Source organism: Enterobacter sichuanensis, from assembly GCF_002939185.1.
GTDB classification, from domain to species: Bacteria; Pseudomonadota; Gammaproteobacteria; order Enterobacterales; family Enterobacteriaceae; genus Enterobacter; species Enterobacter sichuanensis.
Genome location: NZ_POVL01000028.1, coordinates 1 through 57671, shown reverse-complemented (window position 1 = coordinate 57671; position 57671 = coordinate 1). Strand labels below are relative to the sequence as shown.

Sequence of the window (57671 nt, the reverse complement as noted above, 5' to 3'; positions counted from 1 at the left end):
CTATCCGGCGCACGCGGCGTTTGGGGGATATAAGCAATCGGGCATAGGGCGTGAAACCCACAAGATGATGCTGGAGCATTACCAGCAGACGAAATGTCTGCTGGTCAGCTACTCTGATAAACCGCTGGGGCTGTTCTAATCACCCAGTTCAGGCCGTCCATGGGCGGCCTGAGCAATTTGCTGGCGCAGGCAGTTCAGAACGCCGTCCAGAACGTATTGCACACGCCAGGGCTGGTATTCGCGTTTACGGAAGATGGCGGTCAGATCGAGCCACCACTCCTCCTGGTGCGGAAAGCAGGGGACCAACATGCCTTTGGTTAATTCTTTTTTCAGACTCTCTTTTGGCGCAAACACAATTCCCAGATTATTTCTTGCCAGCTCCAGGGCCGTTTGCGTATTGTCACAAATATAATTACCGGTTACCCGGTAATCATGTACGTGATCGCTGCCGTGGACGCGGAAACGCCAGATGTTTGCATCATCGACCAGCATGGAATCAATGAGAATACAGGAGTGATTAATTAAATCTTCAGGTCCCTTCAAGGGGTGTTTATTTAAATATTCAACGGTTGCGAATGCCGTTACAGAATATTTTGTTAGCACGCTGGCAACCAGACTTTCGTCTTTCGGCTGCGCATAAGTAATTAAAATATCGCAGTCATCCGGAAAGGAAACTCCTTCTGAAAATTCATTCCGGTCCAGATTATAGGTTTTCAGGGAGATGCGGATGTCACCGATGTTCTCTATCTGATGGATCACGTGTCGCGCGAGATAGGTCACGATGCCCGTTGGGGCGTAGATCGTCACTTTGCCACGCTTTTCATGCTTATAATCAGCAATGAAATTAACAAGTTGACTGTTCTTATCCAGCGTGGCATTCACGTATGGGAGTAACGCCTCGCCAAACTGGGTGAGGGCGAGCTGACGGGTGGTGCGCTCGAAAACCTTCAGCCCAACCCGCGTTTCAAAATCAGACAGATATTTACTGACGTTGGCCTGCGCCATACCCAGCAGGGCGGCGGCATCACCAATGCTGTGGGTTGCGGCGATGACGGATATGATTTTTAATTCGCGTGGTTTTAGCTGTAATTTACTCATCCTGCGCACCCATCTATATGATTTTATATATAATATTATATAAACCGCAGCGTTGCATTGGCAAATTTGTAACCATTATTATGCGCCTCGCTTGTTTGGCATATAAATGGATTACATGTAATGACTATTAAATACAATTTACTCATCGCGGCCACGTTATTTGCAACAACTTCTGCAATGGCCGGTGACTTTTCACTTGGCGCGGGGGCTGTATTTAATGAGTCTCCTTACAAAGGATATAATGAAAATACCACCGCGGTTCCGTTAATTAGCTATGAAGGCGACAGATTCTATGTTCGCCAGACCACGGGCGGATGGATCCTGTGGAAAGACGCAAAAAATGAATTCAGCCTGACCGCATCGTGGATGCCGCTGCATTTTGATCCAGATGATAACGACGACCATCAGATGAAAAAACTTGATGAGCGTAAAGCGTCTGCCTTCCTCGGTGGCGCCTACTACCGCCACGAAAGCTGGGGGTCTCTGAAAGTGGCCGTTGCTGGCGATGCGATGGATGAAAGCGGTGGCGTGGTGGGCGAGGTCTCGTACTTCCGTCCAGTCAGGATGGAACGCCTGACTTTGACGCCCTCTGTCGGGGTTTTCTACAGCGACGAAAGCTACAACGACTACTACTACGGCGTATCCGGCAGCGAGTCTCGTCGCTCAGGTCTGGATGAATACACCGCCGGTGACAGCTGGACGCCATACGTTGGCCTGGCGGCAAAATATCAGTTAACCGAGAAGCTGTTCCTTAACGCCAGCGCGGTCTATACCGTATTACCTGACGACGTGAAGAACAGCCCGATGATCGACCGCGACGATAGCTTCGCGCTGATGACCGGCCTGACCTGGCGTTTCTGATGTGATAAAGCCGGGTGGCGGCTTCGCCTTGCCCGGCCTACGGATTGACTCCCTCTCCCGTGGGAGAGGGTTGGGGTGAGGGCAACAGGCCGCAGATAATCAGCCTTCATCCACCCAAATCCGCATTTCCCCTTCTCCCCGGTTAGCCCAGCTGAACCAGGGAATAAAGGTCAGCGTCTGGGGCTGACGTTGTACCGGCGAGCGGTCGTACTGCCACAGCGCATCCGTGTCCTTCACGTGACACCCCATCCCCTCAGCCTGAATCAGCATCTTATGCGCGAATATCCCTTTTCCCGCAAAGACCCGAAATTCGCTGTCAGCAGGCAGGGAGAGGTTATGTAGGTTCGCTCCGTTATCGGCCTCTTCCAGGCAGTAGACCAGCGGGCCGCGCTGCAGGGCGACCTTGCCCGCCTGCTGGCGTACCTGCGGGTTTCCATACACGCGGCGAACCGGCATCGGTAGCGTCAGCGTGACAGCATCCCCCTCTTGCCAGGTACGGGTCAGGTAGAGGTAACCCCGGGAGATTTCACCTGCAACGGCTTCACCGTTCAGCGATACGGCAGGCTCCGCGCACCAGTCCGGGAGCCGCAGGGCCAGGGTATGCCTCACCGGCACAGGCGAGACGATCTCGATATTTACCTCTTCCTGCCACGGATAATTGCCGCTAATCCGCAGTTGCAGCGTCTCGTCGCCCACCGGTATGGCGACCTCGTTGCCCACGTAGAGGTTAATAAAAAGCGCATCCGGGCGAACGGTATAGATGTAATGCCCCAGCGACGTCAGCACGCGAGCGATATTCGGCGGGCAACAGGCGCAGCCGAACCAGCGCTGACGAACGGGTTTCACGTGATCGTAGATATGGTTGAATGCCAGGGTTTGCGGATGGACCTCCAGCGGGTTCACATAGAAGAAGTGTTTACCGTCCAGCGCCATGCCCCCAAGCACCGTGTTGTATAACGCCCGCTCCATCACGTCGGCGTAGTGACTGTCTGCCTCCATCTCCAGCATCCGACGGGCAAACATCATCAGGCCGATGGAGGCGCAACTTTCGGCATAGACCGTATCATTGGGCAAATCATAATCGCTGCTGAAGGCTTCACCGCTGCTTTGCGAGCCTATCCCGCCAGTTATGTACAGCTGGCGCTGCGCCATGTTGTTCCACAGTCTCAGACAGTCCTGCCGCTTGCCCTCGTCATGGCTCAGACGAGCCAGATGCGCCATACCCGCCATCAGGTAGACAAAGCGCACCGCGTGGCCAGTGGCCGTTTGCTGTTCAGCAAGTGGCTGATGCGCCTGGCTGTAGGCTTTGTCCTTGACCATCCATGCCGGACCGTAGGTGTTCCAGTATGACGTTCTTCCACGCTTCTCATATTCGATATCGTAGAAGTGAGGCTGCACGCCGCGTTGTTCAATAAAATATTTCACCAGCGTGAGATAGCGTGGCTCTTGCGTAACGTCGTAAAGCCGCATCAGCGCCAGCTCGATTTCCGGGTGACCCGGATAACCGTGGAGCTGGCTGTCACCAGGGCCAAACACGCTGTCGATGTGGTTCGCCAGACGGCATACCACCTCCAGCAGACGGCGTTTACCGGTGCCCTGAAAATACGCCACGCCGGCTTCAATCATATGTCCTGCGCAGTAAAGCTCGTGGCATTCAGCCAGGTTGGTCCAGCGCTCGCTAGGGGCTTTTACCGTAAAATAGGTATTGAGATAGCCATCTTCACACTGCGCTGCCGCGATCAGTTCAATGACCTCGTCGGCGGTTTTTTCCAGTTCAGCATCCGGTTTCTGGCACAGCGACCACGCTACGGCTTCCAGCCATTTCGCCACGTCGCTGTCCTGAAAGACCATGCCGTAGAACTCCCCCTGCTCGAGGCCTGCCGCGATGCGGAAGTTGGTGATGGCATGGCTGGGTTCGGCGTCCTGCACGCGATCGTTCAGCGCATCCCACTGGTAGGGGATCACCACATCACGCACCAGCCGCTGATACTGGCCGAGAAACGGGTCGTTGATTTTCAGGTTGTGCAGGTTGGCTTCCATTACGGACATAGCGTTCTCCTCAGGACGATACATGACGCTGGCGCAGATCGTTGGCAATGCGCGACATCATCGGGTTGTTGAGCCTGCACCAGCGAACAGAGACAGCCAGCAGCAGGTGGAATAGGGCAGGGAGTAACGTCTCCATGGCGGTGATACCCTGCAGTGAAGCGGGAGTCTGGTTGCCCGTGCCAGGCTGGTAGGCCACGGCGATAAACACCAGACTGATGATCCCGGCGCTGGATGCCCACGCCAGCTTGATGAAAAACAGGTTAAAGGCGAAGTTCATGCCCGACGAGCGCACGCCCGTTTTCCACTCGCCGTAGTCGTCGGCAAAGGCCATCAGCGAGAAGTGCAGCGGCAGGGTAAAACCGAGAATGACGCCGTTGCTCAGAATGACGATAAGCCACAGGGTCTGGTGAGCCGGGCCGCCGGGCAGGAACCACATGCCCACCGCGAGCGCGGCCAGCACCAGGTTGGTGTAGTAGTAGAGTTTGACAGTATCAACGCGGCGAGAGAGAGGGTTGACGATCACCGCGCCCAGAATGGCCGCGAAGGTCACCATGGTGAAAAACAGCGAGGTATAGGCGGTGCTGCCCTGCAGCACGTAGGTGATGAAGTACATGTAACCGCCGCCGCGGATGTTGAACACGTTGATCAGCAAAAACGACATCACCAGCATCAGCAGCAGCTGGTCATTTTTACGCAGACCGGCCAGGTGTTCGCGCAGGGTGAATTTGCCCATCAGCGCCAGCGGAACGCGCTCACGCACCCAGAAGAAACAGCAGAGAAACATCACCACCGCGATGGCGCACAGCACGCCAACCCCCAGTTGATAGCCCCGTGCGGCATTCCCCTGGCCCAACTCCGCAACCAGCCACGGCAGACCCACGGAGACCAGAAAACCCGCCACGCCGCACAGCACAAAGCGCCATGACTGGCAGGAGATCACCTCGTTGTGACGAGTCGTCATGGTGTTGATCAGCGCGCAGTAGGGAACGTTGATGGCGGTATAGCCAACGGACAACAGCAGGTATGTGCCGAACGCCCAGGCGATTTTCACGCCCATACTGGCTTCCGGCACGGTGAAGATCAGCACGCCAATAATTCCGATGGGAAATGCCACCCACAGCTGCCAGGGACGAAAGCGTCCCCAGCGGCTCTGGGTGCGGTCGGCAATGATGCCCATCACCGGGTCGGAAATGGCATCAAAGACGCGCAGGGCGATAAACAGCGTACCGACAAGTGCCGGGGTGAGGCCAAAAACGTCGGTGTAGAAAAAGGTCAGAAAATTCATGATCAGGCAGGTCATCACCGTTCCGCCCGCATCGCCCAGGCCGTAGCCAATTTTCTCGCGAACGGACAAACGGCTATCGGTTGCCCCTTGTGTCACGTCTGATTCTGTAATCGGTGTGGAAGTCATGAGATAACTCCTCGGGAATCGAATTTATTATCGTATTTGTGCAAGGTACGCATTTATTCTGCACCGAACAGACAGGCCAACAAGGGAAGGGAAAAGTATAAAAAGATGACGATTCCGACCTGATGATAAAAATGTGAGTTTGATCGGGCCGTTATTCGATTATTTATTAATAATCAAAGCGTAAGTCGAATATTAACGGCAATAAAAGCGGAATGGTGAATATCCATGCTCGAATTATCCATAGCGCTTCCGATTAAAGTCCAGAATGGCGGGCTGTTTATTTCCCGGGGCGTGGGGCGTCACCCTGCCAGGAAGTTAACCTCGTGGGAGATAATATTTGTTGAAAAAGGGACATTAACGATCCAGGAGGAACACCAAATCTTTGAGGTGAAGGCGGGAGAAAGTTTGCTTCTCTGGCCGGGCCGTCGACATGTGGGCGTGGAGGATTTCCCGGCGGACCTGCGCTTTTACTGGCTCCACTTTGAGGTTGAAAAGCAACATATCACCTTGCCAGAAGCCACTCCTCTGGCAATAGAACAACATTGCCGCGTAAGGGATGCGCAATATGTCATTGCGCTATTTCGGCAATTCCTCAGCGAGCAGGAGAAATTACAGCGAAGCGTGGCGCTGGAGATGATTTTATTACTGATTCTACAGCAGGTGTCGATCTCGTCGGGATATGAAGACAACGCCGATGAGGCCGGGGCGGCAATGGCGTGGAAGGCGAAGCAGCTTATTCGCACGCAGTTTCATTTGCCACTTTCCACATCACAGCTGGCAAAAGCGTTGCACTGTAATGCTGATTATCTCGGACGCGTGTTTCGCCGGACTTTCCATTTAACCCTGACGGAAGCAATACATCGCCAGCGCGTCAGGGCGGCAGAAAAACTGTTGCTGGATGGCACCGCCTCGCTCACCGAAGTGGCCACCCGCTGCGGTTTTAATGACGTAGGTTATTTCCGACAGATATTTTCAAAGCACACCGGGTTAACCCCCGCCGTCTGGAAACGGCGGTACTGTAAAGAGCATATTAATTCCGGATGATCACTGGCCGTAATAGGCATGTGCCCCGTGCTTACGCAGATAATGTTTGTCGAGCAGTTCCTGCTGCATAACCGGAAGCTGGGGGGCAAGCTGGCGCGAGAACAGGCCCATGTAGGCGCACTCTTCCAGCACGACGGCATTGTGTACCGCATCGGCGGCATCTTTACCCCAGGCGAACGGGCCGTGAGAGTGCACCAGAACCGCCGGGATCTGCACTGGGCTGAGATCGCGCTCCTCGAAGGTTTTGATGATCACTTCCCCCGTCTGGTATTCGTATTCCCCTGCAATCTCGGCCGGGGTCATCTTCCGCGTGCAGGGGATTGTCCCGTAGAAATAGTCGGCGTGCGTGGTGCCCCATGCCGGTAAATCCTGTCCCGCCTGCGACCAGATGGTGGCGTGGCGAGAGTGGGTATGCACGATGCCGCCAATCTCCGGGAAACGACGATACAGCGCAAGATGCGTTGGGGTGTCTGACGAGGGTTTTTTGCGGCCTTCGACCACCTCACCGGTGGCGATATTCACCACCACCATATCTTCTGCGGTCATCACGTCATACTCCACGCCGGAGGGCTTGATCACCATCAGGCCGCTTTCGCGATCCACTGCGCTGACGTTGCCCCAGGTGAAGGTCACCAGCTGGTGGGCGGGAAGCGCCAGGTTTGCCGCCAGTACCTCGGCTTTGAGTTGTTCTAACATGTCATGCCTCCTTCCTGCATGCGGGCTTCAATCCAGCGGCGCGCCTGGATGATCTCCAGCACCGGCTCTTTTGCTTTTTCAGTCCACATTTCAATCAGAAACGCACCGCGATAGTTCAGCTGATTGAGTGTGTTAAATACCCCAACGAAATCGACGCAGCCCTCGCCAAACGGCACATCGCGGAACTGTCCCGGACTTTGCTCGGTGACGGGCTGGGTATCTTTCAGGTGAATTGCAGCGATGCGATCGATACCCAGCGTCAATTCGGCAGCCACATCGTTGCCCCACGCGCTGAGGTTGCCGACATCCGGATAAACGCTGAACCACGGCGAGGCGAGCATCTCGTCCCACTTTTTCCATTTGCTGATGGAGTTCATAAACGCCGTGTCCATGATCTCCACCGCCAGCATCACCTGGGCGGCCGCGGCCTGCTCTACAGCCCATGCCAGCCCTTCAGCAAAGCGCTGTTGTGTGCCCTCGTCGTGCTCTTCGTAGTACACGTCATAACCCGCAAGCTGGATGGTGCGAATGCCGAGATCGCGAGCCAGCCTGATGGCTTTAGTCATGATTTCACGGGCACGTTCACGCACGGTTTCATCCCGGCTACCAAACGGGAAGCGGCGGTGGGCAGACAGGCACATGGAGGGGATCGCCACCCCGGTTTCCAGCATCGCTTCAACCAGCGATGCGCGCTGCGTGGTGCTCCACTCGAGGCGCGACAGGCGTTCGTCGGTTTCATCAACCGACATCTCAACAAAGTCGAACCCGCAGCTTTTCGCCAGCACCAGGCGCTCCGGCCAGGTGAGGGATTTCGGCAGCGCTTTTTCGTAAATACCTAACGGATGCTGACGCATGGTTACGCTCCCCAGATGTCGCGGATTTGTGAATGGAACGCGTGCGCCACCTGCGATGGATTGGCCGCGCCTGCCAGCGCGCGTCCGGCAATGAAGGCTTTCACGTTGATTTGCTTAAACAGCGGCAGGTCGGCGGGAGTGATGCCGCCGGTGATCGAGATCTGCAAACCGATGTCGGAGAGGGCTTTCATTCTGGCGAGATCCGCCTCACCCCATTGCTGTCCGCTGGCCTGGGCGTCGCGACCCCGGTGATAAATGGCCTGCTTCACGCCGATGCGCTGCCAGGCGCGCGCGTCGTCCAGCGTCCAGTGGCCAAAGAGTTCCATCTGGATTTCACCTCCGCAACGCAGTGCCACTTCGTGGCCTCTTTCAACGGTCGCCAGCGGTGCGGCGCAGATAATGGTCATCCAGTTCGCGCCTGCGCCAAACGCCTGTTCCGCCAGCGTTTCTCCGGCATCGGCCACTTTCCAGTCCGCCACGACGATCTTATCCGGGCACTGCGCGCGCAGGGCGCGTACGGCATTTAGCCCTTCGGTCAGGCACAAAAGGGTGCCCGCTTCGACAATATCGACGTGATCTGCAAGCGTCGCGACATCGCGCTGCGCGGCCTGAAGAGAGGTGTGATCGAGCGCCAGCTGCAATAATGGTCGGCTCATAGGTCGTACTCCTTAACGCGGGCGTGGTAGCCCTGTAGTGCTGAAATCAGTAGCCGGTAGCGCTGATACTTACGCTGATAGGCTGCATGGGCGTGCATGTCAGGTTCAATGACCCGAATGTCGTGTCGAAGGGCGCGTTGCGCCGCGTGAAAATCGGGATATACGCCAGTGCCAACCAGGGCAGCCAGCGCCGCGCCGGAACAACCGGTCTCCTCAACCTGCGGCAGTTCAATGGCCAGGCCGCTGACGTCTGCAAGCATTTGCATCCACACCTCAGAATGGGTGGGGCCCCCCGTTACGCGCAGGGCATGAACGTGGGTAAAGCGTTCGAGCATACGGTTGAGGTGGGTCATGTGGCTAAATATCACGCCCTCATAAACCGCCTGGAGCAGATGCGCGCGGGTGTGCAGCGCCTGCATGCCGTAGAAACCGCTGGTCATCTCCAGCCCGGCGTTGCTGCCGTAGAGGAACGGCAGGAAGAACAGATCGCTTTCGGCTTTCGGCAGGCTGGCGACGGCAAGGTTGATCTCATCGAATGATATGTCGCCCCACTGCGCGGTCAGCCACTCCAGGTTGCCGGACGAGGTAGGGCTGGCTTCGTGCACGATGTATTGCTGTGGATGCACGTAGCGTCCATAGACGTACGGGAATGGTTCGTTGTCGCGAAGCGCACTGGCGATCCCGCTGGTGACGGCCCAGGTGCCCATCACGGCGTTCAGCGTATGTTCGTCATGCAGTCCGGCGCAGATCGCGGTGGAAACCACATCAAACAGTCCACCCACGACAGGCGTGCCCGCCGCGAGACCGGTAAGCGCGGCTGCCTGAGGGGTGATTTCCCCGCAAATTTCTGCTGAACCGACAACCGGCGGCAGTGCGCCGTCAACCTCGCTGATACCCAGCCAGCGCGTAAGCTGTGGGTCGTACTGACCGGTGTTCATGTTGTAGAGGTTGGACTCGGAAATGTTGCTCTCTTCGCCGCCTTTTACGCCGGTGAGGCACCAGCGAAGATAGTCGTGCGCCATCATCACGCAGCCGATTTGCTGATACCGCTGCGGTTCGTGCTCTTTGATCCAGCGCAGCAGGGAGACCGGATGCCCGGTCCACAGTGTCTGGCGCGTATGCGGATACAGTTTTTCGGGAATACCGTCCTGCTGCCAGCGCTGCACAATGTCCAGGGCCCGGCGGTCAGAGGAGAGGATAGCGTTGCCCAACGGCTGGTCATTTTTATCCAGTAAAAACAGTCCCTTGCCCTGCGCGGAAATACCGACACCCTTGATCTGTTTTCCGTTTACCCCTGAATGGTTGAGCAGCAAGGCCACGGTCGCGTGGCAGTGCTGCCACAGCTGGTGCATATCCCGCTCGGCGTAGCCCGCTCGTGGGCTGAGCGTGGCAACGGAGCGGCGTTCGATACTGACTTCTTTGCCCTGGCTGTTGTATAAACCGGCTTTCAGATAAGTACCGCCACAATCGATACCCAGCCAGAAGGGCTCTTTTTCACTCATCGTCATCTCACTTATTCGCCGGGTGGCGCTACGCTTACCCGGCCTACGGTTCGATTTTCGCCCTCTCCCTGTGGGAGAGGGCTGGGGTGAGGGCATCAGGCCGCACGTTTATGGGGGGTCACCGTGGGATTGGGTTCTGTCCCCGCATCACATTTCGCCGGCAGCAGCAGGGCCAGCAGCGATGCCAGCGCCAGAGAGACCGCCAGGCAGTACACTCCCGCATCTTTGCTGTAGAGCGTGATCAGCACGCCTACCGCATACGGGCCGCAGAAGCCACCGAGGTTGCCCAGGGCGTTGATCACGCCGCGCGCACCGCCCGCCATCTCCGCGCTGAACAGGCGGGCCGGAATGGTCCAGAACACGCCTGCGGCCGACTGCAGGAAGAAACCACAGCCCACCAGAGCGGCATAGGCCAGCCAGGTATTCGCTTTGAGCGCCACCGAGAGGAACATGCAGAGCGCGAAACCAATCAACGGCAGGGAGACAAACAGCTTGCGCTTGCCGGTACGGTCAGAGAGCGTAGAGAACAGGAACATGCCCGCAATAGCGCCGATGTAAGGCAGGATCGCGAGCACTCCCACCTGGCCGATGCTGGTGTGCGTCAGCTCTTTGAGAATGGTGGGCAGCCAGAGGGTGTAACCGTAAATTCCGGTCTGATAGAAGAAGTTCAGGGCGATCAGCTGCCACATGGTTTTGTCTGACAGCACCGCGCTGAGCGAGGCGTTTTTCACCTCTTTTCCGGCGATGGCCTGCTGTTCAGCCGCCAGCGTGTGCACCAGATAGTTTTTCTCGGCGTCTGAGATCCAGCGGGCTTCCTGGGGACGGTCATAAATGGTGAACGCCCACAACACCAGCACCGCGATGGACATCAGCCCTTCAATGATAAACAGCCAGCGCCAGTCGAGTGCGGTAATAATCCAGCCCGACAGCGGGGCGGTGATGATCCCGGCGATAGGCACAAACATGATCACAATGGCGTTGGCGCGACCGCGCTCGGCATCCGGGAACCAGTTGCTGATCATGGTGAGCACAACGGGCAGCATCCCCCCTTCCGCCACACCGAGTAAGAAACGCAGCACCAGAAGCTGATACTGATTCGTCACAAGCCCGGTCAGAACCGAGATCACCGCCCAGGCGACCAGTGACCAGCCGATAAACTTCTTGCCGCTGCCGTGCACGGCAATCTTGCCGCCGGGAACCTGCAGGAACAGATAACCGATAAAGAATATCCCGCCCGCCAGACCTGCCATGGTGGCGGAAATACCCAACTCTTCATCCATACCGCCCGGCATGGCAAAAGCGATATTCACACGGTCCATATAAGAAATAATGCAGGCGATAAGAATAGGGGGAATGATTCTTAGCCAGCGCTGGCGCGGAATGTCCGCATGTAGGGCTTGAGTAGACGTAGTCATATTTAATCTCTCAGTGTAGGTAACCGGAATGAGGTTTTTTTATTGTTATTGTGTTGCTTTTTTCATCGCGCTAATGCCGTCGCGTAAAATAGCGATACGATGCCCGACGTCAGCATTAGCATTTATTTCCAGTAATTTAATACCGGAGAATTTCAACGTTGCGGCGTGCGCCGCAGTAAACAGTGCTTTTACGTGTTCAGTGGACATCAGACTGTCGGCGCAGAACGAAGAAAACGGCGCGTGCAGATCCTGCCATTCACCGTACTCCCCGCTGAGGGTGGTACCCGAAAACATCAGCGCGCCCAGCTTTCCGGCCTGAAGGGCGGTCTGAACATGCTCAACCGGAAGCGTTGTGTTGCGTCCCTCAATGGCCGAACGCGCCCAGTTGATGCAGACGCTGATATCGGTCTCGTTGATCGCCTCCAGAACCTGCTTCAGAGGCAGGAAACCCTTGCGCGGGGCGAGACCTGTCATAGCATCACAATGTTCAAGCACCAGGTTGCAGGACCAGTCCCATGCGGTGATTTCGCGAACAGAGCGGGAAAATGCGTCGGTGGCCTGCTCAACAGAAGCATTGCCGATCTGCGGAGCCGCCTGCATCTCCAGAGCGATAATTTTTCCTGGAAAACGGGCATTCACGGCGTCAATTTTCTGATGCAGATGACGGTAGAAATTGACGCAGGCTTTACGCTGCGCTTCGTCAGCAGACGCCAGGCCAAACGCACCGTGGGTGCCCCGGCGGCGCATGGTTTCCATAACGGCGGTGACAACCATTTGCCAGTCGCCCGGCGTATGGCGGAACAGCCATTCATCACCAAACGGATGGAGATTTTCCAGACACGGTTGTTCCAGCCCACGGATATCCGGCGTGTCGGAAAGTGCCCGCCAGAAGGCCCGTTCTTCTTGTTCCCCTTGCTGGTGAAACGAGGGTGCGCAGGGATACGCACCAATAATAAACCCGGTGTTGGTCATTTCGCGTTTCCACTATTTATAAAAAAATTAATTCAATTCGCTGATGGCAACTTTCACCACAATTTTACGAATTGCAGAACTTTTATTTTTAATACAGGCAGGGCGGTGAACATCCTGCGGGAAAAATATGGCGTAGCTGCCCGGTACCATTTCAATAAACGACTCATTTTCACTGTCGTGATAAAAAATAATATCCCGCTGTTCGAGCAATGATTCGCTTATTTCGTTATTGCCGGTATCAATAGCGATACCGATTTTCTCTTCGCCGGAGGCCAGGAATTGAATATCGAGGTAGCGGCGATGTACTTCCGGGCGATTCTCATGCTGTGCTTTGGTGGTCAGGTCGAGCACCTGAGCAAAGATGTTACGTCCTTCGATTTCAACGACGCCCGGCATCAGGGAGGTGAAATCCGTGGTACGCAGAAAATCCAGCGCTTTTTCAATGGCGCGTGGCAGGCGGCACGGATTGGGCTGCGAGATATGTCCGAATATCATGGTCCACTCCTTACAGTGCCTGGATTTTCGCCCACACGCTGTCGTCGATGGTGATACCGTGGCGACGGTTCTCTTCCAGATGACGCGTAAATTCATGCCCCGGCAGACGGACCGCCACGTTTTCATCTGACCGCTCTGCGGTAGTGATAAAGTCCATGATGCGCTGCAGCTTAGCGTCGCGGGTTGGTCCGTCGATCAGGCGATCGACCTCGATGGCGATAAAGATCTGCGACACGCCGTATTCGTCACTGTTGTCCTGGGTGACTTCCGCCACGGACGCGCCGTTGGAGAGCAGGGTGGCGATCATATCGAGCACGATCGATAAGCCGGAGCCTTTCCAGTATCCCATCGGCAGGATGCGACGGTTTTTCTCAATCACGCCAGGCTCTCTGGTGAGATTACCCTCGTCGTCAAAGCCGCCGTCTACCGGGAGTTCGCGCCCCGCGAGACGATTGACCTCCAGCATGCCGTAGGAAAACATCGACATCGACATATCGACCATGGTGATCGGGCTTGAAGGAATGGCCACGATCAGCGGGTTGGTGCCGATGCAACACGTTTTTGAGCCCCAGGCGGGCATCACGGCAATGGAGTTGGTCCAGCAAATCCCGATATAGCCCTTCTCGGCGGCTTGCCACCCGTAGCTGCCGCCGCGCATCCAGTGGTTCGCGTTACGCAGCGCCACCAGACCAATCCCGTGATCGGACGCCAGCTCGGTGGCGCGGTCCATCATCTTCTTCGCTGTCAGGTTGCCGATGGATCGCTGCGCATCCCACTGTTCGATGGCCCCTAATGTGGTAACCCGTTTTGGCTGGGCGTCAGGAATGATGTCGCCGGCGTCAAGCTGCTGGATAAAGCGCGGGAAGCGGTTGACGCCATGCGAATAGACGCCGGATTCCGTGGTGCGGGCAAACATCTCCGCGCAGGCGTCCGCGGTGTCCGCGCTGACACCGCGATCGAGCAGAACCCGATTGAACGCCGCTTTCAACTCTTCGAAGGTCACTTTCATCCCTGTTCTCCTGTTTTTGTCGGGGCAAGTGCGAGTGCTTTTTTATCGCTAAATTTCACTATGCGAAATCTGATTTCAAATATAGCGATCAAAATTTGTCAGATCAACGACATTCCTGTTTTTCAAAATCGATTAAAATCAACTGGTTGTATTTTTTCTGTCGAGATCGTGAACTGACCCACACTTTGCGCTACCATCAGGACGCGCTAAACAGGAGCCATGGGAAAAGCATGAAAGAGAGCGAAATGACGCAAGAAAAAGAGAGGCCAGCAGGCAGCCAGAGCTTGTTTCGCGGCCTGATGCTGATTGAGATCCTCAGTAACTATCCGAACGGCTGTCCGCTGGCGCATTTATCGGAACTGGCGGGGCTAAATAAGAGCACCGTGCATCGGCTGCTGCAGGGATTGCAGTCGTGCGGGTACGTCACGCCGGCGCCCGCGGCGGGGAGCTATCGCCTGACCACCAAATTTATCGCCGTCGGGCAAAAGGCGCTGTCATCACTGAATATTATCCACGTGGCGGCACCACACCTTGAAGCGCTGAACATTGCTACCGGCGAGACGGTGAACTTCTCCAGCCGGGAAGATGACCACGCTATTCTGATTTATAAGCTTGAGCCGACAACCGGCATGCTGCGCACGCGTGCTTATATCGGTCAGCATATGCCGCTCTACTGCTCTGCGATGGGCAAGATCTACATGGCGTTTGGTCAACAGGCGTATGTGGCGAGCTACTGGGAAAGCCACCAGGATCAGATCCAGCCGTTGACCCGCAATACCATCACCGAACTGAGCGCGATGTATGACGAGCTGGCAACGATCCGCGAGCACAGCATGGCGATGGACAAAGAAGAGAACGAACTGGGTGTCTCCTGTATTGCCGTGCCGGTATTTGATATTCATGGCCGCGTGCCGTACGCGATCTCTATATCGCTGTCGACGTCGCGCATGAAGCAGGTGGGCGAGAAGAACTTACTCAAGCCGCTGCGCGAAACGGCAGAGGCTATTTCAAAAGAGCTGGGTTTTAACGTGCGCGAGGCGTAGCAGAAGGGCAGGTTTATCGTTGCGGAGCCTGCCAGATGACGTACCGTCTGGTGCGTCATCTGGCGTAAGCTCTTACTGCGTATCTTCGCGCCAGGCGTATTCGATCTCTTCGGCGAGAATTTTCACCCCGGCTTCAATTTTTTCCGGATCAGGCACGTAGTTCATCCGCATGCACTGATGTGTATGCGGCCACGGCTTATCCAGCCCCGGGAAGAAGTAATCACCTGGAACCATCAGTACGCCGCGCTTTTTCAGGCGCTGGTAGAGCAGTTCGGTGGTGATAGGCAGGTCCTTAAACCACAGCCACAGGAAAATCGCCCCTTCAGGTTTGTGGATCAGGCAGCGTTCTTCCGGTAAATAGCGGCGAAGAATCGCAATGGTTTCCTGAACGCGCTGGTAATAGAACGGTTTGATGACCTCATTCGACAGGCGCAGCAGGTCGTTGCGTTTGATCATTTCGCACATCATCGCCGGACCGATGCCGCCCGGTGAAAGGCTGATAATGCCGTTCATATTGGTAATGGCGGTGATGATTTTCTCATTGGCGATGATGATGCCGCAGCGGCTGCCCGGCAGGCCCAGCTTAGAGAGGCTCATGCACAGGACAATGTTCGGGTTCCACAGTGGACGTGCTTCGCTGAAGATAATACCGGGGAACGGTACGCCGTAGGCGTTATCGATCACCAGCGGGATGCCGTGCTGATTCGCCAGCGCATCCAGCTTCATTAACTCCTCGTCGGTGATCACGTTGCCCGTTGGGTTCGTGGGACGTGACACGCAGATCATGCCCGTCTCTTCACCAATATGCAGATGTTCAAAATCGACGTGATATTTGAACTGGCCTTCCGGCAGCAGTTCGATGTTTGGGCGCGCGGAGACGAACAGATCCTCTTCCAGCCCGGAATCGGCGTAGCCGATGTACTCTGGCGCCAGCGGGAACAGCACCTTTTTGGTGGTGCCATCGGCGCGACGCCCTGCGAAGAGGTTAAACAAGTAGAAAAATGCGCTCTGGCTGCCGTTTGTCAGTGCAATATTCTGTGGTTCGATATCCCAGCCCAACTCGTCACGCAGCATTTCAGCGAGGAGTGCCAGCAGTTCAGTTTTCCCCTGCGGGCCGTCGTAATTGCAAAGCGCATCGGTTGCTTTGCCGCTTTCCAGCATCTGAGCAAGCAGGGTCTGGAAATAGGTATTCATCTCCGGGATTTGAGCCGGGTTTCCGCCGCCGAGCATGATTGCGCCCGGTGTGCGCAGCCCGTCGTTGAGGTCCTCCATCAGGCGAGTAATGCCTGAATGGCGGGTAAATTTGTCGCCGAAAAGTGAAAACGTCATAGCAGGTGATCTGTCGAGCTTATTTTGAAAGTGGGTAACCATAACGCTAGCACCGTGCTGGTGCAAATCGGCTGGTGTGGTCGGATTTGTTGTTTTATAGGGTGGGAGTGGGTTTATGTAGTGAATAGTTCTGGTGCTTTTCCCCTCACCCCAAAGGGTGAGGGGTGTGGTTTATTGATTACCTGCCCAAACCACCATCACCTTATCGCCCTTATGCTCGCGCACGAAGCCATACCCCTCTTTCAGCGACAGCGTGGTTTGCTTGCCTTCACCTATCGCGGGATGGCGGGCGCGGAACTGACCCAGCGTTTGCCAGTGGGCGACGGTTAAGGCCTGTTTGCCCGTCACGTCCTGCCAGTTCATGTCCGAGCGGGTGCCCTGCAGCGGGTCGGAACCCGTCGGGCCGAACGGACGTTCAGATTCATCTCCATAATAGATTTGAACGCTACCCGGAGCTAACAGGAGCAGTTCGGCCGCGCGCTGGCCGCCTTCACGGAACAGGCGCGTGTCATGCGAGGAGAGATAGCTCAGCACATTGAAGCTTTGCAGCTTTTCCGCCATCTGCTGCCACGTGAGGTCCATATCAGCCAGGCAATTTACCGCTTTCGCCGCCTGCTCCTGATAATCGAAGTTGATCATCGCGTCGAAGCCGTGGCGATAATAATCGCTCTGCATGACCCCGTGGCCCCAGGATTCCCCTGTCATCCAGAATGGCGCGTTGTCGAGCTTTTTGTCCGGGTTCGCGCCTTTCCAGGCGGCCAGCGCCTGGCTTGCCTGCTCTTTCAGCTGTTGCCAGGCCGCAAGTTCGACGTGTTTGGCGGTATCCACCCGGAAACCGTCAATGCCATAGTCCCTGACCCACTGGCTGAGCCAGTGGGTCAGGTAATCGCGCGGGGTATAGCCCGGAATGGCTTTCGCATGGGTATCGGGTTTGTGTTGATAGAAGTTAGGTAACCCGGAAGGCGCGGTGGATTCTGTTTTCAAATCGGGTAAGAACGCCAGCGACATCGTTAAATCATCGAAGCCGGGGTTGTCGTAATCGCCAATGTCGGTGCGGATCCACTTTTTCCCCCACCATTTTTCCCATGCGGCTTTGTCGCTGAAGTTGATGTAGTCGTTAAAGCTGTGCCAGCTTTGGCCTGCACCCGGCGTCCAGTTTGTCCAGCGCTCTCCCAGCGTCTTTTTCAGCTCATCGCCCTGCAGGTACAAGGCGCCAAACTGATACTCCTGCATGTCCGCAAGCGTTGCGTAGCCCGTGTGGTTCATCACGATATCGAACAGGATGCGAATGCCGCGTTTATGCGCTTCATCAACAAGATGGCGTAAATCCTCTTCGCTACCCATGTTGGCATCAAGCGTTGTCCAGTCCTGGGTGTAGTAGCCGTGATAGGCGTAATGAGGGAAGTCACCTTTGGTCCCCCCGCCCACCCAGCCATGGATCTGCTCAAGCGGAGAGCTTATCCAGAGGGCATTCACGCCCAGCTGCTGTAAGTAATCGAGCTTGCTGGCCAGCCCCTTAAGATCGCCGCCGTGGAACGTGCCGATCTCCTGCATGCCGTCTTTATGACGGCCATAGCTGTTGTCGTTGCCAGGGTCGCCATTCACATAGCGGTCGGTCAGTACAAAATAGACGGTGGCGTTTTGCCAGCTAAACGGCGCGGGCTTGTCGGTTTCTGCGCGCTCAAGCAGCAGCAGGCCGTTGCTGTTGGCGGCTGGCTGCAGGGTGATTTTTCCGTTCTGCACTGTCGCGGTCTGTTTACTGTAATAGTCGCGCACGACCGAGCCTTCCGGGAAGGTATGGCTGACGTCCAGCGTCAGCGGTTTACCGTCCCACCTTGGGCACTGACGGATGACGTTTGCCACCGGCTGTTCTGCAGTGCTCTGGATGGTCAGCAGCAGGGTGGGCGTGCCGGAGCGGGTATCTATCCGCATCTGGTATTCACCGTCGCGGAACAGGCGCCACTGCGGCGGCGTGCCGTCACAGGGTTTAAGCGACAGCATCTCATTGAGTTTTATCGCGTCTGTTGGCTGCCAGCACGTGTTGTCAAAACTCACGGTCAAAGGACGCGTACCCTTCGCAAGCTTTGCCTGGCTTATGAAAACGCCGGTGCCTTCGGCGCTAAAGGCGTTAAACCCCGGTGACGACCAGTCAGCATGTGCCAGTGCGGGTAACATCAGAAAGGCTATTGCGGTGCGTTTCATTCCATTTTCCTGTCGCGGCATTTTTGACCAGTGTGCCACCAGGCGGAGGGTAAAAACTCATCCCCCGGCGCTTTCTGCCCGGAGGATGCGTGAGGATGAGTGATCTCGCGCAAAATTAGGCAGTTATCTGCGAGATCGCACACATTTTTTCAGAATTGATGCTTAAATGAGCAAGTTTCAGATGACATAGTTTCAGAATTGGACTATTTCTATACGTGCTCTTGAAGTCTATTTTTGATATGATTTGAGATTCCGCTCTCAAATTTGTGAAAAAAATAAGGTGTTAGGATGATTACATCCGACCAGGAGACCTAATGATATCGACTCCCATTCGACGATATGGGGCTGCGATACTCATGTTACTCACCACGGCATTTTCGGGTGAGGTGCTTGCGAAGACGCACACGGATACAACGAGTAAGAAAGCCCACGTAATAAAGACGACAAGTAGTAAGGTTAGCAGTAAACAAGAGTATTCTCGCAATAGTGCAAAGAGTAGTTCACTTCCTGATTTGCGAAAATACCCTTCCGGAACACCAAGGAAAAAAGCGTTTCTCCGGACGGTAATGCCTTACATCACGAGTCAAAATGCCGCGATTACTGCGGATCGTAACTGGCTGATTTCGAAACAGTACGATAGCCGCTGGTCGCCGTCAGAGCGTGCGCGTCTGAAAGATATCACGAAGCGCTACAAGCTGAGCTGGAACGGTAACACCCGTCGTGTGCCGTGGAACGCTCTCCTTGAGCGTGTGGATATCATCCCAGGTAGCATGGTTGCGACCATGGCGGCTGCTGAAAGCGGCTGGGGGACCTCTAAGCTTGCGCGTAACAACAATAACCTTTTCGGTATGAAGTGTGTGAAAGGGCGTTGTAACAATGCGCCTGGCAAGGTGAAAGGTTATTCTCAGTTTGAATCAGTGAAAGATTCTGTGAATGCCTACGTGGTGAATCTGAACACGCACCCGGCCTACTCATCGTTCCGTAAATCACGTGCGCAGTTGCGTAAAGCGGACCAGGAAGTGACGGCCAGTACGATGATCCACAAGCTGAAAGGGTATTCGACGAAGGGACAGAGCTATAACAACTATCTGTTCGCGATGTATCAGGATAACCAGCGCTTAATTGCCGCCCATATGTAATCTTAAAAGAACGCCTTCCACTGGAAGGCGTTTTCTTTTCTATATCAGCACCTCGCTGTGGCGATCCCGGTACTCTTTGGGTGTGGTGTCATACTCTTTGCGAAACACCGAATAGAAATACTGCAGGGATGGGTAACCGCACATCTGCGAAATTTCGTTGATCGACAGCGACGTGGAGATGAGCAGGCTGCGGGCCTTCTCCAGCTTCTCTGCATGGATAACCGCATGAATGGTTTCGCCCACCTCTTCTTTGAAGCGCTTCTCCAGATTCGAACGCGAAATGCCCACTGAATCCAGAACCTGATCGACCTTAATCCCTTTACACGCGTGGTTACGAATGTAGTGCATGGCCTGAATAACGGCAGGATCGCTTAAGGAGCGATAGTCGGTTGAGCGCCGTTCAACGACGCGCACAGGGGGTACCAGCAAGCGCTGAAGCGGCAGAGACTCTTTATCCAGCAGACGATGCAGCAGCTTCGCCGCCTGATAGCCCATCTGACGTGTGCCCTGAGCAACGGAAGAGAGCGCCACGCGAGACAGATAGCGAGTAAGTTCTTCGTTATCAATGCCAATCACGCACAGTTTTTCAGGTACCGGGATGTGTAAATGTTCGCAGACCTGCAGCACGTGGCGCGCGCGGGCATCCGTAACGGCAATAATACCGGTTTGCGGCGGTAGCGTTTGCAGCCAGTCCGCCAGGCGGTTTTGCGCGTGCTGCCAGTTCTCCGGTGCGGTTTCCAGCCCCTGATAGACCACGCCGCGGTACTTCTCCTGCGCGACCAGCTGACAAAACGCGTGCTCACGCTCAACGGCCCAGCGCTTGCCGCTGGTGGCGGGCAAACCATAAAACGCGAAACGATGAACGCCTTTCTCTTTTAAATGGAGAAAGGCCGCTTCGACCAGGGCATGGTTATCGGTAGCAATATAATGGACTGGCGGATAGTGTTCCGGGGAATGGTAGGAGCCGCCGACGCCCACAATCGGGACGTCGACGTCGGTCAGCAGTTGCTCAATGACGGGGTCGTCATAGTCGGCGATGACACCATCGCCCAGCCAGTCTTTAATGTTCTCCAGACGGGTGCGGAAATCTTCTTCAATAAAGATATCCCACTCCGATTGCGACGCCTGCAAATATTCGCCAACCCCTTCAACCACCTGACGGTCGTAGGCTTTATTGGCATTGAATAACAACGTAATGCGGTGACGCTTTTCAAACATGGCTCGCTTCCCAATTAAGTCACAATACCGTTATCAGGCCCGTCGCTTGGTTGCTGAGTCCATCCAGACTGCCAGCAAAAGAATGGCCCCCTTGACGATATACTGCCAAAACGTCGGGACGTCCATCATACTCATCCCGTTATCCAGCGAAGCCATAATAAATGCCCCCATCACCGCGCCCGCGACGCTACCGATACCGCCTGCGAGGCTGGTGCCGCCAATGACGCAGGCGGCAATAGCATCCAGCTCGGCGATGTTGCCGGCGGAGGGAGAACCGGCCCCCAGACGCGAGCTGAGGATCAGCCCGGCGATAGCGACCATCAGGCCATTAATGGCGAAGACGGCCAGTTTGGTACGCTCGACGTTAATCCCTGACAGACGGGCGGCTTCAAGGTTGCCACCGATGGCGTAAATACGGCGACCGAACGCGGTACGGGTGGCCATAAACATGCCGCCCAGCAGTAAGAGGGCCAGCAGCAATACCGGCGTAGGCACGCCGCGATAGTCGTTCAGGAGCCAGATTGCGCCGAGCACAATGACTGCGGTGAGCGCCTGACGCCCTACCACCGACGTTGACGCCGGAGACGCCAGCCCCAGCGCCTGACGGCGCATACGACCGCGCCACTGCCACGCGACAAACGCCAGCAGCCCAATCACCCCAATCGTAAAGCCTATGCTGTCTGAGAGGTAACTCTGGCCAATCTGCGACATGGCCGCGCTGGTGGGAGAGACGGTGGTACCGTTGGTGATGCCGATTAAGATCCCGCGGAAGGCCAGCATTCCTGCAAGGGTAACAATGAACGACGGCACTTTACGGTAGGCAACCCACCAGCCGTTCCAGGCCCCCAATACCAGACCCAATACCAGCGTGACCGCCACGGTCAGCGGCAGCGGCCAGCCAAGCCAGACGTCAAAAATAGCCGCCACGCCGCCAAGCAGGCCCATCATCGACCCGACCGACAGGTCGATTTCCGCGGAGATAATCACAAACACCATCCCCACGGCCAGAATGCCGGTGATGGCGGTCTGGCGCAGCAGGTTTGAGACGTTACGCGCGCTCAGGTACGAGCCATCGGTCATCCATGTAAAAAACAGCATGATGACGATAATCGCCGCGATCATCACGAAAACCTGCAGGTTCAGCGCTTTTAGCCCCGCGAACGCGCCGGGCGTCGGAACAGCGACTTTGATATCAGACGGATTGCTTTTCGACATGACGTTCGCTCCTTAAAGCGGCTTCCATCACCTGCTCCTGCGTCAGGTTCTGGTTAATCAGGTTGGCTTTTAGTTTTCCCTCGTGCATGACCAGCACACGGTCGCTCAGGCCGAGCACTTCGGGTAACTCAGACGAGATGACAATGACGGCAATCCCTTGCTGTACAAGCTGATTAATCAGTTTGTAGATTTCATATTTGGCACCGATATCAATCCCGCGCGTGGGCTCATCGAGGATTAATATGCGCGGGTTGAGAAGCAGGCAGCGCGCCAGAATCGCTTTTTGCTGGTTGCCGCCGCTCAGACGACCAATGGCCAGTTCAGGAGAGGAAGTCTTCACCTTGAGGCGGGCGAGAGACTGCAGAATACATTGCTGCTCTGCGGCATCGTCCAGGCTGCTTAGCGCACCGGAGAACTGATCGAGTGCTGCCAGCGTGATATTTTTTCCGACCGCCATCACCGGCACGATGCCGTCTTTTTTACGGTCTTCCGGGACCATGGCAATGCCGCGGGCAATCGCCTGCTGGCAGTTGTCAATTTTCACCGCCTGGCCGTCGATATAAAATTTGCCCTCCCAGCGCCCCGGCCATACGCCAAACAGACACTGTACGGCTTCGGTTCGCCCGGCCCCGACGAGCCCCGCAATCCCAAGAATTTCACCGCTGTGAAGAGAAAACGAGACGTTATTGACGCGCTTAATGTGGCGGTTAACGGGATGCCATGCGGTCAGGTTTTCCACGCGTAACACTTCGTCACCGGTGGTGTGAGGTTCATTAGGGTAGAGTGCCGTCAGCTCGCGGCCCACCATCATGGTGATGATGTCATCTTCACTCATGCCCGCGGCTTCACGCGTGCCGATGTGCTGTCCGTCCCGGATCACGCAAATGGTGTCCGAAATGGCTTTGACCTCGTTGAGCTTGTGCGAAATGTAGATGCAGGCGATGCCGTGATTTTGCAGGTCGCGGATGATATTGAGCAGAACCGCGGTTTCCTGTTCGGTGAGTGACGCCGTTGGCTCATCAAGTATGAGCAGCCTGACCTGTTTATTCAGTGCTTTCGCAATTTCGACCAGTTGCTGCTGCCCCAGGCCCAGATCCCCCACGCGGGTGTCCGGTGAAATGCTGAGGCTCACCTGCGCCAGCAGCTTTTCACAGCGCAGCGTCATGGTGTCGTAATCCAGAACGCCGTGGCGGGAAATTTCGGCCCCAAGGAAAATATTCTCCAGCACGGTGAGATGCTTCACCAGCGCCAGCTCCTGGTGGATGATGGCGATGCCTTTACGTTCGGTATCGCGAATGTGTGTCGCCTGAATCACTTCACCGGCAAAGACGATTTCGCCTTCGTAACTGCCATGGGGGTAGATCCCGCACAACACTTTCATCAGCGTTGATTTGCCCGAGCCGTTCTCGCCACACAGCGAAACGACCTCGCCGGGGTTCAGCCGAAGACTGACGTTGTCGACGGCTTTCACCGTGCCGAAGCGCTTGGTGATGCTTTTCATTTCAAGTAAATAAGGCATAACTGCTCCACGTAACCCGAGGGAAGAACAGTACAACGTGAAGCGCCCCCGCAGAGCAGGGGCGCGCCGGATTACAGTTCGCTCTTCTTGTGGAAACCGTCTTTAATCACGGTGGCGTCAATGTTCTCTTTATTGACTTCAATAGGGGTGAGCAGACGAGCCGGAACGTCTTTCAGCCCGTTATTCAGCGTCGCGTCGGCTTTAGGTTGCTTACCGTTGCCCAGCTCCACGGCAATTTCCGCCGCCGTATTCGCAAGCTCGGTAATCGGTTTGTAGACCGTCATGGTTTGGGTGCCGGCGATAATGCGTTTTACCCCGGCCAGATCGGCATCTTGCCCTGAAATGGCCACTTTCCCGGCCAGGCCCTGGGCGCTCAGCGCCTGAATCGCGCCGCCTGCGGTGGCATCGTTGGAGGCGACGACCGCATCAATTTTGTTGTTGTTGGCCGTCAGCGCGTTCTCCATAATTTTCAGCGCGTTTTCTGGCAGCCATCCGTCGGCCCATTGATCGCCAACCACTTTAATTTTCCCGCTGTCGATGTACGGCTTAAGAACTTTCATTTGCCCTTCGCGGAACAGTTTGGCGTTGTTATCTACCGGTGAACCGCCCATCAGGAAATAATTGCCCTGAGGCACTTTGTCGATCAGGCTTTGCGCCTGTAATTCGCCCACTTTTTCATTGTCGAAGGAAATATAATAATCAATATCCGCATTATTAATCATACGGTCATAGGCCAGAACTTTTATCCCTTCCTGTTTGGCTTCTTTCACCACGTTACTTAATACCTGGCCGTTATAGGGGATAATGACCAGGACATCGACACCACGGTTAATCATATTCTCAATTTGCGACATTTGCGTTTCTTCGTTGCCGTTCGCCGACTGAACAAACACGCTTGCGCCGAGTGATTCTGCTTTCTTAACAAAAATATCGCGATCTTTTTGCCAGCGCTCCAGACGCAGGTCATCAATCGCCATGCCAATTTTGACCTCCTTAGCATGGCCTGCAAAGCTTGCCAGCAGGAGCGTAGTGCAGAGCGTTAGGGTCAGGTTCTTTATCTTCATAATTATTAGGCCTTTTGTAGGGGTATGTGTTGCTGAGATAAAAGAAACATTCACTACTGAGACGCAGCAAATTTTTAACGCGGAAAGGCAGGCTGGCAATTACAGATTTTTATCTTCCTATTATGATATTTGGTTTATTTCTGAATTTATGACCGCGATCGGATTTTAAAATACGTAACGTCTTAATTACATTTGATTCTGGAATACACGCCGAAAAATAGTTTGCCTGCGCATTATTTTGCGAGCCAGCGCACAGTTGTGCATTCTCTCAATAGCAGTGTGAAATAACGTAATTGAGCAACCCCAAATGTCTATTCACTATTACTCCTGTATCAACGACTCGCCGCATACCCTGATTATGGAGCTCAATATGCAAGCTTATTTCGACCAACTCGATCGTGTTCGTTACGAAGGCCCAAAAACGACCAATCCTTTAGCATTTCGTCACTACAACCCGGATGAGCTGGTGCTGGGTAAGCGCATGGAAGATCATTTGCGCTTTGCTGCCTGTTACTGGCATACCTTCTGCTGGAATGGCGCCGACATGTTCGGCGTGGGCTCCTTTGACCGTCCGTGGCAACAGCCGGGTGAGGCTATCGAGCTGGCGAAACGTAAAGCCGATGTGGCGTTTGAGTTCTTCCACAAGCTGAACGTGCCGTACTACTGCTTCCACGATGTGGACGTGTCGCCAGAGGGCGCGTCGCTGAAAGAGTACCTGAACAACTTCGCGCAGATGGTGGATGTGCTGGCGGCGAAACAGCAGCAAAGTGGCGTGAAGCTGCTGTGGGGCACGGCGAACTGCTTCACGAATCCACGCTACGGCGCGGGGGCAGCAACTAACCCGGATCCGGAAGTGTTTAGCTGGGCGGCCACCCAGGTGGTGACGGCCATGAACGCCACGCATCAGCTGGGCGGTGAGAACTATGTTCTGTGGGGCGGCCGTGAAGGCTACGAAACCCTGCTTAACACGGACCTGCGCCAGGAGCGTGAGCAAATTGGCCGCTTTATGCAGATGGTTGTTGAGCATAAGCATAAAATCGGTTTCCGCGGCACGCTGCTGATTGAGCCGAAACCGCAGGAACCCACCAAGCACCAGTATGACTATGATGTGGCGACGGTGTACGGTTTCCTGAAGCAGTTTGGCCTGGAAAAAGAGATTAAAGTTAACATTGAAGCCAACCACGCCACCCTGGCGGGCCACTCATTCCATCACGAGATCGCGTCTGCGATTGCGCTGGGTATTTTCGGCTCTGTCGACGCTAACCGTGGCGATGCGCAGCTGGGCTGGGATACCGATCAGTTCCCGAATAGCGTGGAAGAGAATGCGCTGGTGATGTATGAAATTATCAAAGCGGGGGGGTTCACCACCGGTGGCCTGAACTTTGACGCCAAAGTGCGTCGCCAGAGCACCGATAAATACGATCTGTTCTACGGCCACATTGGCGCGATGGACACCATGGCGCTGGCGCTAAAAGTGGCCGCGCGCATGATCGAAGACGGCGAGCTGGATAAGCGCGTGGCGAAGCGTTATAGCGGCTGGAACAGTGAGCTGGGCCAGCAAATTCTGAAAGGCCAGTTATCGCTTGCGGAAATTGCGAAGTACGCTGAACAACATCAGCTGGCTCCGCAGCACCAGAGCGGACACCAGGAGCTGCTGGAAAATCTGGTCAATCACTACTTGTTCGATAAATAACAGCACGCAGGCCCGGTAAGCGATTGCGCCACCGGGCATTTCTGTTAAAGGAGTCACCGTTAATGTACATCGGGATCGATCTTGGCACATCGGGTGTGAAAGCCATCCTGTTAAGCGAGCAGGGCGACGTGTTAGCAACGCAGACAGAAAAACTGCAGGTTTCACGTCCGCATCCGCTGTGGTCGGAGCAGGATCCGGAGCAGTGGTGGCAGGCGACGGATCGTGCCATTCAGGCCTTGGGTAAGCAGCACAGTCTGCGTGACGTCAACGCGCTGGGGATCGCCGGACAAATGCATGGCGCTACGCTGCTCGACAGCCAGCATCGTGTGCTCCGTCCTGCTATTCTCTGGAACGATGGCCGATGTGCAGAAGAGTGCGCACTCCTTGAGGCGCGTGTTCCTGCCTCTCGTGAAATTACCGGAAACCTGATGATGCCTGGCTTTACTGCGCCCAAATTGCTATGGGTGCAGCGCCACGAGCCGGATATTTTCCGTCAGGTGGCAAAAGTATTGCTGCCAAAAGATTATCTGCGTTTTCGCATGACGGGGGATTTTGCCAGCGACATGTCCGATGCCGCCGGCACGATGTGGCTCGACGTGGCGAAACGTGACTGGAGCGAGGCGATGCTGGATGCCTGCCATCTGACCCGTGAACAGATGCCCGCACTGTTCGAAGGCAGTGAGGTGACGGGCACATTGCTGCCAGCGGTTGCTGAGCGCTGGAATATGCCTGCCGTACCGGTGGTGGCCGGAGGCGGGGACAACGCGGCGGGGGCTGTGGGTGTCGGGATGGTTGAGGCCGGGCAGGCTATGCTCTCGCTGGGAACCTCCGGCGTCTATTTTGCCGTCAGTGATGGGTATCGCAGCAACCCTGAAAGTGCAGTGCACAGCTTCTGCCATGCGCTGCCAGGAAAATGGCATTTGATGTCGGTGATGCTGAGTGCCGCGTCGTGCCTGGACTGGGCGGCGAAGCTGACCGGGATGGCCGATGTGCCTGCGTTGATTGCCGCAGCCCAACAGGCGGATGAAAATGCCGGTACCGTCTGGTTTTTACCGTATCTGTCCGGTGAGCGAACGCCGCACAACAACCCGGAAGCAAAGGGCGTGTTCTTTGGCTTAACGCATCAACATGGCCCGGCAGAACTGGCGCGAGCGGTTCTCGAAGGCGTAGGTTATGCCCTGGCTGATGGAATGGACGTGGTGCATGACTGCGGCCTGAAACCGGCGAGCATTACCCTGATTGGCGGCGGGGCGCGAAGCCCGTACTGGCGACAAATGCTGGCGGATATTAGCGGACTGCAGCTGGATTTCCGCACCGGTGGTGACGTCGGGCCAGCGCTCGGTGCCGCGCGACTGGCGCAGATCGCCATGAACCCGGAAATACCGCTGTCGCAACTGCTGCCGCAGCTTACGCTGGAACAGGCGCATCTGCCTGATGCCGCACGCCATGCGCGTTACGCGGAAAGGCGCGATGTGTTCCGCAAAATTTATCAGCAGCTGCTGCCGCTGATGTCGTAAACGCGATTGTCTGCCAGCGGCACGAGCATGTCCTTTTTTGGTCTGTCCGCGTGCCTGTTTCCTCGTCAGTATGTATTCATACCCACTGGCGAGGAGCACCATCATGTCACGCATTGCACTACTCAACATCGATACCCAACAGTCTTTTCATCACCGTGATTACTGGCAGGAACAAGACATTCCGGCCTTTCAGCAGGCAATGCTGGGGCTGATTGAGGGTTGCCAGGCACGCAATATTCCCGTCGTTGATATATTTCATGTGGATGAAGATGGCCCTTTCTCACTGCAAAGCGGCTATGTCAAACCGATGGCCTTTTTACGTCATCTGCCGGATGTGGTTTTCCAGAAACACGTCCATAATGCCTTCACGGATACCGGGCTTGACCGCTGGCTGCGTGCGCGTGATATCAACCAGCTGATCGTGTGTGGCATTCGTACTGAACAGTGCTGTGAGACCACCGCACGGGTGGCATCCGATCTGGGTTATGCTGTGACCTTTGTGAGCGAGGCAACGCTGACGTTTCCCATGACGTACAGAGGGATTACCCTTAGCGCAGCGGAAATTCGCCATCGTACCGAAACGGTATTGGCCGGGCGGTTTGCCGGAATTAAAACGGTAGCGGAGACGCTGGAGTCACTGTAATGCGCATCGACATCTGGTTTGTAATGTTGCCCGGGGTGCTGTCTTTAGATATGACCGGCCCGGCGGAAACCTTTGTGCTGGCGGGCGATGCGTTTCGCCTGCATTACATTGGCCCGCAACCTGAGGTCCAAACGTCGATTGGTCTCGCAATGAGCGGCATTCAGCCCTTACCGGAAGGGCTCCCGGCGGGGAGCCTGCTGGTCCTGCCCGGCGTGAGCGACTCCCGCACTCAGTTTTCGACACCCCAGGCGTTGCAGATCCAGCACTGGCTGATGCGCCTGCAGCCAGCCATTCAGCGTCGGGATATCACGGTGATGTGCGTCTGTTCGGGGGCATTGCTGGCGGCGAAATCCGGGTTGCTGAATCACCGGCAGTGCACCACACATCATGACGTGATTAGCCGTTTGCGTACCGCGGCTCCCTCGGCGGTGATTAAAGAAAACCGGATATTTGTGCAGGATGAGAATATCTGGACCAGCGCAGGCATCACTTCAGGTATCGATCTGGCGCTGCATATGATTAACCGCCTGTGTGGCCCCGAAAAGGCGCTGGCCGTGGCGCGTGAAATGGTGGTCTGGTTCCGCCGGTCGGGAGACGATCCGCAGCTTTCTCCGTGGCTACGCTACCGCAATCATCTTCACCCGGCTATCCATCGTGCCCAGGATGCGCTGACCGCCGAACCACAAAAAGCCTGGAGCGTTCCGGATATCGCCGCGCTGGCGCACGTCAGCCCGCGCCATTTAACCCGTCTGTTTCAGACGCATTTAGGCATTAGCGTTCGCGATTACCTGGAACAGCTGCGTCTGGCAGTGGCCGAGCAGTGGTTATTGCAGGGTCGTGGCGTGGAGCAGGCTTCCCAGGCGGCAGGGTTTTCTTCCCCGCGCCAGTTTCATCGCGCCCGACAGCGCACCGTTAACTGACGAAGCGGCGCGTATCTACCTTCTGTAGCAGCATCGACAGCAGTAAGCTCACGACCAGTGTGGCGGAGAAAATCCAGACGATGTCCAGCACCGGCCAGCTTTTCAGTTCCACCCCCCTCGTTCGCAGGGCGTGGATCACCAGGGCATGAAAACCGTAAATCCCCAGCGAGTGGCGCGAGATATAGCCCAGCACGGGAAGCGGGCGCGCGTTCATCGTGTTTTTGACCAGCGTCAGCAGGGAAACGGCACAGATAAAGACCATCGGCCCGCAGTAGAGATACCAGGTATCCGCAAAATTACCGCGCCACTGCAGTTCATGCAGCGTCCCGCGCGCAATCACCGCCACGCCAGCGATAAACAGCGCCGCGCAGAGCCCGTTCAGACCGCGTTTTTGCGTATTCATCATCCCGATGGCCCGTCCCAGCATGCCGTAAAGCACATAGTAAAAGGTATCGCCGTTGATATAGAGGTTGACCGGTAGCCACTCAAAACCGTCGATTTTCTGCGAGACTGTATTCGGGTTGGCGACAATGCCAATCACCACCATCAGCGCCAGAAGCATTTTTCCGCTGACGTTTTTCACCTGTATGAGGGGGGAGACCAGATAGATAACGATAATGGCGAAGAAGAACCAAAGATGGTAGAACACCGGTTTTTGCAGTACGTATTTCAGCGCTAACCCGGCGTTAATTGAGGTGAACAGGGTGATATAGAGCAGGGCAATGGCGCTGTAGAACCCGAGGCAAGCCGCGATGCGAATGAAATGTCTCGGCTGCGCGCTACGCTCACCAAAAAAGAGAAAGCCGGAAATCATAAAGAACAGCGGCACGCTGACACGTGAAGCAGAATTGAGAATATTGGCGAGATCCCAGTTAACGGGGCTGACGCTGTGGGCGTTCGTGATATACCAGGTCGTCGTGTGGATCATCACCACCATCAGACACGCTATTCCTCGCAGGTTATCAATCCAGTTAATTTTCGACTGCATCAGTTCCTCTTTTCCCTGTAAATAGAGTGTGACTGCCGTTGTGGAAATATCTTTCCCTGGAAAAATCTGAGATTTATTCAGCAGTGTTGTCGGGAGGCCGCGAGATTCGCAGAATGCCAGACCATAATCTATAAAAGCTTTGATACTAAAAATAACAGCCACAGACCAGGGCGGTAATAAAAATGATGATGAAGCGTGTGGCGTCACTCTTTCTGCTGGGCATTCTGGCAGGATGCAGTGCCCCGCAAGAAGCACCGGTGCAAAAAGCACAGCAGGGTAAAATGAGCCCTGAACGTTCACTGAATATGGAAGCGCTCTGTAAAGATCAGGCTGCGCGACGTTATAACTCGGAGGTGCAGAAAATTGATGTCACCGGGTTTGAGCGCTTTCAGGGAAGCTATGAGTTGCGGGGCCATACGTCCCGTAAAGAGGGCTTTGTCTGCTCGTTTGATGCGGACGGTCAGTTTTTACACCTCTCCATGCGCTAGCCTGCTCGGATAATCAACAGCCAGACGCCCGCTGCGTTCTGGCTTGAATGCTTATTTCCCAATTTTCCCTAAACAACTCCGTTTCGTACTGTATATCTTGCAGCCAGCGGGTATACTGGTCCCTTCCATTTAAAACCACACGTATCCAGCACGAAATACTATGCAAAAGTTTGATACCAAGACCTTCCAGGGCCTGATCCTGACCTTACAGGATTACTGGGCTCGTCAGGGCTGTACCATTGTTCAACCTTTGGACATGGAAGTCGGCGCCGGCACTTCACACCCGATGACCAGCTTACGCGCGTTGGGGCCAGAGCCAATGGCGACCGCTTATGTGCAGCCTTCCCGCCGTCCGACCGATGGTCGTTACGGTGAGAACCCGAACCGTCTGCAGCATTACTATCAGTTCCAGGTGGTGATTAAGCCATCACCAGACAATATTCAGGAACTGTATCTCGGGTCACTGAAAGAGCTGGGTATGGATCCCACCATTCACGATATCCGTTTCGTGGAAGATAACTGGGAAAACCCAACGCTGGGTGCCTGGGGGCTGGGTTGGGAAGTGTGGCTGAACGGCATGGAAGTGACCCAGTTTACCTACTTCCAGCAGGTTGGCGGTCTGGAATGTAAACCGATCACCGGTGAAATCACCTACGGTCTGGAACGTCTGGCTATGTATATTCAGGGCGTAGACAGCGTTTACGACCTGGTCTGGAGCGACGGCCCGCTGGGTAAAACCACCTACGGCGACGTGTTCCATCAGAACGAAGTGGAGCAATCCACCTATAACTTCGAATACGCGGACGTGGACTTCCTGTTCACCTGCTTCGAGCAGTACGAGAAAGAAGCGCAGCAGCTGCTGACGCTGGAGACTCCGCTGCCGCTGCCTGCTTATGAGCGTATTCTGAAGGCCGCCCACAGCTTCAACCTGCTGGACGCCCGCAAAGCGATCTCCGTGACTGAACGTCAGCGCTACATTCTGCGTATTCGTACCCTGACCAAAGCCGTTGCAGAAGCTTACTATGCGTCCCGTGAAGCCCTTGGCTTCCCGATGTGCAACCGAAACAAATAAGAGGCGGCCATGTCTGAGAAAACTTTCCTGGTGGAAATCGGCACCGAAGAGCTGCCACCAAAAGCCCTGCGCAGCCTGGCTGAATCTTTTGCTGCGAACGTGACTGCCGAGCTGGATAACGCTGGCCTGGCGCACGGTAAAATTGAATGGTTTGCTGCGCCGCGTCGTCTGGCGCTGAAAGTGGCTAACCTGGCGGCGTCTCAGCCGGATCGTGAAGTGGAAAAACGTGGCCCGGCCATTGCCCAGGCGTTTGACGCCGAAGGCAAGCCGAGCAAAGCGGCGGAAGGCTGGGCGCGTGGTTGCGGTATTACCGTTGACCAGGCCGAGCGTATGACCACCGACAAAGGCGAGTGGCTGCTGTATCGCGCTCACGTAAAAGGTGAAAGCGCTGAAGCGCTGCTGCCGGAGATGATTGCGAGTTCGCTGGCTAAACTGCCGATTCCTAAGCTGATGCGCTGGGGCGCGTCCGACGTGCACTTCGTGCGTCCGGTTCACACCGTGACCCTGCTGCTGGGCGATACCGTGATTCCGGCCACCATCCTGGGCGTGGCGTCCGATCGCGTGATCCGCGGTCACCGCTTCATGGGCGAGCCTGAGTTCACCATCGACAATGCCGATCAGTATCCGCAAATCCTGCTGGAGCGCGGTAAGGTCATTGCTGACTACGAACAGCGTAAAGCCAAAATCAAAGCCGATGCAGAAGAGGCGGCGCGTAAGATTGGCGGTAAAGCCGATCTGAGCGACAGCCTGCTGGAAGAAGTGACCTCGCTGGTGGAATGGCCGGTTGTGCTGACCGCGAAGTTCGAAGAGAAGTTCCTGGCCGTTCCGGCTGAAGCGCTGGTGTACACCATGAAGGGTGACCAGAAGTACTTCCCTGTCTACGCCAACGACGGCAAGCTGCTGCCAAACTTCATCTTTGTCGCGAACATCGAATCGAAAGATCCGAGCCAGATTATCTCCGGTAACGAGAAAGTGGTGCGCCCGCGTCTGGCGGATGCCGAGTTCTTCTTCAACACCGACCGTAAAAAACGTCTGGAAGATCATCTTCCGCGTCTGCAGACCGTACTGTTCCAGCAGCAGCTGGGTACGCTGCGCGACAAGACCGACCGTATTGCGGAGCTGTCCGGCTGGATCGCCCGTGAAATCGGCGCTGACGTCAACCACGCCACCCGTGCGGGCCTGCTGTCCAAGTGCGACCTGATGACCAACATGGTGTTCGAATTTACCGACACCCAGGGTGTGATGGGGATGCACTACGCGCGTCACGATGGCGAAGCGGAAGACGTGGCGGTTGCCCTGAACGAGCAGTATCAGCCGCGCTTTGCGGGTGACGAGCTGCCGTCTAACCCGGTTGCCTGCGCCGTGGCGATTGCCGATAAGATGGACACCCTGGCAGGTATCTTCGGTATCGGCCAGCATCCAAAAGGCGACAAAGACCCGTTTGCGCTGCGTCGTGCGGCGCTGGGCGTGCTGCGTATCATCGTTGAGAAGAACCTGAACCTGGATCTGCAGACCCTGACCGAAGAAGCGGTGCGTCTGTACGGTGATAAGCTGACCAACGCCAACGTGGTGGATGATGTGATCGACTTTATGCTCGGTCGCTTCCGCGCGTGGTATCAGGACGAAGGTTACACCGTTGACACCATTCAGGCGGTACTGGCACGTCGTCCAACCCGTCCGGCAGATTTCGATGCGCGTATGAAGGCGGTTTCCCACTTCCGTACGCTGGAAGCGGCATCTGCCCTGGCTGCGGCCAACAAGCGTGTCTCCAACATTCTGGCGAAATCCGACGAAACGCTGAACGAGCGCGTAAACGCCGCGACGCTGAAAGAGCCGGAAGAGATCGCCCTGGCGATGCAGGTTGTGGTGCTGCGCGACAAGCTCGAGCCGTACTTCGCGGAAGGCCGCTACCAGGAAGCGCTGGTGGAGCTGGCGGAGCTACGTGACGTTATCGACGCCTTCTTCGAGAAAGTGATGGTGAACGTAGAAGACAAAGAGCTGCGTATTAACCGTCTCTCTATGCTCGAAAAACTGCGTGAGCTGTTCCTGCGCGTGGCGGATATTTCGCTGCTGCAGTAATGTGCCCGTTGTTATAAAGGCTAAAAACCCGCTTCGGCGGGTTTTTTTATGGTGCACTGATGAAAATTTAACCTTGAAATGGTCAACACATTACCGCTATTCTTATCCGCGTTAACTTTCTCGCTCTGGAGCGCCCCCCAAAAATGAACAAACACGACTGATGAATTTCGATCCTTGCTAAACGCTACCGCGTCGGCAGGGGATGTTTTGATTTCATTCAGGAGTGCTTATGGCTCATTTTGCGCAGTCCCCCTCTTTTATTTTGCATCAGGTCACCTGTCAGTTTGCGACGGGCGATATCCTTTTTGGTCCGCTGAATCTCACGCTGGAGCCCTCCCTGTGCGCGCTGGTTGGTCGCAACGGTAGCGGGAAAACGCGTCTGCTGCGCATGCTGGCGGGGCGGGATGAACCAGCCAGCGGTCATATTGAACGCTTTGGCTCGTACTTCTATGTGGCGCAGCAGCATGCTATTTCTGCACAGACGACACTGGCGGAACTGCTGGGTTATGAGGCGATTTTCGCGGCACGTGAGCGTATTGATAGCGGCGATTACCAGCCTGAGGATCTGGACATACTCGACGGCCACTGGGATTTAGCCGAGCGTCTGAGCGAGGCATTTATCCATGCGCAACTGCCCGCGTTTGATCCGGATAAGCCCGCCGGTGAACTCAGCGGCGGCGAGCGCATTCGCGCCCTGCTGTGCGGGGCATTTACGGCGGACGCGGACTTTCTTCTGCTGGACGAACCCACTAACCATCTGGATCGACAAAGCCGGGCATGGTTTTACGACCAGCTTAGACGGTTTCAGGGCGGTGTGCTGGTGGCCTCCCATGACCGAGAACTTCTGGAGCAGGTACCGCGTATTCTGGAACTGAGCGCCTCGGGCCTGCGCAGCTACGGCGGGAATTATGCGGACTATACCCATCAGCGGGATACCGAACAGCAGGCTGCCCGTGCGGCGCTGGAGCATGCAGCAACCGAGCGCAAACGTACCCGGGCGCGCATGCAGAAAGAGCATGACGACAGCCAGCGGCGGTCGGCAAAGACGTTACGCACCGTTGATACCCTGAATATCGCCTCGTTTGAGCGGGTCAAATACAAAGGCGCGGCAAAGGAACGAATTGGCAGCTGGAAGAAGCAGCACAGCGAGCAAAACGAGGCGCTGAATGCCGCGGTTAATAAGGCGCGTGAAAGGGTTGAAGAAGATAACCCGGTGATGTTTACCCTGCCGGGAAGTCAGATCCCGGAAGGCAAACAGGTGCTGGTGCTGGAGGATCTGGTATTACCGCATGTGCCCGTTGCACCCATCACCTTGCGCATGGACGGACCGATGCGCGTGGCGTTAAAGGGGCCAAACGGCTGCGGAAAATCAACGCTGTTAAGAACTATCCTCGGTGAGATCGCCCCACGTTCAGGTGCCTGTAAGGTTTCTGTCAGCTGCGCCTATCTCGATCAGCATTTGTCACAGCTCGATCTTTCACAATCGGTCATGACGCATCTCAATTTGAGTCATACGCCTCTGGAAGAGGGGGTATTGCGAACCCGTTTAGCGCAGCTGCAGCTGGGTGCCGACAAAGTCACGCTCCCGCTGGCGGAACTCAGCGGTGGCGAGCGTCTTAAGGCTGCGCTCGCCTGCGTGCTTTGGCGCGCTGAAGCCACGCAGCTTCTGCTGCTGGATGAACCAACCAATCATCTTGATCTGGCTTCGGTACAGGCGATTGAAGCGGCGCTGGCCGGTTTCCCCGGGGCACTGCTGGTGGTATCACACGATGAGGCTTTTTTAAGAGGCTTAACGTTAACGCATGAATGGGTGTGGGAACAGGCGGGATGGCGTTGTGAAAGCCTTTAAAACACAAGCCCCCGCAAAGGCGGGGGCATTCAAACGTCACTACGCTATCTGTTTGCTGAGTGCAGGGTTGGCCTGAATCAGGCGCATCAGCTTTAACTCGGTTGGGGTGGGTTTCTCACGTTTCGACTCCCACTCCTGCACCATAGCCACGCTGACACCCATCGCTCTGGCGAATTCTTCGGTTTTCAGTCCTGTCCCTTTGCGCAATTGCTCATATTCTGTAAAGGGATTGGATTTTTGTTGCAGGGTAATCGTCTGCGGTACATCTTTAAAAATGATCTGTTCCAGACTGCTCAGCAGCTCAAACTCAGGATCTTTATATTCCATTGAGGACTCCTCTTAAATCTCACATCGTGATCAAGAACATCAGAGAGCCAATTAAGAATAGTCCCTAATCCAGACCCAGGATCGTCACGGCTGTGATTAATCGTGCGGTAACGAATGCTGTACCCGATTCAGCGATATGGATATTTATGCTAATTACCTGATTAGTCATATGTCGGCCTCGCCAGGTATTTTTTTGTAAATGGTAAGAAATAAATTGGCAATAGCCGTTTTGCATGAAAAGAGTATCTTGCAAGGCTGACCTGGACTATCCTTGTCAGCGTTGGGCACGCGTGTGCCGGTGTGCGCTTTTTTGGGTGAAAGGAGTAATAAAATGGCGACAGGAAAGTCCTGCTCTCGCTGGTTTGCGCCTATTGCGGCGTTGTTGATGGTTGTTAGCCTGAGTGGGTGTTTTGATAAAGAAGGCGATCAGCGCAAAGCGTTTATCGATTTTCTGCAGAATACAGTGATGCGCAGCGGCGAGCGGTTGCCGACGCTGACTGCGGATCAGAAAAAACAGTTTGGCCCCTTCGTGTCCGATTACGCCATTCTTTATGGTTATTCACAGCAGGTGAGTCAGGCGATGGATTCCGGTATCCGCCCGGTAGTGGATAGCGTGAACGCCATCCGCGTTCCACAGGATTATATGACGCAGCGCGAACCGTTACGTCAGTCCAACGGTGCGCTTGGCGTGCTGAGTCAGCAGTTGCAGAATGCGAAAATGCAGGCTGATGCGTCACGTTCTGCGCTGAAGCAGGGCGACGATCTCAAACCTGTCTTCGACAAAGTGTATGAGAAAGTGGTGACCAAACCGTCTGAAGCGCTGCAACCGCTGATTCCGGCCGCGCAAATTTTCACGCAGCAGCTGGTTCAGGTGGGTGACTTTATCGCCCAGCAGGAGACTCAGGTAAGCTTTGTCGCCAATGGCATTCAGTTCCCGACCTCGCAGCAGGCAAGTCAGTACAATACGCTGATTGGACCGCTGGCCTCCCAGCATCAGGCCTTTAGCCAGGCCTGGAGCGCAGCCGTCGCGGCCACAGAATAAACTGAAAAAACCCCGCTTCCGGCGGGGTTTTTTTATGCATTCCGAAAATAACGCTTGTCATTCCTCCCCCACATCGGTATAACTGTTCGCGTCGGTTTGTTACACAGACCTAAAGCAGTTTAGTAAAGCAGTCCAGATTGTTATCCATAGATACCCTTCGTAGTGACCCTTCCTTCATCGCTTAAAAATCTGTAACGCAATCCATCAAGCCGGAAGGCACAATATATTTGTTAATTAAGGTAATTCTATGTCTGCTAAAATGACTGGTCTGGTAAAATGGTTCAACGCTGATAAAGGTTTCGGCTTCATCACTCCTGACGATGGCTCTAAAGACGTGTTCGTACACTTCTCTGCTATCCAGAACGATGGCTACAAATCTCTGGACGAAGGTCAGAAAGTGTCCTTCACCATCGAAAGCGGCGCTAAAGGCCCAGCAGCTGGTAACGTTGTAAGCCTGTAAGCTTCCAACCCAGTAGCAAAGAATTTAAAAACCCGCCTTCTGGCGGGTTTTTTCGTTTCTACCGTTGTACCTGCGGATTCACGCAGTTCATCTCCACTCTGCCACTGAGGGCAGCGATAAGATTATCTACTGCCGTGGCCGCCATGTTGTAGCGCGTCTCATGGGTGGCGGAGCCGATGTGGGGCAGGGCGACCACGTTGGGTAGCGTCAGCAGTGGGGAATCCACCGGCAGCGGCTCCTGCTCAAACACGTCCAGACCGGCGGCATGGATCTCACCGTTTTGCAGGGCTTCAATCAGCGCCTTCTCATCCACTACCGGGCCGCGACCCGCGTTGATGAAAATGGCTGACTTCTTCATCTTTTCGAACGCCGCTTTGCCAATCAGATGACGGGTTTCGTCTGTCAGCGGCAGGACCAGGCAGACAAAATCCGCTTCCTGCAGCAGCGTATCCAGCTCGCAGTAGCGGGCGTTAAAACGTTCTTCAGCTTCACTGTGGTGGCGACGCGCGTTGTACAGAATCGGCATGTTAAACCCAAAATGCGCGCGCTGCGCCAGTGCCAGTCCGATACGCCCCATGCCCACAATACCCAGCGTTTTGCCGTGCACATCCACGCCGAACCAGTCCGGACCTATGCTTTTTGTCCACTCGCCCGCTTTGACGCGCTCAGCCACTTCCACCACGCGACGGGCCGTCGTGAGCATCAGCGCCATTAGCGTGTCGGCCACAGTTTCCGTCAGGGCATGCGGTGTATGCATCAGCAGGATCCTGCGGGCATTAAGGGCCTCCACGTCGAAGTTATCGTAACCCACGGACACGGTTGAGGTAGCACGAAGCTTCGGCATTTTCTCCAGCAGGGCGACATCCACTTTTTCGCTTGAACCCAGCAGGCCTTCAGCGCGGGCGAACGCCTCGGCGTGCTGTGCCACGGTCTCCGGGCTCAGGTTCTTCACCTGCGTGACGGTGAAGTGCTCTTCAAGGCGCTTCTGCAGATCTTCCGGCAGGGCTTTATACAAAATGACGGACGGCTTCATGCTAATCTCCGTTGTGTTTTAAGGTTTCAGGCGTGGCGAGCGCCGACAGGGTGTTGTTGATTATTAGCAGGCTTAACAATCAGAGTAAGCCATACGGAGGCGAAAAGCGCCACCCCCATAAAGATGTACGACGCAGCCGGGCTGCCGGTGGCACCGTTCAGGTAACCGACGAACCAGGAGCCGCAGAACGAGCCCAGCGCACCCATACTGTTGATCAGCGCCATCGCGCCACCTGCGACGTTACGCGGCAGCATCTCCGGGATGATGGCAAAGAACGGTCCATACGGGGCGTACATGGCTGCACCGGCAATCACCAGCAGCGTATAAGAGACCCAGAAGTGGTTTGCGCCCACGGCCCAGGAGCCAATGAAGGCAAAGGCAGCGATCAGCAGCAGCGGCCAGACAAACAGCTTACGGTTTTGCAGCTTGTCCGATGCCCAGGAGACGATGATCATCGCGATTGTCGCCGCCAGATACGGCACGGATGACAGCCAGCCTACCTCGACCATACCGAGGTTTTCACCGCCGCTGCGGATAATGGACGGCAGCCACAGCACAAAGCCGTACACCCCAATACTCCAGGTAAAATACTGTGCGCACAGCAGGATCACGTTGCGGGAGCGGAAGGCTTCGCCATAGTTACGCACCGCCTTCAGTCCTTGCTGCTCTTTATCCAGCTGTGCCTGCAGCGCCGCTTTCTCATCTTCGGAGAGCCATTTCGCCTGGGCTGGTTTATCTTTCACCAGCACCCACCAGCAGAAGGCCCAGATAATCGCCGGTACCCCTTCGATGATAAACATCTCGCGCCAGCCGAAGGACTGGATGAGGTAGCCGGAGACGACCGACATCCACAGTACCGTGACCGGGTTACCGAGGATCAGGAAGGTATTGGCGCGTGAACGTTCGGATTTGGTAAACCAGTTGCTGATGTAGATCAGCATCGCCGGCATCACCGCCGCTTCAACCACGCCGAGGATAAAGCGAATAGCGGCCAGGGCAGGAATATTGTTCACCATGCCGGTGAGAGACGCGCAGGCGCCCCACAGGATCAGACAGATGAAGATCAGCTTGCGCACGCTGCGGCGTTCCGCATAGATCGCGCCAGGGATCTGGAAGAAGAAGTAGCCGAGGAAGAAAAGGGCGCCCAGCAGGGAGGAGATCCCTTTGGTGATCCCCAGGTCTTCGGTGATCCCTGCCGCGGACGCGAAACTGAAGTTGGCACGATCAAGGTACGCCAGGCTGTACGTGATGAACACGATTGGCATGATGTACCACCAGCGTTTTACTGCATTGGTCGAACTGTTCATAGGCTTGCCTCTGTTGTTGAGGTGGTTACCGCCGTTGTCTGTAGGGTACACGGTGGTTTGTTTTGTTGAGTACGATGTATGCCCCCTCACCCCGGCCCCCCCCAGAGGGGAGAGGGTTAGGGTGAGGGGGATGTTTATTCGTTAAGCTGTGCTCGTGTTGGTAATCCTTCGCTATCGCCCTGTACCTGAATGGCCAGCGAGCCAATTTTGTTGCCCCGCGCGACGGCCTGTTGCAGCGTTTTGCCTTCCAGCAGGGCGCTAATGACGCCCACGGCAAAACCATCGCCTGCGCCGACGGTATCGACGACGTTCTCAACCTTCACCGCAGCGACCGCGCCCTGTTCACCCTCGGCGGTTTTAAACCATGCGCCATCGGCACCGGTTTTCAACACCACCGCTTTTACCCCCTTATTAAGGTAGAAGTCGGCAATGCCTTCCGGCGTACTTTCGCCGGTCAGGATCATTCCTTCTTTCAGGCCCGGCAGAACCCAGTCCGCCCGGAACGCCAGACGGTTGAGCTTCTCAACCATTTCTGCCTCGCTTTTCCACAGCACCGGGCGCAGGTTGGGATCGAATGAGATGGTCTTCCCCTGGGCTTTCATGGTGGTCGCGGCATGATCGAGCAGTTCATACGAGCTGGCAGAAAGTGCCGCGGCGACGCCGCTCAGGTGCAGGTGACGTGCGCCAGCAAAATAGTCGGCGTGGTAATCCGCCACGGAGAGATGGCTTGCGGCCGATCCTTTACGGAAATATTCCACGATGGGATCGGTTCCATTTTCGACTTTAGATTTAAGCTGAAAACCGGTGGGGAAGCGTCCATCGAGGGTGACGCCTGCGGCATCAATACCCTCTTTTTTCAGTGAGTCGAGAACGAAATGGCCAAAGCTGTCATCCCCCACGCGGCTGACCCAGCCGACGTTCAGGCCGAGACGCGCCAGCCCGGTCGCGACGTTCAGCTCTGCGCCTGCCACGCGTTTAATAAAGCGCTCCACCGCGCTCAGCTCGCCTGTTTCGGTGGCGACAAACATCGCCATGGCCTCGCCGATGGTGATGACATCCAGCGTCTTGTGCATGGTTTACTCCTCGCGTAGCAGGTTGACGTAATGGCGGGTCACGGCGGTTAAATCCGTCCCTTCCAGCGGGAACTCGATACCGCGCGGGGCATCGGCGGGCAGCTGGCTGAGCAGATCCAGCCAGCGCGCATCGGCGTGGTCCGGTGCGACAGCGCGGAAGTTATCCTTATGCGGCACGGCGGCTTTCACGTGGATATAACTCACGGCAGGGGCCAGATGGCGGGCTGCTTCTTCGGGCGAATCGCCAACCCACAGCCAGTTACCCATGTCGAAGGTCAGGGTGACGGGGAGCGCCATGTCCCGACAGGCGGCCTGGAAACGCTGCATAGGCGCGAGCTGGCCGCAGTCGGTCTGATCGTTTTCCACGACCAGCGCCATGCCGCTTGTGTTCAGCAGCGCACGCAGGGCGTCGAGAGAGTGCGTGTCGCTGAAATGGCCGAGGGAAACCTTGAGCCACAGCGCGTTCAGGGTATTGGCCTCTGAAAGATAGCGGGGCAGATCCGGGTTGAGTGTGCCGTCGGGCATAAACAGGGCGGCGGGTGCGGAGTAGCACGCCAGCAGGCCCAGCAGCTCAATGGATTCCCCCAGCGCAGGCAGCGCCTGCAGCTCTTCGCTGTTGAACAGTTCCCGGCGGATCTCCACGCCGTCTGCGCCCGCACCAGCAATAACGGGAAGCATCGCCCGCTGACCGCCCGCCTGTCGCACCTGTTCCGCGCCGTACGCGGCGGTGACCACCATAATTTTCCTGTCCATCGTCGGACTCCATCGCAACATATCAATACTATTACGCTAGATGGAACCGGTTCCAAAGAAAAGGTCAGGATGTTGAATTTATGATCGACATCACAAGGGGAAATTAACGCGCGGTGGAGCCGCGAACAATCAGTTCACCGGAAAACACCTGCTCGCGTACGGCATCGCTGATACCTTCGATACGACGAACCACTTGTTCTACAGCAGCATAGCCAATTTGCCAGGTGGGTTGTTTGAGGGTGGTGATACCGACACCGGCCAGCTCCGCCCACTCCAGTTCATCAAACCCCAGCAGACCAATGTCGCTGCCCCAGTGCAGGCCAATGCGCTTGAGCGAACGGGCGACCTGAAGCGTCAGCGCCCCGTTGGCGGAGATCACGGCTTTGCGCATCCCGCGATGGCGGGTGTGGAACTGGCGCAGGGTGTTGTCGAGCTGGTCGGCTTCGTGAAGCGGCGTTTCGGCATTTTCGGCGATCACACCCGGATAACGCTCCAGCGTGGCGCGAAATGCGCCCAGGCGTTCACGACGGGTGTTAACCATGCCCAGCGGTTCGCTCAGAAACAGAATGGCCTCGAAACCCTGTTCAATCAGATGTTCGGTGGCGGTCGTGGCTGCCTGGGTGTTATCCAGCCCGACCACATCACAGGCAAATTCGGGAATTTTACGGTCGATGAGGACCATGGGCAGGGAGGACTGCTGCAGGCGATTTAATCCTTCTTCCCGCATGCCCACCGCGTTAACCACAATCCCTTCCACCTGATAGCTGCGCAGCAGATCGAGATAGTGCAGTTCCTGGTCGACTTCATTGTTGGTATTACAGACCAGTGGCGTGAAGCCCTTCTCGCGACAGGCCGCTTCAATACCACTGAGCACGTTAACGGAATAGGGATTGGTGATATCGGCGATGATAAGACCGATGAGACGGGTACGGCCGCGTTTGAGCCCGCGCGCCATGAGGCTGGGACGATAGTCGAGATCGGCAATCGCCTGTTCAATTCGCGCCAGCAGGGCATCAGACAACAGGTGTTTCTCGCCGTTGAGATAGCGCGAAATACTGGTTTTACCGGTTCTGGCGGCTTTCGCCACGTCGCTGATGGTGGCCCGGGCTGGTTTGCTCATCACTGATTTCCCTGAATTTAGTGAGAATACCTTAGCGGGAAAATCGGACGAATCAAGTAATTTGCCCGGTGGCGCTGCGCTTACCGGAGGTTGCGGCCTGATGCTCTCACCCCAACCCTCTCCCACGGGAGAGGGCGCAAACACTAAAAACGGCAACGGGGTTGCCGTTTTGCTTTTACCTACTGAATTGGGCTTAACGTAATCTCAACGCGGCGGTTCTGCGCTTTGCCTTCCGCCGTGCTGTTGCTGGCGATAGGGTTAGCTGGGCCCATGCCGCTGGTGCGAATGCGGTTTGCTTCTACACCCTGGATAATCAGCGAGCTGGCCACGGAATCGGCGCGCTGCTGGGACAGACGCATATTCAGATCCTTGCTGCCGGTGCTGTCGGTGTAGCCAATCACGTTCACGGCGGTTTTGTTGTACTCTTTCAGCACCATCGCCACGCCGGTCAGGGTGTTAGCACCCGCAGGTTTCAGCGTGGCGCTGTTGCTGTCGAAGGTCACGTTGTTTGGCATGTTCAGGATGATGTTATCCCCGCTGCGGGTGACACTCACGCCGGTTCCCTTCATTTTGTCGCGCAGTTTCGCTTCCTGTACGTCCATGTAATAACCGACGCCGCCGCCCAGCGCCGCGCCCGCTGCTGCGCCAATCAGCGCGCCTTTGCCACGGTCTTTCTTGGAGGAGGAGAGTGCCCCAACGCCTGCGCCTACCAGCGAGCCGATACCCGCGCCGATACCGGATTTACCCGCTTCGCGTTCGCCGGTGTAAGGGTTGGTTGTGCAGCCAGAAACAGCCAGTGCACCGCTCACCAGAGCGGCAATAACGAGTACGCGTTTTTTCATCTTCTTTCCTTAATCCTTTTTATTCTTTGCCACGGCGAGCGTGGCAGTTGATTATGACGTCCGGATACGGAGAAAATTCCGGGGATAACTCTGAAATTTGTGACAAACCATAAACTGCCTCAATAAGAAGGCCGTAAACCTGCACGCAACCAGGAGCGCACGCTTGAGCACCTCAACGAAAACCATTCTGACCGCCGCCCACTGGGGGCCGATGCTGGTCGAAACCGATGGCGAGAATGTCCTGTCGTCTCGCGGGGCATTGCCAACCCAACATCCCAACTCTTTACAGACCGTCGTTCGCGATCAGGTGCACAGCAAAACGCGCGTGCGCTGGCCGATGGTGCGTAAAGGATTTCTGGCTTCGCCGGACAAGCCACAGGGCATTCGGGGTCAGGACGAATTTGTTCGCGTGAGCTGGGATGACGCGCTGGCGCTGATCCACACGCAGCACAAGCGGATCCGCGAGAGCTACGGCCCTGCCTCTGTTTTTGCCGGCTCTTACGGCTGGCGTTCAAACGGCGTGCTGCATAAGGCCTCGACGCTGCTGCAGCGTTATATGAGCCTGGCGGGAGGCTACACCGGCCATCTCGGGGATTACTCCACCGGCGCGGCGCAGGCGATTATGCCGTATGTGGTGGGGGGCAATGAGGTTTATCAGCAACAGACCAGCTGGCCGCTGGTGCTGGAACACACCGACGTGGTGGTGCTCTGGAGCGCTAACCCCCTCAACACGCTGAAAATTGCCTGGAATGCCAGCGACGAACAGGGAATTGGCTATTTTGACGCGCTGCGTAAAAGCGGTAAGCGTATCATCTGTATTGACCCGATGCGTTCTGAAACCATGGACTTCTTTGGCGACAGCGCCGAGTGGATTGCCCCGCATATGGGCACCGACGTGGCAATGATGTTAGGTATCGCCCATACGCTGGTCGAAAACGGCTGGCACGATGTCGAATTCCTGACGCGTTGTACCACCGGCTTCGATAAATTCGCCGACTATCTGACGGGTAAAACGGATGGCGTGGCCAAAACGGCAGAGTGGGCGGCAGACATTTGCGGCGTTCCTGCGGATAAACTCCGCGAACTGGCGGCGTTATTCCATCAAAACATCACGATGCTGATGTCCGGCTGGGGGATGCAGCGCCAGCAGTTTGGCGAGCAAAAACACTGGATGCTGGTGACGCTCGCCGCGATGATCGGGCAGATCGGTACCCCGGGCGGTGGTTTTGGTCTCTCCTATCACTTCGCGAACGGCGGTAACCCCACCCGTAAAGCGGCCGTACTGGCCTCCATGCAGGGCTCGGTGCTGGGGGGCGTGGATGCCGTGGATAAAATTCCGGTGGCGCGTATTGTTGAAGCCCTGGAAAATCCGGGCGGTTTTTATCAGCACAACGGTCAGGACCGCCATTTCCCGGAGATTAAATTTGTCTGGTGGGCGGGTGGGGCGAATTTCACGCATCATCAGGATACCCATCGTCTGATCCGCGCCTGGCAGAAGCCGGAGCTGGTGGTGATCTCAGAGTGCTTCTGGACCGCCTCGGCCAAACACGCCGATATCGTGCTGCCGGCGACCACCTCGTTTGAGCGTAACGATCTCACCATGACCGGCGACTACAGCAACCAGCATATGGTGCCGATGAAGCGCGTGGTGGCGCCACGTGATGAAGCGCGTGATGATTTTGACGTATTTGCTGAACTGAGCGAGTTGTGGGAAGCGGGTGGTCGGGAGCGTTTCACCGAGGGGAAAACTGACCTCGAATGGCTGGAAACCTTCTATCAGATTGCCGCTCAGCGCGGTGCCGCCCAGGGTGTCACGCTACCGCCCTTTACTGAATTCTGGGAAGCAAACCAGATCGTCGAAATGCCGGAGAGTGAACAGAACGCGCAGTTTGTCCGTTTCGCCGATTTCCGACGCGACCCGGAGAAGCACCCGCTGAAAACCGAGAGCGGAAAGATGGTGATCTACAGCGAGCGCATCGCCAGCTTTGGCTATGCCGACTGCCCGCCGCACCCTATGTGGCTCGAGCCGGACGAGTGGCACGGCAACGCCCAGCCGGGGCAGCTGCAGGTGTTGTCAGCCCATCCTGCGCATCGTCTGCACAGCCAGCTTAATTACACGTCACTGCGTGAGCGGTATGCGGTTGCAGGGCGAGAGCCGATTACGCTGAATACCCTCGATGCAAATGCCCGCGGAATTGTTGACGGTGACGTGGTGCGCGTCTGGAACCATCGCGGGCAGGTGCTGGCCGGAGCGGTCGTGAGCGACGGGATTAAACCGGGTGTTTTCTGTATTCACCAGGGCGCCTGGCCTGACCTGGAGCCCACCGAAGGGGGGATCTGTAAAAACGGGGCGGTTAACGTGCTGACCAAAGATCTCCCCAGCTCGAAGCTGGGGAATGGTTGTGCAGGAAACACGGCGCTGGCCTGGGTCGAGAAATATCAGGGACCCGAGCTTACCTTAACGGCGTTTGATCCGCCTGCCAGCTCATGATCCAGGTCGGATGTTGAGTGTCATCCTGCCAGGCGCTGTCTTCAATACGAAAGCCCTGCGCGTGGTAGAAATTCACCGCCCGGACATTTTTCTGATACACCTCCAGGCTTAAGTGCGGGAAGCGCTGTTGAACGTGGTTCAGCAGCGCACGCCCGATGCCTTTACCGATATACCCCGGGGCGACAAACAGTGCGCCGACAAACTGCGACTGCATCACGCTGATAAATCCGCAAGGTTCGCCATCCTGTTCCCAGACCCAGGTTTCAGCCGAAGGCAGGTAAACGTCCCGCACCATGGCTTCATTTTCTTTCCAGTAGCTCTCCTCAATAAACGGATGCGCTTCTGTGGTGCTTTCAAGCCATAGGCTCAGAAGCGGCGCGGTATTCTCACTTTGCCATTTGCGGATCATGATGGCCTCCCGGATGACAGAAGCAGCCGGTAACATGGTCGTTGACCAGGCCACAGGCCTGCATAAAGGCGTAGCAGATGGTGGAGCCGACAAACTTAAAGCCGCGTTTTTTTAGCGCTTTCGAGAGCGCATCCGAGGCCGGCGTTGAGGCGGGGATTTCCGCGAGCGTAGCGGCCTGCGTGATTTGCGGTTCGTTATTCACAAACGTCCAGACAAACGCTGAAAATGATTCACCGTTTTGTTCCATCGCCAGGTAAGCGCGTGCGTTACCGATGATGGCCTGGATCTTACCGCGATGGCGGATGATGCCGGCATCCAGCACCAGGCGTTCCACGTCGTCGTCGGTCATGGCGGCGACGGCGACAGGATCGAACTGGTGAAAAGCGTTGCGGTAGTTTTCGCGTTTCTTCAGTACCGTAATCCATGACAAACCCGCCTGCTGGCCCTCCAGGCAGATCATCTCGAAGAGTTTTTTGCCATCCCTTTCCGGCACGCCCCATTCCCGATCGTGATAGTCGATATAAAGCTGATCCTGGCTTACCCAACCGCAACGTTCCATCCCTCATCTCCCTTATTGATACTGATTTGGCAAAATTTTCATGCTGTCTGGCTTGACGTGTTTACTATAAAGACAATAGTTAATACAAGGGCTATAAGCCCTTCCTGTATAACGACAAATATCGCCGAATTCGGCTCTCTCTGGGGTCGCGTTGAAGATGATAAAAAAAATCAGTGGTCGCCATGCTGCTTCTGGCCTGGTGGGGATTTCAGCCTGCCTGTTTTTGTGTACTACAGCGTCTGCCTGGCAACAGGAATATATCGTTTCAGACGCACAAAATAATACGGCGGAACGCTATACCTGGGACGCGGATCACCAACCGCGTTATGAGGATATTCTCGCTGAGCGAATTCAGTCTTCGCAAGATGCGCCTGGTCTGGCCCTGAATGTGCCGTCTGGCACCACCCTGGACGGTGGGATGAGCGTGGGCTGGAATTTTCCGGTTTCAGCGGGCATCAACACCGGCCCGGTGGTGGCGTGGCGTTATGACGGCACGGCTCCCATGATGATTAACGAGTTTGGTGATAGTGCGACGATGCAAACGTCCAGCGACCCGCTCTGGCATGCCAGCGTCAGCACGCTGGGGTGGCGTGTGAATACCCGCTACGGCGATCTCCGTCCCTGGGCGCAGATTAGCTATAACCAGCAGTTTGGTGAGAATCAGTGGAAATCGCAGTTTGGCATGCCGCAGACACCCTCTCCGGCACAAAACGGCAACTGGATGGATGTGACCGTGGGAACGGATATGCCGTTTAACACGCACGTTGCGGCCTATGCGTCGCTTGCACAAGGGGAACACACCACCAGCGGAGAGGAGTTTTTGTATACTCTGGGTGTTAATGCAAATTTCTAGCGTTGTTACTTTTTTAAACGTTACGATAACATCCTGAACACAATAACCGCAGGGGGTTACAGCGATAGCAGATACTAACATACTATCGCTTTATTCCCGGGCCAGGCCATTCATTCCCGATTCCAGGCATTTCATTCCGTTTCGCCTGCACTTCATGCCGTTTTACCCCAGGCATATTAAGGTTTTGTTTATCGTTGTCCTCAGTGAATTCCCTCAATTTCTCTTGCAGGACAACTGCCATGAACACATCAACTTATAACCGCACGCGCTGGCTCACGCTCTTTGGCACCATCGTCACCCAGTTTGCGCTGGGCTCGGTCTATACCTGGAGCCTGTTTAACAGTGCCCTTTCCGACAAACTCGGCGCACCGGTTAGCCAGGTCGCGTTCTCCTTTGGTCTGCTGAGCCTGGGGCTGGCAATTTCGTCTTCCGTGGCGGGCAAGCTGCAGGAGCGTTTTGGCGTGAAGCGTGTGACCATGGCGTCCGGGCTCCTGCTCGGCCTGGGCTTTTTCCTGACGGCGCATTCCAGCAACCTGATGATGCTGTGGCTGAGCGCCGGGGTGCTGGTGGGGCTGGCCGATGGCGCAGGTTACCTGCTGACGCTGTCGAACTGCGTGAAGTGGTTCCCGGAACGTAAAGGCCTGATCTCAGCATTTGCCATCGGATCTTATGGTCTGGGCAGCCTCGGCTTCAAATTTATCGACGCCCACCTGCTGGCGTCCGTTGGTCTCGAAAAAACCTTTATGATCTGGGGCGCAATCGTTCTGGTGATGATCCTCTTCGGCGCCACGCTGATGAAGGATGCGCCGCAGCAGGAGGTTAAGTCCGTGAACGGCGTGGTGGAGAACGACTTCACCCTCGCGCAGTCCATGCGTAAACCCCAGTACTGGATGCTGGCGGTGATGTTCCTGACGGCCTGCATGAGCGGCCTGTATGTTATCGGTGTCGCAAAAGATATCGCCCAGGGGATGGTGAAACTGGATGCGGCCACGGCGGCCAATGCGGTGACCGTGATCTCCATTGCCAACCTCTCCGGTCGTCTGGTGCTCGGTATTCTCTCTGACAAAATCGCCCGTATCCGCGTGATTACGATTGGGCAGGTGGTTTCGCTGGTCGGTATGGCGGCTCTGCTGTTTGCCCCGCTGAACGAAGCGACCTTCTTTGCGGCGATTGCCTGCGTAGCCTTTAACTTCGGCGGCACCATTACCGTCTTCCCGTCACTGGTGAGCGAGTTCTTTGGCCTGAATAATCTGGCGAAAAACTACGGCGTTATCTATCTGGGCTTCGGGATTGGCAGTATCTGCGGTTCGCTGATTGCTTCCCTGTTCGGTGGGTTCTACGTGACCTTCTGCGTCATCTTCGCCTTGCTGATTATTTCCCTGGCGCTGTCGACCACGATTCGTCAGCCGCAGCGCGAAGTCTTCAACGAAGCGCATGCGTAGGGTATGTCATTAATAATGTAGCCGGTCATACACTGCGCTTACCCGGCCTACATTTCACAACAATATCAGTACATTGCACAGTTCCTTGTAGGCCTGTGCAAGCGTAGCGCTCCTCGGGCGCTTTTTTTATTTAGCACAAATACATAATTAATTATGTCCAAAGAAACGTTAAATAAAGATGATGATTCATTTGTGTGATCTATGAATTCATAAAAATAATATATAATTTATATGGGTTTATTCCTAATAAAAGACCAGGTTTATACGAACAGTCTTATATCACAATGAATTTGCTTAATTTTAGTTTTGGCTAAAAAACCGCTTTACTTTATCTAATTTTAAAGTCCAATTCCCCCTCTATATACTCCGTTTCCTCACAGAATGCAGGTAATTCCTAAGGATGCATTCTGTCATCTACCGTCATAAATGGAGTTTTAAATGAAAAAGGTTATTTTTGCACTGTCTGCTCTGGCTGTCGTTTCCTCTTCTGCTTTTGCTGCTAACTCTGGCGATGGCACCGTTAAATTCACCGGTGAAATCGTTGACGCGCCATGCGTAATTTCTACTGACTCTCAGAACCAGGAAGTTGTGCTGGGTCAGGTTAAGAAAACTGTTTTCAAAGCTGTTGGCGACAAATCTGTTTCCAAGCCATTCCAGATCAAACTGGAAGATTGCGACATCACCTCTAAAACCAAAGTTGACGTGAGCTTCGCTGGCGTGGCTGACGCAGACAACGCGAAACTGGTTTCTGTAAACACCGAAGCGGGCGCGGCAACGGGCGTGGGTATCGGTATCTATGACAACAGCAACACCGCTGTTGACATGAACACCGGTAAATCCACCACCACGCTGTCTGCTGGTCAGACCGTGCTGTACTACACCGCTAACTACGTTGCGACCAAAGCGGCCGTTACCACCGGTTACGGTAACGCAGAAGTTGATTTCAACCTGACCTACAACTAATAAGCGCTTTACCTTTACTTAAAAAACCAATGGCAACGGAAACCCCGTTGCCATTTTTTCCAGCGAGTCTCAGGGAGAGAAGCATGAACCGCTCACGTTTGATATCTTGCGCAGCACTGGCGCTGGCGCTGATTACACAAAACAGTTTTGCAGGCGGCGTGGCATTAAGCAGCACGCGCGTTATTTATGACGGCAGCAGAAAGGAAGCTTCTCTGACGGTCAATAACAAAAGCACCACGGATGAATTTCTTATTCAGTCATGGATTGATGATGTTAGCGGTAATAAAAAAACGCCGTTTATCATCACCCCACCTTTATTTAAGTTAAACCCGACGAAAAATAACGTTTTACGTATTGTGAATGCCGCTAATACGTTACCGCAGGATCGTGAGTCCGTTTACTGGATTAACGTGAAAGCGATTCCTGCCAAAAGTGAAAACGCCGAAGGTAAAAACGTACTGCAAATTGCCGTGCGTACTCGCTTAAAACTTTTTTATCGCCCGGCTGGCCTGAAAGGCAACAGCATGGACGGCTGGAGCAAACTGCAGTTTACCAGCGCAGGGGCTAACCAGATCAAAGTTGAAAACCCCTCTGCCTTTAACCTCACTTTTAATAAATTTTATGCCAACGGCCGCGATATTGAAAAAGCGGGAATGGTTCCAGCAAAAGGTTCGTTGAATATTGAATTGCCTGCCGGCACCGGCAAGGTAAGCGAAGTCAAATACAACATTATTAATGACTTCGGTACGGCTGGCGACATGCTAACTCAGCGCGTTAATTAATACGTTTTGAAGGTTTATTACTATGCCATAGACGCATCTTCCTCAGGTCAATAAGGTCCCGCGTTTCCCACTGTCCGCGCTCGCGCTGATGGTTGCGGGTATGCTTCCCGCGTATGCGGGAACATTTAACCCGCGCTTTCTGGAAGATGTGCCGGGTATTGACCAGCATGTTGACCTTTCAATGTATGAATCCAGTAAAGCCGAACAGCTGCCGGGTAAATACCGCGTGTCGGTGGTGGTCAACGATAAAAAAATGGAGTCCCGTACCCTGGAGTTTAAGACTGCGACAGAGGCTCAGCGCACAAAAATGGGTGAAAGCCTGGTGCCGTGCTTAAGCCGCGTGCAGCTTGAGGACATGGGTGTGCGTATTGAAAGCTTCCCGGCGCTGAACATGGCACCGCCGGAAGCGTGCGTGGCCTTTGACGACATTATTCCTCAGGCCGCCAGCCATTTCGATTTTGCAGACCAGACGTTGATCATGAGTTTCCCGCAGGCCGCGATGAAGCAGACGGCGCGTGGTACCGTACCTGAATCGCAGTGGGACGAAGGGGTGAATGCCCTGCTGCTGGATTATAACTTCACCGGGAGCAACGCCAGCTATGACGCGCACGACGGTGAAACCAGCTACAGCAGCGACAGTTACTACCTGAACCTGCGCAGCGGCGTGAACCTTGGGGCATGGCGGTTACGTAACTACAGTACCTGGACGCGAAACGATGGCGATAACAAATGGGATAACATCGGCACCTCGTTGAGCCGTGCCATTGTGCCGCTGAAATCACAGCTGACGTTGGGGGATACCTCCACTGCGGGTGATATATTTGACAGCGTGCAGATGCGTGGGGCGCAGTTAACCTCCGACGAAGAAATGTTGCCTGACAGCCAGCGCGGATTTGCGCCCGTTATCCGCGGTATTGCTAAAAGTAACGCCGAAGTCACCGTTGAGCAGAACAACTACGTAATTTACCGCACGTTTGTTCAGCCAGGTGCGTTTGAAATTAATGACCTGTACCCAACCTCAAACAGCGGCGACCTGACGGTCACCATTAAAGAGGCGGACGGCAGCGAGCAGAAATTCGTACAGCCGTTCTCCGCAGTGGCTATTCTCCAGCGTGAAGGTCACCTTAAGTACAGCCTCTCCGCAGGGGAATACCGTGCCGGGAACTATAGCAGCGCCGAGCCAAAGTTCTGGCAGTTGGATGCCATGTACGGTCTGCCGTACGGCTTTACCGTTTACGGCGGGTCGATCTTCTCGGATGACTATTACTCGATGGCGGGGGGCTTAGGTAAAAACTTCGGTTACATCGGTGCGGTCTCCATTGACGTGACGCAGGCGAAAAGCAACCTGGCAAACAATGAGAGCGCGGAAGGTCAGTCTTACCGCTTCCTCTATTCCAAGAGCTTTAACAGCGGTACCGACTTCCGTCTGCTGGGTTACAAGTATTCCACCAGCGGCTACTACACCTTCCAGGAAGCGACGGATGTGCGCAGCGATGCGGACAGCAGCTACAGCCAGTATCACAAACGCAGCCAGATCCAGGGCAACCTGACGCAGCAGTTGGGCACCTGGGGCTCGGTCTACTTTAACGTCACGCAGCAGGACTACTGGAACGATGAAGGCAAGCAGCGCTCGCTGAACGCTGGTTATAACGGCCGTATTGGCCGCGTGAACTACAGCGTGGCCTACACCTGGACGAAAAGCCCGGAGCGGAATGAAAGCGACCGCTTGCTGTCATTCTCCCTGTCGATCCCGCTGGGACGCATGTGGAGCAACTACCACCTGACCACCGATCAGCACGGCCGCACCAACCAGCAGGTGGGCGTGAGCGGAACCGCGCTGGAAGAGCGCAACCTGAACTACAGCGTGCAGGAAGGCTACGGCAGCAACGGGGTGGGTAACAGCGGCAGCGTGAACCTGGATTACCAGGGCGGCGTGGGCAGTGCCAGCATGGGTTACAACTACAACCGCGACGGCCAGCAGGTGAACTACGGTCTGCGCGGCGGGGTTATTGCCCACAGCGAAGGCATTACGCTTTCTCAGCCGCTGGGCGAATCCATGGCGATTATCTCCGCGCCGGGCGCGCGCGGTGCGCACGTTATCAACAACGGTGGGGTGGAAGTGGACTGGATGGGTAACGCGGTGGTGCCTTACCTCACGCCGTACCGTGAAACGGAAGTCTCACTGCGAAGCGACAGCCTGAACAGCAGGGTTGACCTTGATACCGCTTCCGTCAACGTGGTGCCGACGCGCGGCGCGATTGTCCGGGCGCGTTTCGATACCCGGGTGGGCTATCGCGTGCTGATGACGCTGACCCAGGCGGATGGCAAGCCGGTACCGTTCGGTGCCACCGCCACGCTTCTGGATAGCAAAAAAGAGTCCAGCAGTATCGTCGGTGAAGACGGACAGCTTTATATCAGCGGTATGTCGGATAAAGGCGCGCTGCAGGTGACCTGGGGTAAAGGCCAGGCTCAGCAATGCCGCGTGGCGTTTACGCTACCGGAACAACAGGATAATGCCGGCGTGGTGATGGCGAATGCCGTCTGCCGGTAACAGGGAAGGATAGGATTATGTTGAAAAAATTGATGACGTTTGCTGGCCTGCTGGGTGGTGCTGTGTTGTTCTCCGGGCAGGCGCTGGCGGCAGCGGACTGGGGACCATGCACGCCGGATGGTGGTACGCACAACTTTTCTGCCGTGCTGGAAAAAATGATAACCGATACTTCGAAGAATGCCACGGGAAACGTTTTTCCTGATTTTTGGTCGTGGAATTTGGGAGGAACATATACAGCTGTCTGTGAATGCCCGGCAGGGACTGATAAATCCGTTTTATATTATCGGGCGACCTCCCCCCTGCCTCTTGGTCATAGCCAGGGTGATCGTGATTTTTTTGTTGTTAACAATTATATCCAGATTTCAGCCGACGTTTGGATTGAAGGTGTCAAAAAGGATTATTTTAAAGTTCCTTTTACCAATCAGGATAATGGCAATATGAGCCGAGGGGGCTGTGATGTGGATCCAGACGCGAGAATAAGTTTTGTGACAGGGAGTAAAGGAAAGTTAACGCTCTATATCAACCATCCGTTTGTAGGACAACTGGATATCCCCAACACAAAAATAATTGATTTATTTGGCTCTTTCAAATCGGGGGTTTTTGGTGCGACTCCGCTGGCATCCGTTTTTTTGAGTGGGCACATTATCGTTCCCCAGGGCTGCGAACTGTCTAGCGGCAGCACTCTGGAAATTCCGTTTGGTGAATTCCAGTCACATGACTTTAAAAATCGCAAAGGGCAGATGCCCACGGGCGCCACGTCCATTACCAAAGAGTTGCAGTTTAAATGCACCAATATATCGGATGGCGTAAAAATCTATCTGCATATTGAGGGCACGCCGAACGAGAACGACAGCCGGGCAATTAGCATGGGTAACCCGGATGTGGGCGCCATTATCAAGGGCGAAAGCGGTAACGTACTGGTACCAAACAGCACTGCCTTTGTGCAGGATATGAAAGTATCAGACCTGATGGATGAGACTCACCGCGTTGCATCCACAAAGTTGACCTTCGAGCCGATTAGCACCACCGGTAAAATGCCGACAACGGGTGATTACGAAGGCATTGCCAGCCTGCGTATCGATGTGGAGTAACGACAATGAAAATCATCAATGCATTAGCAGGCTGTGGGTTACTGGTTTCAACGGTCGTGATGGCGGCACCGGTGAACATCGGTTCTGCGGGTGACGTGCATTTCACCATCAGCATCCGCCAGGGGACATGCGAGCTGGAAAAAGACAGTATCGACGTTGACATGGGGTCGGTTGTTTTACAAAAACCGGTGAGAGTCGGTAAGGAACTCAACCAGAAAAGCTTCTCGATTGGCCTGAAAAACTGCGCGGACGTTGCGCGCGTGTATGTGACGATGGACGGAACGGCGGATTCAACCAATCCAGATCTTTTCGCTCTCGACAGCGGCGGCGCAACCGGGGTTGGGCTGAAGATTCAAACCAAAGGTGGCGTGCAGCAGTTTCCGGTCAGTACCGATACCACGCCGGTTGAACACACCGTCTGGTTTGATGGTACGAACAAGCTAAACTATATCGCCAGCTATGTTACTGTTAAACCCGATGCAACCGTGGGCGCGGCGAATGCGACGGTGAATTTTAGCGTCGTATACGAGTAATCACAGAGGGCCAGTTCGCTGGCCCTTTTCCATTTTTACTGATTTTTTGTAAAAACCTTCATCGATCACACACTCAGCTGCCACTTTTTCCTTCCTCTGTGGTCTACTTACCACGCCTGTCGTCGTTTCACTGAACGATCCCTTGTGCGTATATTTAATCTGCCCACGTAATAATCAGCGTGGGCGGCGGTACTGTCCCTTATTTCCGGGTAGCTTGCATGAAATACATTAAATCGATGGCGCAACAAAAGCTCTGCTTTTTGCTGGCGTTGTACATCGGCCTGTTTATGAATGGCGCGGTTTTTTTCCGTCGGTTTGACGGTTATGCGCAAGATTTTACCGCCTGGAAAGGAATTGCAGCGGTTGTTGAATTGGTCGCCGCGGTACTGGTCACCTTCTTTTTATTCCGTATTCTGACCCTGTTTGGTCGTCGCGTGTGGCGTGTGCTGGCAACGTTTATCGTGCTGTGCTCGGCGGGGGCCAGCTATTACATGACCTTTATGAACGTGGTGATTGGCTACGGCATTATTGCCTCGGTGATGACCACGGATATCGATCTCTCTAAAGAGGTCGTGGGGTTGCACTTTATTCTCTGGGTGGCGGCGGTTAGTGCTTTGCCGTTGCTGCTCATCTGGAGTAACCGCTGCCGGTACACGCTGGTTCACCAGATCCGCACGCCGGGTAAACGCTTCAGAAGCGTTGCGATTGTCCTGCTGGCCGGTCTGATGGTCTGGGGGCCAATTCGTCTGCTGGAGGTGAAGCAGAAGAATGACGAACGTACCTCCGGCGTGGATATGCCAAGCTACGGTGGTGTGGTTGCCAACTCGTATTTACCGTCTAACTGGATCTCTGCGCTGGGGCTGTATGCGTGGGCGCAGGTGGATGAGTCTTCTGATAATAAATCGCTGATGAACCCGGCGAAGAAGTTTACCTATGTCGCGCCAAAAGATATCGACGATACCTACGTCGTCTTTATTATTGGGGAAACCACGCGCTGGGATCATATGGGTATTCTTGGCTATGACCGCGATACAACGCCAAAACTGGCGCAGGAGAAAAACCTGATTGCCTATCGCGGCTATTCCTGTGATACCGCCACCAAGCTCTCCTTGCGCTGCATGTTCGTACGCGAAGGGGGGGCGAGCGATAACCCACAGCGGACATTGAAAGAGCAAAACGTCTTCTCGGTGCTGCATCAGCTTGGGTTTACGTCTGACCTGTATGCGATGCAGAGCGAGATGTGGTTCTACAGCAACACCATGGCGCAGAACATTTCCTACCGCGAGCAGATTGGCGCGGAGGCGCGTAACCGCGGTAAGCCTGTTGATGACATGCTGCTGATTGATGAGATGAAGTTGTCTCTCAACGGTAACCCGAACGGTAAGCACATGATTATTCTGCATACCAAAGGGTCGCACTTTAACTACACGCAACGCTACCCGCGTAGCTTTGCGAAATGGACGCCGGAATGTGTCGGGGTGGATAAAGACTGCACCAAAGAGCAGCTGATTAACTCTTATGACAACTCCGTGATGTATGTGGATCACTTTATTGATTCGGTTATTGACCAGGTGCGTGATAAGAAAGCGATAGTGTTCTATGCGGCGGACCATGGTGAATCCATCAATGAATTCGAGCACCTGCACGGTACGCCACGTAAGATGGCGCCGCCGGAGCAGTTCCGCGTACCGATGATGGTGTGGATGTCTGACAAGTATCTGGAAGATCCGGAGAAAGCGAAGATGTTTGCTCACCTGAAAAAAGAGGCGGACATGAAGGTGCCACGTCGTCACGTTGAGCTGTACGACACTATTTTAGGCTGCCTGGGTTATACCTCTCCGGACGGCGGTCTGAACGAAAATAACAACTGGTGCAAACTCCCTGACAGCACCGCTAAAGCCGCACAGTAGCTCGCCTGGCGAGAATATCGCCAGTTGAAGGGCTTTTTTAAATTAAGGGATTGACGGAGACGCACCTCAGCAGTAAGATGCGCTCCGCAT

The 57671-nt window shown here is 55.3% G+C and carries 51 protein-coding genes (1 of these 51 running past the window's edge); 24 read left to right on the top strand and 27 right to left on the bottom strand.

Annotated features, from left to right (window positions below; translation table 11 throughout):
• Nucleotides 1-139 carry the 3' end of an aldehyde dehydrogenase AldB gene (gene aldB / locus C5687_RS13810; RefSeq protein ID WP_104557128.1) on the top strand. The gene continues 1400 nt to the left of window position 1, outside the view, so 139 of the gene's 1539 nt are visible here — the last part of the coding sequence; its start codon lies beyond the left edge, outside the window; its stop codon occupies nucleotides 137-139.
• Here the strand turns inward: aldB and C5687_RS13805 are convergent.
• On the bottom strand, nucleotides 136-1098 hold the full coding sequence (locus C5687_RS13805) for a LysR family transcriptional regulator (protein WP_047957471.1): 963 nt from the start codon (nucleotides 1096-1098) through the stop codon (nucleotides 136-138). The genes aldB and C5687_RS13805 overlap by 4 nt on opposite strands.
• A 120-nt stretch (nucleotides 1099-1218) precedes the next feature.
• Here C5687_RS13805 and C5687_RS13800 point away from each other — a divergent pair, with 120 nt between their 5' ends.
• Nucleotides 1219-1959 carry a MipA/OmpV family protein gene (locus C5687_RS13800; RefSeq protein ID WP_094918691.1) on the top strand — a complete coding sequence of 247 codons (741 nt, stop codon included), beginning with the start codon at nucleotides 1219-1221 and terminating at the stop codon, nucleotides 1957-1959.
• Between the two features lie 99 nt (nucleotides 1960-2058).
• Here the strand turns inward: C5687_RS13800 and C5687_RS13795 are convergent, their stop codons facing one another.
• Nucleotides 2059-4008: a glycoside hydrolase family 127 protein gene (locus tag C5687_RS13795; RefSeq protein WP_104557127.1), complete on the bottom strand. Its 1950-nt coding sequence runs from the start codon at nucleotides 4006-4008 to the stop codon at nucleotides 2059-2061.
• A gap of 10 nt (nucleotides 4009-4018) precedes the next feature.
• The gene (locus C5687_RS13790; RefSeq protein WP_104557126.1) at nucleotides 4019-5419 is read right to left on the bottom strand and encodes an MFS transporter; all 1401 of its coding nucleotides are present in this window, start codon (nucleotides 5417-5419) and stop codon (nucleotides 4019-4021) included.
• Between the two features lie 225 nt (nucleotides 5420-5644).
• Here C5687_RS13790 and C5687_RS13785 point away from each other — a divergent pair, with 225 nt between their 5' ends.
• Nucleotides 5645-6463, top strand: coding sequence for a helix-turn-helix domain-containing protein (locus C5687_RS13785; protein ID WP_047957476.1), 819 nt, complete (start codon nucleotides 5645-5647; stop codon nucleotides 6461-6463).
• Here C5687_RS13785 and araD read toward each other — a convergent pair whose 3' ends face one another.
• From araD to yiaK, 8 genes are all read right to left on the bottom strand, one after another.
• Nucleotides 6464-7159 carry an L-ribulose-5-phosphate 4-epimerase gene (araD, locus tag C5687_RS13780; protein WP_104557125.1) on the bottom strand — a complete coding sequence of 232 codons (696 nt, stop codon included), beginning with the start codon at nucleotides 7157-7159 and terminating at the stop codon, nucleotides 6464-6466.
• Nucleotides 7153-8013 (bottom strand): L-ribulose-5-phosphate 3-epimerase, encoded by an 861-nt coding sequence (locus tag C5687_RS13775; protein WP_094918697.1) that lies wholly within the window; start codon nucleotides 8011-8013, stop codon nucleotides 7153-7155. The genes araD and C5687_RS13775 overlap by 7 nt, the downstream gene beginning before the upstream one ends.
• Nucleotides 8014-8015: 2 nt before the next feature.
• Nucleotides 8016-8669 (bottom strand): 3-keto-L-gulonate-6-phosphate decarboxylase UlaD, encoded by a 654-nt coding sequence (gene ulaD / locus C5687_RS13770; RefSeq protein WP_045286013.1) that lies wholly within the window; start codon nucleotides 8667-8669, stop codon nucleotides 8016-8018.
• Nucleotides 8666-10171 (bottom strand): FGGY-family carbohydrate kinase, encoded by a 1506-nt coding sequence (locus tag C5687_RS13765; protein WP_104557131.1) that lies wholly within the window; start codon nucleotides 10169-10171, stop codon nucleotides 8666-8668. Before C5687_RS13765 ends, ulaD begins: the two co-directional genes overlap by 4 nt.
• A 95-nt stretch (nucleotides 10172-10266) precedes the next feature.
• Nucleotides 10267-11586, bottom strand: coding sequence for an MFS transporter (locus C5687_RS13760; protein ID WP_025758393.1), 1320 nt, complete (start codon nucleotides 11584-11586; stop codon nucleotides 10267-10269).
• A gap of 45 nt (nucleotides 11587-11631) precedes the next feature.
• On the bottom strand, nucleotides 11632-12558 hold the full coding sequence (locus C5687_RS13755) for a DUF4862 family protein (RefSeq protein ID WP_104557124.1): 927 nt from the start codon (nucleotides 12556-12558) through the stop codon (nucleotides 11632-11634).
• A gap of 27 nt (nucleotides 12559-12585) precedes the next feature.
• A complete protein-coding gene (locus tag C5687_RS13750; RefSeq protein WP_059386745.1) occupies nucleotides 12586-13053 on the bottom strand; it encodes a YhcH/YjgK/YiaL family protein in 468 nt (155 codons plus the stop codon).
• A 10-nt stretch (nucleotides 13054-13063) separates the two neighbouring features.
• Nucleotides 13064-14062, bottom strand: a complete 999-nt coding sequence (gene yiaK / locus C5687_RS13745) for a 3-dehydro-L-gulonate 2-dehydrogenase (RefSeq protein ID WP_059386744.1) — start codon at nucleotides 14060-14062, stop codon at nucleotides 13064-13066.
• A gap of 230 nt (nucleotides 14063-14292) precedes the next feature.
• Between yiaK and yiaJ the strand changes: the two genes are divergently transcribed.
• Nucleotides 14293-15105: an IclR family transcriptional regulator YiaJ gene (gene yiaJ / locus C5687_RS13740; RefSeq protein WP_025758387.1), complete on the top strand. Its 813-nt coding sequence runs from the start codon at nucleotides 14293-14295 to the stop codon at nucleotides 15103-15105.
• A gap of 72 nt (nucleotides 15106-15177) precedes the next feature.
• Here the strand turns inward: yiaJ and avtA are convergent, their stop codons facing one another.
• Together avtA and C5687_RS13730 are read right to left on the bottom strand one after the other, a co-directional pair.
• Entirely contained in the window at nucleotides 15178-16434 is a 1257-nt protein-coding gene (gene avtA, locus C5687_RS13735; protein WP_025758385.1) for a valine--pyruvate transaminase, read from the bottom strand.
• Nucleotides 16435-16605: 171 nt separating this feature from the next.
• Nucleotides 16606-18636, bottom strand: coding sequence for an alpha-amylase (locus C5687_RS13730; RefSeq protein WP_104557123.1), 2031 nt, complete (start codon nucleotides 18634-18636; stop codon nucleotides 16606-16608).
• A gap of 314 nt (nucleotides 18637-18950) precedes the next feature.
• On the opposite strand from C5687_RS13730, the gene C5687_RS13725 reads away from it, so the two are divergent.
• Complete coding sequence (locus C5687_RS13725) at nucleotides 18951-19775, top strand: protein bax (protein WP_032672543.1); 825 nt, start codon at nucleotides 18951-18953, stop codon at nucleotides 19773-19775.
• A gap of 39 nt (nucleotides 19776-19814) precedes the next feature.
• Here the strand turns inward: C5687_RS13725 and xylR are convergent, their stop codons facing one another.
• The 4 genes from xylR to xylF form a co-directional block, all read right to left on the bottom strand.
• Entirely contained in the window at nucleotides 19815-20993 is a 1179-nt protein-coding gene (gene xylR, locus C5687_RS13720) for a D-xylose utilization transcriptional activator XylR (RefSeq protein WP_021242460.1), read from the bottom strand.
• Between the two features lie 33 nt (nucleotides 20994-21026).
• Nucleotides 21027-22208, bottom strand: coding sequence for a xylose ABC transporter permease XylH (gene xylH / locus C5687_RS13715; protein ID WP_025759156.1), 1182 nt, complete (start codon nucleotides 22206-22208; stop codon nucleotides 21027-21029).
• Nucleotides 22186-23727 (bottom strand): xylose ABC transporter ATP-binding protein, encoded by a 1542-nt coding sequence (locus C5687_RS13710; protein ID WP_104557122.1) that lies wholly within the window; start codon nucleotides 23725-23727, stop codon nucleotides 22186-22188. The genes xylH and C5687_RS13710 overlap by 23 nt, the downstream gene beginning before the upstream one ends.
• 71 nt (nucleotides 23728-23798) lie before the next feature.
• Complete coding sequence (xylF, locus tag C5687_RS13705; protein ID WP_025759158.1) at nucleotides 23799-24791, bottom strand: D-xylose ABC transporter substrate-binding protein; 993 nt, start codon at nucleotides 24789-24791, stop codon at nucleotides 23799-23801.
• A gap of 370 nt (nucleotides 24792-25161) precedes the next feature.
• Here xylF and xylA point away from each other — a divergent pair, with 370 nt between their 5' ends.
• The 4 genes from xylA (at nucleotide 25162) to C5687_RS13680 (ending at nucleotide 29564) form a co-directional block, all read left to right on the top strand.
• Entirely contained in the window at nucleotides 25162-26484 is a 1323-nt protein-coding gene (gene xylA / locus C5687_RS13695; RefSeq protein ID WP_014830210.1) for a xylose isomerase, read from the top strand.
• A gap of 62 nt (nucleotides 26485-26546) precedes the next feature.
• Nucleotides 26547-28001, top strand: coding sequence for a xylulokinase (gene xylB / locus C5687_RS13690; protein ID WP_104557121.1), 1455 nt, complete (start codon nucleotides 26547-26549; stop codon nucleotides 27999-28001).
• Nucleotides 28002-28104: 103 nt separating this feature from the next.
• Nucleotides 28105-28644 (top strand): isochorismatase family protein, encoded by a 540-nt coding sequence (locus tag C5687_RS13685; protein WP_104557120.1) that lies wholly within the window; start codon nucleotides 28105-28107, stop codon nucleotides 28642-28644.
• Nucleotides 28644-29564, top strand: a complete 921-nt coding sequence (locus C5687_RS13680; protein WP_104557119.1) for a GlxA family transcriptional regulator — start codon at nucleotides 28644-28646, stop codon at nucleotides 29562-29564. Before C5687_RS13685 ends, C5687_RS13680 begins: the two co-directional genes overlap by 1 nt.
• Here the strand turns inward: C5687_RS13680 and C5687_RS13675 are convergent.
• Nucleotides 29557-30552, bottom strand: a complete 996-nt coding sequence (locus C5687_RS13675) for an acyltransferase (protein WP_104557118.1) — start codon at nucleotides 30550-30552, stop codon at nucleotides 29557-29559. The genes C5687_RS13680 and C5687_RS13675 overlap by 8 nt on opposite strands.
• Before the next feature lie 182 nt (nucleotides 30553-30734).
• Here C5687_RS13675 and C5687_RS13670 point away from each other — a divergent pair, with 182 nt between their 5' ends.
• The 4 genes from C5687_RS13670 to C5687_RS13655 all read left to right on the top strand — a co-directional run bounded on the left by C5687_RS13670 (nucleotide 30735) and on the right by C5687_RS13655 (nucleotide 36040).
• On the top strand, nucleotides 30735-31040 hold the full coding sequence (locus C5687_RS13670) for a YsaB family lipoprotein (protein ID WP_025759165.1): 306 nt from the start codon (nucleotides 30735-30737) through the stop codon (nucleotides 31038-31040).
• A gap of 160 nt (nucleotides 31041-31200) precedes the next feature.
• Nucleotides 31201-32112 carry a glycine--tRNA ligase subunit alpha gene (gene glyQ, locus C5687_RS13665; protein WP_104557117.1) on the top strand — a complete coding sequence of 304 codons (912 nt, stop codon included), beginning with the start codon at nucleotides 31201-31203 and terminating at the stop codon, nucleotides 32110-32112.
• Between the two features lie 9 nt (nucleotides 32113-32121).
• Nucleotides 32122-34191, top strand: coding sequence for a glycine--tRNA ligase subunit beta (gene glyS, locus C5687_RS13660; protein WP_104557116.1), 2070 nt, complete (start codon nucleotides 32122-32124; stop codon nucleotides 34189-34191).
• A gap of 229 nt (nucleotides 34192-34420) precedes the next feature.
• On the top strand, nucleotides 34421-36040 hold the full coding sequence (locus tag C5687_RS13655) for an ABC-F family ATP-binding cassette domain-containing protein (RefSeq protein WP_047957491.1): 1620 nt from the start codon (nucleotides 34421-34423) through the stop codon (nucleotides 36038-36040).
• 39 nt (nucleotides 36041-36079) lie between these two features.
• On the opposite strand, the gene C5687_RS13650 is transcribed toward C5687_RS13655, so the two are convergent.
• On the bottom strand, nucleotides 36080-36367 hold the full coding sequence (locus C5687_RS13650) for an HTH-type transcriptional regulator (RefSeq protein WP_025759170.1): 288 nt from the start codon (nucleotides 36365-36367) through the stop codon (nucleotides 36080-36082).
• A 331-nt stretch (nucleotides 36368-36698) separates the two neighbouring features.
• On the opposite strand from C5687_RS13650, the gene C5687_RS13645 reads away from it, so the two are divergent.
• Nucleotides 36699-37409: a DUF3053 domain-containing protein gene (locus tag C5687_RS13645; RefSeq protein ID WP_025759171.1), complete on the top strand. Its 711-nt coding sequence runs from the start codon at nucleotides 36699-36701 to the stop codon at nucleotides 37407-37409.
• Nucleotides 37410-37656: 247 nt separating this feature from the next.
• Complete coding sequence (gene cspE, locus C5687_RS13640; protein WP_003860775.1) at nucleotides 37657-37869, top strand: transcription antiterminator/RNA stability regulator CspE; 213 nt, start codon at nucleotides 37657-37659, stop codon at nucleotides 37867-37869.
• A 58-nt stretch (nucleotides 37870-37927) separates the two neighbouring features.
• Here cspE and ghrB read toward each other — a convergent pair whose 3' ends face one another.
• The 6 genes from ghrB to C5687_RS13610 all read right to left on the bottom strand — a co-directional run bounded on the left by ghrB (nucleotide 37928) and on the right by C5687_RS13610 (nucleotide 43997).
• Nucleotides 37928-38902 (bottom strand): glyoxylate/hydroxypyruvate reductase GhrB, encoded by a 975-nt coding sequence (gene ghrB, locus C5687_RS13635; RefSeq protein ID WP_095452088.1) that lies wholly within the window; start codon nucleotides 38900-38902, stop codon nucleotides 37928-37930.
• 26 nt (nucleotides 38903-38928) lie between these two features.
• Complete coding sequence (locus C5687_RS13630) at nucleotides 38929-40209, bottom strand: MFS transporter (protein ID WP_025759175.1); 1281 nt, start codon at nucleotides 40207-40209, stop codon at nucleotides 38929-38931.
• A gap of 134 nt (nucleotides 40210-40343) precedes the next feature.
• Nucleotides 40344-41282 carry a sugar kinase gene (locus C5687_RS13625; protein ID WP_095450668.1) on the bottom strand — a complete coding sequence of 313 codons (939 nt, stop codon included), beginning with the start codon at nucleotides 41280-41282 and terminating at the stop codon, nucleotides 40344-40346.
• A gap of 3 nt (nucleotides 41283-41285) precedes the next feature.
• Nucleotides 41286-42035 carry a sugar phosphate isomerase/epimerase family protein gene (locus tag C5687_RS13620; protein ID WP_059386732.1) on the bottom strand — a complete coding sequence of 250 codons (750 nt, stop codon included), beginning with the start codon at nucleotides 42033-42035 and terminating at the stop codon, nucleotides 41286-41288.
• A 103-nt stretch (nucleotides 42036-42138) separates the two neighbouring features.
• Nucleotides 42139-43155 (bottom strand): LacI family DNA-binding transcriptional regulator, encoded by a 1017-nt coding sequence (locus tag C5687_RS13615; protein WP_021242472.1) that lies wholly within the window; start codon nucleotides 43153-43155, stop codon nucleotides 42139-42141.
• A 179-nt stretch (nucleotides 43156-43334) separates the two neighbouring features.
• A complete protein-coding gene (locus C5687_RS13610; RefSeq protein WP_104557115.1) occupies nucleotides 43335-43997 on the bottom strand; it encodes an OmpA family lipoprotein in 663 nt (220 codons plus the stop codon).
• Between the two features lie 211 nt (nucleotides 43998-44208).
• On the opposite strand from C5687_RS13610, the gene C5687_RS13605 reads away from it, so the two are divergent.
• A complete protein-coding gene (locus C5687_RS13605; RefSeq protein WP_238380479.1) occupies nucleotides 44209-46488 on the top strand; it encodes a molybdopterin guanine dinucleotide-containing S/N-oxide reductase in 2280 nt (759 codons plus the stop codon).
• Here C5687_RS13605 and C5687_RS13600 read toward each other — a convergent pair.
• Together C5687_RS13600 and tag are read right to left on the bottom strand one after the other, a co-directional pair.
• Nucleotides 46451-46897, bottom strand: coding sequence for an N-acetyltransferase (locus C5687_RS13600; RefSeq protein ID WP_104557113.1), 447 nt, complete (start codon nucleotides 46895-46897; stop codon nucleotides 46451-46453). The genes C5687_RS13605 and C5687_RS13600 overlap by 38 nt on opposite strands.
• Nucleotides 46875-47456 (bottom strand): DNA-3-methyladenine glycosylase I, encoded by a 582-nt coding sequence (gene tag / locus C5687_RS13595; RefSeq protein WP_059386730.1) that lies wholly within the window; start codon nucleotides 47454-47456, stop codon nucleotides 46875-46877. Before tag ends, C5687_RS13600 begins: the two co-directional genes overlap by 23 nt.
• Nucleotides 47457-47613: 157 nt before the next feature.
• Between tag and C5687_RS13590 the strand changes: the two genes are divergently transcribed.
• The 8 genes from C5687_RS13590 to eptB all read left to right on the top strand — a co-directional run bounded on the left by C5687_RS13590 (nucleotide 47614) and on the right by eptB (nucleotide 57581).
• Nucleotides 47614-48309: an autotransporter domain-containing protein gene (locus C5687_RS13590; RefSeq protein ID WP_095452092.1), complete on the top strand. Its 696-nt coding sequence runs from the start codon at nucleotides 47614-47616 to the stop codon at nucleotides 48307-48309.
• A gap of 239 nt (nucleotides 48310-48548) precedes the next feature.
• Nucleotides 48549-49751, top strand: coding sequence for an L-lactate MFS transporter (locus C5687_RS13585; protein WP_059386728.1), 1203 nt, complete (start codon nucleotides 48549-48551; stop codon nucleotides 49749-49751).
• A gap of 438 nt (nucleotides 49752-50189) precedes the next feature.
• Nucleotides 50190-50714, top strand: a complete 525-nt coding sequence (lpfA, locus tag C5687_RS13580; protein WP_059386727.1) for a long polar fimbrial major subunit LpfA — start codon at nucleotides 50190-50192, stop codon at nucleotides 50712-50714.
• 83 nt (nucleotides 50715-50797) lie between these two features.
• Nucleotides 50798-51496, top strand: a complete 699-nt coding sequence (gene lpfB / locus C5687_RS13575; RefSeq protein WP_059386726.1) for a long polar fimbrial biogenesis chaperone LpfB — start codon at nucleotides 50798-50800, stop codon at nucleotides 51494-51496.
• Between the two features lie 88 nt (nucleotides 51497-51584).
• Nucleotides 51585-54047, top strand: a complete 2463-nt coding sequence (gene lpfC, locus C5687_RS13570; RefSeq protein WP_238380478.1) for an outer membrane usher protein LpfC — start codon at nucleotides 51585-51587, stop codon at nucleotides 54045-54047.
• Nucleotides 54048-54064: 17 nt separating this feature from the next.
• Nucleotides 54065-55138 carry a long polar fimbrial protein LpfD gene (gene lpfD, locus C5687_RS13565; RefSeq protein ID WP_104557112.1) on the top strand — a complete coding sequence of 358 codons (1074 nt, stop codon included), beginning with the start codon at nucleotides 54065-54067 and terminating at the stop codon, nucleotides 55136-55138.
• A gap of 5 nt (nucleotides 55139-55143) precedes the next feature.
• Complete coding sequence (gene lpfE, locus C5687_RS13560) at nucleotides 55144-55671, top strand: long polar fimbrial protein LpfE (RefSeq protein WP_059386723.1); 528 nt, start codon at nucleotides 55144-55146, stop codon at nucleotides 55669-55671.
• 218 nt (nucleotides 55672-55889) lie between these two features.
• On the top strand, nucleotides 55890-57581 hold the full coding sequence (gene eptB / locus C5687_RS13555) for a kdo(2)-lipid A phosphoethanolamine 7''-transferase (protein ID WP_045285993.1): 1692 nt from the start codon (nucleotides 55890-55892) through the stop codon (nucleotides 57579-57581).
• Nucleotides 57582-57671 lie beyond the last annotated feature (90 nt).

Coding starts and splice junctions, on each gene's coding strand:
- cspE (WP_003860775.1), top strand. CDS start 37,657: ATGTCTGCTAAAATGACTGGTCTGGTAAAATGGTTCAACGCTGATAAA.
- C5687_RS13710 (WP_104557122.1), bottom strand. CDS start 23,727: ATGCCTTATTTACTTGAAATGAAAAGCATCACCAAGCGCTTCGGCACG.
- C5687_RS13765 (WP_104557131.1), bottom strand. CDS start 10,171: ATGAGTGAAAAAGAGCCCTTCTGGCTGGGTATCGATTGTGGCGGTACT.
- glyQ (WP_104557117.1), top strand. CDS start 31,201: ATGCAAAAGTTTGATACCAAGACCTTCCAGGGCCTGATCCTGACCTTA.
- xylF (WP_025759158.1), bottom strand. CDS start 24,791: ATGAAGATAAAGAACCTGACCCTAACGCTCTGCACTACGCTCCTGCTG.
- tag (WP_059386730.1), bottom strand. CDS start 47,456: ATGGAACGTTGCGGTTGGGTAAGCCAGGATCAGCTTTATATCGACTAT.
- ghrB (WP_095452088.1), bottom strand. CDS start 38,902: ATGAAGCCGTCCGTCATTTTGTATAAAGCCCTGCCGGAAGATCTGCAG.
- glyS (WP_104557116.1), top strand. CDS start 32,122: ATGTCTGAGAAAACTTTCCTGGTGGAAATCGGCACCGAAGAGCTGCCA.
- C5687_RS13650 (WP_025759170.1), bottom strand. CDS start 36,367: ATGGAATATAAAGATCCTGAGTTTGAGCTGCTGAGCAGTCTGGAACAG.
- lpfB (WP_059386726.1), top strand. CDS start 50,798: ATGAACCGCTCACGTTTGATATCTTGCGCAGCACTGGCGCTGGCGCTG.
- C5687_RS13755 (WP_104557124.1), bottom strand. CDS start 12,558: ATGACCAACACCGGGTTTATTATTGGTGCGTATCCCTGCGCACCCTCG.
- eptB (WP_045285993.1), top strand. CDS start 55,890: ATGAAATACATTAAATCGATGGCGCAACAAAAGCTCTGCTTTTTGCTG.
- xylB (WP_104557121.1), top strand. CDS start 26,547: ATGTACATCGGGATCGATCTTGGCACATCGGGTGTGAAAGCCATCCTG.
- lpfD (WP_104557112.1), top strand. CDS start 54,065: ATGTTGAAAAAATTGATGACGTTTGCTGGCCTGCTGGGTGGTGCTGTG.
- C5687_RS13590 (WP_095452092.1), top strand. CDS start 47,614: ATGATAAAAAAAATCAGTGGTCGCCATGCTGCTTCTGGCCTGGTGGGG.
- C5687_RS13800 (WP_094918691.1), top strand. CDS start 1,219: ATGACTATTAAATACAATTTACTCATCGCGGCCACGTTATTTGCAACA.
- yiaJ (WP_025758387.1), top strand. CDS start 14,293: ATGAAAGAGAGCGAAATGACGCAAGAAAAAGAGAGGCCAGCAGGCAGC.
- ulaD (WP_045286013.1), bottom strand. CDS start 8,669: ATGAGCCGACCATTATTGCAGCTGGCGCTCGATCACACCTCTCTTCAG.
- C5687_RS13730 (WP_104557123.1), bottom strand. CDS start 18,636: ATGAAACGCACCGCAATAGCCTTTCTGATGTTACCCGCACTGGCACAT.
- C5687_RS13655 (WP_047957491.1), top strand. CDS start 34,421: ATGGCTCATTTTGCGCAGTCCCCCTCTTTTATTTTGCATCAGGTCACC.
- C5687_RS13680 (WP_104557119.1), top strand. CDS start 28,644: ATGCGCATCGACATCTGGTTTGTAATGTTGCCCGGGGTGCTGTCTTTA.
- C5687_RS13685 (WP_104557120.1), top strand. CDS start 28,105: ATGTCACGCATTGCACTACTCAACATCGATACCCAACAGTCTTTTCAT.
- C5687_RS13675 (WP_104557118.1), bottom strand. CDS start 30,552: ATGCAGTCGAAAATTAACTGGATTGATAACCTGCGAGGAATAGCGTGT.
- lpfA (WP_059386727.1), top strand. CDS start 50,190: ATGAAAAAGGTTATTTTTGCACTGTCTGCTCTGGCTGTCGTTTCCTCT.
- yiaK (WP_059386744.1), bottom strand. CDS start 14,062: ATGAAAGTGACCTTCGAAGAGTTGAAAGCGGCGTTCAATCGGGTTCTG.
- C5687_RS13615 (WP_021242472.1), bottom strand. CDS start 43,155: ATGAGCAAACCAGCCCGGGCCACCATCAGCGACGTGGCGAAAGCCGCC.
- xylA (WP_014830210.1), top strand. CDS start 25,162: ATGCAAGCTTATTTCGACCAACTCGATCGTGTTCGTTACGAAGGCCCA.
- xylH (WP_025759156.1), bottom strand. CDS start 22,208: ATGTCGAAAAGCAATCCGTCTGATATCAAAGTCGCTGTTCCGACGCCC.
- C5687_RS13610 (WP_104557115.1), bottom strand. CDS start 43,997: ATGAAAAAACGCGTACTCGTTATTGCCGCTCTGGTGAGCGGTGCACTG.
- C5687_RS13725 (WP_032672543.1), top strand. CDS start 18,951: ATGATATCGACTCCCATTCGACGATATGGGGCTGCGATACTCATGTTA.
- C5687_RS13620 (WP_059386732.1), bottom strand. CDS start 42,035: ATGGACAGGAAAATTATGGTGGTCACCGCCGCGTACGGCGCGGAACAG.
- C5687_RS13795 (WP_104557127.1), bottom strand. CDS start 4,008: ATGTCCGTAATGGAAGCCAACCTGCACAACCTGAAAATCAACGACCCG.
- C5687_RS13785 (WP_047957476.1), top strand. CDS start 5,645: ATGCTCGAATTATCCATAGCGCTTCCGATTAAAGTCCAGAATGGCGGG.
- C5687_RS13625 (WP_095450668.1), bottom strand. CDS start 41,282: ATGCACAAGACGCTGGATGTCATCACCATCGGCGAGGCCATGGCGATG.
- C5687_RS13760 (WP_025758393.1), bottom strand. CDS start 11,586: ATGACTACGTCTACTCAAGCCCTACATGCGGACATTCCGCGCCAGCGC.
- C5687_RS13670 (WP_025759165.1), top strand. CDS start 30,735: ATGATGATGAAGCGTGTGGCGTCACTCTTTCTGCTGGGCATTCTGGCA.
- araD (WP_104557125.1), bottom strand. CDS start 7,159: ATGTTAGAACAACTCAAAGCCGAGGTACTGGCGGCAAACCTGGCGCTT.
- C5687_RS13645 (WP_025759171.1), top strand. CDS start 36,699: ATGGCGACAGGAAAGTCCTGCTCTCGCTGGTTTGCGCCTATTGCGGCG.
- C5687_RS13750 (WP_059386745.1), bottom strand. CDS start 13,053: ATGATATTCGGACATATCTCGCAGCCCAATCCGTGCCGCCTGCCACGC.
- avtA (WP_025758385.1), bottom strand. CDS start 16,434: ATGACGTTTTCACTTTTCGGCGACAAATTTACCCGCCATTCAGGCATT.
- lpfC (WP_238380478.1), top strand. CDS start 51,585: ATGGTTGCGGGTATGCTTCCCGCGTATGCGGGAACATTTAACCCGCGC.
- C5687_RS13605 (WP_238380479.1), top strand. CDS start 44,209: ATGCTGGTCGAAACCGATGGCGAGAATGTCCTGTCGTCTCGCGGGGCA.
- C5687_RS13790 (WP_104557126.1), bottom strand. CDS start 5,419: ATGACTTCCACACCGATTACAGAATCAGACGTGACACAAGGGGCAACC.
- C5687_RS13630 (WP_025759175.1), bottom strand. CDS start 40,209: ATGAACAGTTCGACCAATGCAGTAAAACGCTGGTGGTACATCATGCCA.
- lpfE (WP_059386723.1), top strand. CDS start 55,144: ATGAAAATCATCAATGCATTAGCAGGCTGTGGGTTACTGGTTTCAACG.
- C5687_RS13805 (WP_047957471.1), bottom strand. CDS start 1,098: ATGAGTAAATTACAGCTAAAACCACGCGAATTAAAAATCATATCCGTC.
- xylR (WP_021242460.1), bottom strand. CDS start 20,993: ATGTTTGAAAAGCGTCACCGCATTACGTTGTTATTCAATGCCAATAAA.
- C5687_RS13600 (WP_104557113.1), bottom strand. CDS start 46,897: ATGATCCGCAAATGGCAAAGTGAGAATACCGCGCCGCTTCTGAGCCTA.
- C5687_RS13775 (WP_094918697.1), bottom strand. CDS start 8,013: ATGCGTCAGCATCCGTTAGGTATTTACGAAAAAGCGCTGCCGAAATCC.
- C5687_RS13585 (WP_059386728.1), top strand. CDS start 48,549: ATGAACACATCAACTTATAACCGCACGCGCTGGCTCACGCTCTTTGGC.